General features: G+C 46.6%; 48 protein-coding genes (1 of these 48 running past the window's edge). 14 read left to right on the forward strand and 34 right to left on the reverse strand.

The window, feature by feature from the left end; genetic code table 11:
- The first annotated feature begins 230 nt into the window (after positions 1-230).
- A complete protein-coding gene (locus tag G3352_RS19015) occupies positions 231-692 on the forward strand; it encodes a MarR family winged helix-turn-helix transcriptional regulator (RefSeq protein WP_062326256.1) in 462 nt (153 codons plus the stop codon).
- A gap of 90 nt (positions 693-782) precedes the next feature.
- On the opposite strand, the gene G3352_RS19020 is transcribed toward G3352_RS19015, so the two are convergent.
- The 5 genes from G3352_RS19020 to G3352_RS19040 form a co-directional block, all read right to left on the reverse strand.
- Entirely contained in the window at positions 783-968 is a 186-nt protein-coding gene (locus G3352_RS19020; RefSeq protein WP_180287229.1) for a hypothetical protein, read from the reverse strand.
- Positions 969-999: 31 nt separating this feature from the next.
- Positions 1,000-1,488, reverse strand: a complete 489-nt coding sequence (locus tag G3352_RS19025; RefSeq protein ID WP_163758824.1) for a hypothetical protein — start codon at positions 1,486-1,488, stop codon at positions 1,000-1,002.
- Between the two features lie 118 nt (positions 1,489-1,606).
- Positions 1,607-3,115, reverse strand: a complete 1,509-nt coding sequence (locus tag G3352_RS19030) for an MDR family MFS transporter (RefSeq protein ID WP_205524953.1) — start codon at positions 3,113-3,115, stop codon at positions 1,607-1,609.
- A gap of 239 nt (positions 3,116-3,354) precedes the next feature.
- Positions 3,355-3,927 carry a GNAT family N-acetyltransferase gene (locus G3352_RS19035; protein WP_163758841.1) on the reverse strand — a complete coding sequence of 191 codons (573 nt, stop codon included), beginning with the start codon at positions 3,925-3,927 and terminating at the stop codon, positions 3,355-3,357.
- 202 nt (positions 3,928-4,129) lie between these two features.
- Positions 4,130-4,426: a hypothetical protein gene (locus G3352_RS19040; RefSeq protein WP_063567811.1), complete on the reverse strand. Its 297-nt coding sequence runs from the start codon at positions 4,424-4,426 to the stop codon at positions 4,130-4,132.
- A 186-nt stretch (positions 4,427-4,612) separates the two neighbouring features.
- Between G3352_RS19040 and G3352_RS19045 the strand changes: the two genes are divergently transcribed.
- Positions 4,613-5,101, forward strand: coding sequence for a GAF domain-containing protein (locus tag G3352_RS19045; RefSeq protein WP_064642430.1), 489 nt, complete (start codon positions 4,613-4,615; stop codon positions 5,099-5,101).
- Positions 5,102-5,252: 151 nt separating this feature from the next.
- On the opposite strand, the gene G3352_RS19050 is transcribed toward G3352_RS19045, so the two are convergent.
- The 7 genes from G3352_RS19050 to G3352_RS19080 form a co-directional block, all read right to left on the reverse strand.
- Complete coding sequence (locus tag G3352_RS19050) at positions 5,253-6,068, reverse strand: MerR family transcriptional regulator (RefSeq protein WP_163758843.1); 816 nt, start codon at positions 6,066-6,068, stop codon at positions 5,253-5,255.
- Between the two features lie 369 nt (positions 6,069-6,437).
- On the reverse strand, positions 6,438-7,862 hold the full coding sequence (locus tag G3352_RS19055) for an aldehyde dehydrogenase family protein (RefSeq protein WP_205524944.1): 1,425 nt from the start codon (positions 7,860-7,862) through the stop codon (positions 6,438-6,440).
- 90 nt (positions 7,863-7,952) lie between these two features.
- Positions 7,953-8,375, reverse strand: a complete 423-nt coding sequence (locus tag G3352_RS19060) for a universal stress protein (protein WP_163758847.1) — start codon at positions 8,373-8,375, stop codon at positions 7,953-7,955.
- 19 nt (positions 8,376-8,394) lie between these two features.
- On the reverse strand, positions 8,395-9,612 hold the full coding sequence (locus G3352_RS19065) for an MFS transporter (RefSeq protein ID WP_072734865.1): 1,218 nt from the start codon (positions 9,610-9,612) through the stop codon (positions 8,395-8,397).
- A 141-nt stretch (positions 9,613-9,753) separates the two neighbouring features.
- Positions 9,754-10,194: a helix-turn-helix domain-containing protein gene (locus G3352_RS19070; RefSeq protein WP_090999248.1), complete on the reverse strand. Its 441-nt coding sequence runs from the start codon at positions 10,192-10,194 to the stop codon at positions 9,754-9,756.
- Positions 10,195-10,438: 244 nt separating this feature from the next.
- Complete coding sequence (locus tag G3352_RS19075) at positions 10,439-10,798, reverse strand: SdpI family protein (protein WP_163758849.1); 360 nt, start codon at positions 10,796-10,798, stop codon at positions 10,439-10,441.
- A gap of 100 nt (positions 10,799-10,898) precedes the next feature.
- A complete protein-coding gene (locus G3352_RS19080; RefSeq protein ID WP_163758851.1) occupies positions 10,899-13,280 on the reverse strand; it encodes a heavy metal translocating P-type ATPase in 2,382 nt (793 codons plus the stop codon).
- 264 nt (positions 13,281-13,544) lie between these two features.
- On the opposite strand from G3352_RS19080, the gene G3352_RS19085 reads away from it, so the two are divergent.
- Complete coding sequence (locus tag G3352_RS19085) at positions 13,545-13,916, forward strand: ArsR/SmtB family transcription factor (protein ID WP_076290511.1); 372 nt, start codon at positions 13,545-13,547, stop codon at positions 13,914-13,916.
- Positions 13,917-14,054: 138 nt separating this feature from the next.
- Here G3352_RS19085 and G3352_RS19090 read toward each other — a convergent pair whose 3' ends face one another.
- The 8 genes from G3352_RS19090 to G3352_RS19125 all read right to left on the reverse strand — a co-directional run bounded on the left by G3352_RS19090 (position 14,055) and on the right by G3352_RS19125 (position 21,398).
- Complete coding sequence (locus G3352_RS19090) at positions 14,055-15,215, reverse strand: AI-2E family transporter (protein WP_163758853.1); 1,161 nt, start codon at positions 15,213-15,215, stop codon at positions 14,055-14,057.
- A gap of 317 nt (positions 15,216-15,532) precedes the next feature.
- Positions 15,533-16,567, reverse strand: coding sequence for an LLM class flavin-dependent oxidoreductase (locus G3352_RS19095; protein WP_163758855.1), 1,035 nt, complete (start codon positions 16,565-16,567; stop codon positions 15,533-15,535).
- A 164-nt stretch (positions 16,568-16,731) separates the two neighbouring features.
- Positions 16,732-17,043, reverse strand: a complete 312-nt coding sequence (locus tag G3352_RS19100) for an ArsR/SmtB family transcription factor (RefSeq protein ID WP_063567799.1) — start codon at positions 17,041-17,043, stop codon at positions 16,732-16,734.
- Between the two features lie 147 nt (positions 17,044-17,190).
- On the reverse strand, positions 17,191-17,868 hold the full coding sequence (locus G3352_RS19105) for an NAD(P)H-dependent oxidoreductase (RefSeq protein WP_163758857.1): 678 nt from the start codon (positions 17,866-17,868) through the stop codon (positions 17,191-17,193).
- A gap of 257 nt (positions 17,869-18,125) precedes the next feature.
- Positions 18,126-18,584, reverse strand: a complete 459-nt coding sequence (locus G3352_RS19110) for a 2-thiouracil desulfurase family protein (RefSeq protein ID WP_163758859.1) — start codon at positions 18,582-18,584, stop codon at positions 18,126-18,128.
- Between the two features lie 60 nt (positions 18,585-18,644).
- Positions 18,645-19,913: a hypothetical protein gene (locus G3352_RS19115; RefSeq protein WP_163758861.1), complete on the reverse strand. Its 1,269-nt coding sequence runs from the start codon at positions 19,911-19,913 to the stop codon at positions 18,645-18,647.
- Complete coding sequence (locus G3352_RS19120; protein ID WP_240343147.1) at positions 19,910-20,488, reverse strand: RNA polymerase sigma factor; 579 nt, start codon at positions 20,486-20,488, stop codon at positions 19,910-19,912. Before G3352_RS19120 ends, G3352_RS19115 begins: the two co-directional genes overlap by 4 nt.
- A 175-nt stretch (positions 20,489-20,663) precedes the next feature.
- The gene (locus G3352_RS19125) at positions 20,664-21,398 is read right to left on the reverse strand and encodes a class I SAM-dependent methyltransferase (RefSeq protein WP_163758863.1); all 735 of its coding nucleotides are present in this window, start codon (positions 21,396-21,398) and stop codon (positions 20,664-20,666) included.
- A 166-nt stretch (positions 21,399-21,564) separates the two neighbouring features.
- Between G3352_RS19125 and G3352_RS19130 the strand changes: the two genes are divergently transcribed.
- Positions 21,565-22,920 (forward strand): MATE family efflux transporter, encoded by a 1,356-nt coding sequence (locus G3352_RS19130; RefSeq protein ID WP_163758865.1) that lies wholly within the window; start codon positions 21,565-21,567, stop codon positions 22,918-22,920.
- 147 nt (positions 22,921-23,067) lie between these two features.
- Here the strand turns inward: G3352_RS19130 and G3352_RS19135 are convergent, their stop codons facing one another.
- From G3352_RS19135 to G3352_RS19180, 10 genes are all read right to left on the reverse strand, one after another.
- Positions 23,068-23,310 carry a hypothetical protein gene (locus tag G3352_RS19135; RefSeq protein WP_163758867.1) on the reverse strand — a complete coding sequence of 81 codons (243 nt, stop codon included), beginning with the start codon at positions 23,308-23,310 and terminating at the stop codon, positions 23,068-23,070.
- A gap of 186 nt (positions 23,311-23,496) precedes the next feature.
- A complete protein-coding gene (locus tag G3352_RS19140; protein WP_163758869.1) occupies positions 23,497-25,533 on the reverse strand; it encodes a GxGYxYP domain-containing protein in 2,037 nt (678 codons plus the stop codon).
- A gap of 394 nt (positions 25,534-25,927) precedes the next feature.
- Positions 25,928-29,143 (reverse strand): glycosyl hydrolase, encoded by a 3,216-nt coding sequence (locus G3352_RS19145; RefSeq protein WP_163758871.1) that lies wholly within the window; start codon positions 29,141-29,143, stop codon positions 25,928-25,930.
- A gap of 9 nt (positions 29,144-29,152) precedes the next feature.
- On the reverse strand, positions 29,153-31,168 hold the full coding sequence (locus G3352_RS19150) for a glutaminase family protein (RefSeq protein ID WP_163758873.1): 2,016 nt from the start codon (positions 31,166-31,168) through the stop codon (positions 29,153-29,155).
- Between the two features lie 177 nt (positions 31,169-31,345).
- Positions 31,346-33,001 (reverse strand): extracellular solute-binding protein, encoded by a 1,656-nt coding sequence (locus tag G3352_RS19155; RefSeq protein ID WP_163758875.1) that lies wholly within the window; start codon positions 32,999-33,001, stop codon positions 31,346-31,348.
- A 79-nt stretch (positions 33,002-33,080) separates the two neighbouring features.
- The gene (locus G3352_RS19160; RefSeq protein ID WP_053779684.1) at positions 33,081-33,977 is read right to left on the reverse strand and encodes a carbohydrate ABC transporter permease; all 897 of its coding nucleotides are present in this window, start codon (positions 33,975-33,977) and stop codon (positions 33,081-33,083) included.
- 12 nt (positions 33,978-33,989) lie between these two features.
- Complete coding sequence (locus G3352_RS19165) at positions 33,990-34,907, reverse strand: ABC transporter permease (protein ID WP_345940780.1); 918 nt, start codon at positions 34,905-34,907, stop codon at positions 33,990-33,992.
- 48 nt (positions 34,908-34,955) lie between these two features.
- Complete coding sequence (locus tag G3352_RS19170; RefSeq protein ID WP_163758877.1) at positions 34,956-38,030, reverse strand: alpha-mannosidase; 3,075 nt, start codon at positions 38,028-38,030, stop codon at positions 34,956-34,958.
- Positions 38,031-38,057: 27 nt separating this feature from the next.
- Positions 38,058-40,277, reverse strand: a complete 2,220-nt coding sequence (locus G3352_RS19175; protein WP_163758879.1) for a hypothetical protein — start codon at positions 40,275-40,277, stop codon at positions 38,058-38,060.
- 161 nt (positions 40,278-40,438) lie between these two features.
- A complete protein-coding gene (locus tag G3352_RS19180; RefSeq protein WP_163758880.1) occupies positions 40,439-41,581 on the reverse strand; it encodes a GntR family transcriptional regulator in 1,143 nt (380 codons plus the stop codon).
- A 343-nt stretch (positions 41,582-41,924) separates the two neighbouring features.
- Between G3352_RS19180 and G3352_RS19185 the strand changes: the two genes are divergently transcribed.
- The 10 genes from G3352_RS19185 (at position 41,925) to G3352_RS19230 (ending at position 52,333) form a co-directional block, all read left to right on the forward strand.
- Entirely contained in the window at positions 41,925-42,218 is a 294-nt protein-coding gene (locus G3352_RS19185) for a putative quinol monooxygenase (RefSeq protein ID WP_163758882.1), read from the forward strand.
- 168 nt (positions 42,219-42,386) lie between these two features.
- Complete coding sequence (locus tag G3352_RS19190; RefSeq protein WP_163758884.1) at positions 42,387-43,580, forward strand: MFS transporter; 1,194 nt, start codon at positions 42,387-42,389, stop codon at positions 43,578-43,580.
- A gap of 6 nt (positions 43,581-43,586) precedes the next feature.
- Entirely contained in the window at positions 43,587-44,039 is a 453-nt protein-coding gene (locus G3352_RS19195; protein ID WP_163758886.1) for a heme-binding protein, read from the forward strand.
- 161 nt (positions 44,040-44,200) lie between these two features.
- On the forward strand, positions 44,201-44,935 hold the full coding sequence (locus G3352_RS19200) for an IclR family transcriptional regulator (RefSeq protein WP_163758888.1): 735 nt from the start codon (positions 44,201-44,203) through the stop codon (positions 44,933-44,935).
- 668 nt (positions 44,936-45,603) lie between these two features.
- Positions 45,604-46,461, forward strand: coding sequence for a carbohydrate ABC transporter permease (locus G3352_RS19205; protein WP_053779693.1), 858 nt, complete (start codon positions 45,604-45,606; stop codon positions 46,459-46,461).
- Positions 46,458-47,342 (forward strand): carbohydrate ABC transporter permease, encoded by an 885-nt coding sequence (locus G3352_RS19210; RefSeq protein ID WP_163758890.1) that lies wholly within the window; start codon positions 46,458-46,460, stop codon positions 47,340-47,342. Before G3352_RS19205 ends, G3352_RS19210 begins: the two co-directional genes overlap by 4 nt.
- A gap of 54 nt (positions 47,343-47,396) precedes the next feature.
- The gene (locus G3352_RS19215; protein WP_163758892.1) at positions 47,397-48,788 is read left to right on the forward strand and encodes an ABC transporter substrate-binding protein; all 1,392 of its coding nucleotides are present in this window, start codon (positions 47,397-47,399) and stop codon (positions 48,786-48,788) included.
- 131 nt (positions 48,789-48,919) lie between these two features.
- The gene (locus G3352_RS19220) at positions 48,920-49,927 is read left to right on the forward strand and encodes a LacI family DNA-binding transcriptional regulator (protein WP_063567785.1); all 1,008 of its coding nucleotides are present in this window, start codon (positions 48,920-48,922) and stop codon (positions 49,925-49,927) included.
- A 33-nt stretch (positions 49,928-49,960) separates the two neighbouring features.
- Positions 49,961-50,953, forward strand: coding sequence for an N-acetylglucosamine kinase (locus G3352_RS19225; RefSeq protein WP_163758894.1), 993 nt, complete (start codon positions 49,961-49,963; stop codon positions 50,951-50,953).
- 54 nt (positions 50,954-51,007) lie between these two features.
- Entirely contained in the window at positions 51,008-52,333 is a 1,326-nt protein-coding gene (locus G3352_RS19230) for a 6-phospho-beta-glucosidase (protein ID WP_163758895.1), read from the forward strand.
- Positions 52,334-52,587: 254 nt separating this feature from the next.
- Here G3352_RS19230 and G3352_RS19235 read toward each other — a convergent pair whose 3' ends face one another.
- From G3352_RS19235 to G3352_RS19250, 4 genes are all read right to left on the reverse strand, one after another.
- Positions 52,588-53,817 (reverse strand): family 8 glycosyl hydrolase, encoded by a 1,230-nt coding sequence (locus tag G3352_RS19235; RefSeq protein WP_163758897.1) that lies wholly within the window; start codon positions 53,815-53,817, stop codon positions 52,588-52,590.
- Between the two features lie 464 nt (positions 53,818-54,281).
- A complete protein-coding gene (locus G3352_RS19240) occupies positions 54,282-55,502 on the reverse strand; it encodes a TraB/GumN family protein (protein WP_163758899.1) in 1,221 nt (406 codons plus the stop codon).
- A gap of 184 nt (positions 55,503-55,686) precedes the next feature.
- The gene (locus tag G3352_RS19245) at positions 55,687-56,982 is read right to left on the reverse strand and encodes an ABC transporter permease (protein ID WP_163758901.1); all 1,296 of its coding nucleotides are present in this window, start codon (positions 56,980-56,982) and stop codon (positions 55,687-55,689) included.
- Positions 56,975-57,671, reverse strand: the 3' portion of a protein-coding gene (locus tag G3352_RS19250; RefSeq protein ID WP_024632126.1) for an ABC transporter ATP-binding protein. 206 nt of this gene lie beyond the right edge of the window; the window shows 697 of its 903 coding nt (coding positions 207-903); its start codon lies off the right edge, out of view; it ends in the stop codon at positions 56,975-56,977. Before G3352_RS19250 ends, G3352_RS19245 begins: the two co-directional genes overlap by 8 nt.

Genomic DNA, 57,671 nt, shown 5'->3' on the forward strand with positions numbered 1-57,671 from the left:
ATAACAGCGATCGGAAGGTTGTTCTGTCAGCGGAGTGAAAAGTGTAAATATTCATTAGTTCAATTTATATAGACGAAAAATGATTAAATTTTAATTGCTAAAAATGCAAATCTTGTGACATATCGCATGTTTTTCGTGCAAACAGATGCTTACAATAGAAATATGGCGAACCTCTGAATCGTCAAATGTAAATTCATCAACTCCAATAAATCTGAAAAGGCGGGATCAGTATGCTGGAATTACAGGAAATCGGAACCGAACGTTCTCTTCATCTGTACCGCACCTTGGCCCAGACATTTAAGAGCGTGAATGAACACGCTGTATCCGGAAGCAAAGTGCATGGCTTCAACCCCACCGCTTATGGGGTGCTCGAAGTGTTATATATGAAAGGAGCACAGCCCATTCAACAAGTCGGTGCACAGCTTCTGCTGCAGAGCGGGAATGTCACTTATGTCATTGACAAGCTGGAGCAAAAGGGACTTTTACATCGAAAACACTGTCCGCAGGATAGACGCATCATTTTCGTAGAATTGACTGAGGAAGGCCAGCGTACGATGGATGACATCTATCCAGGCTACGCACACAAAATAGATCGTGCTGTCAGCGGTCTGAGCGAAGATGATAAGACATTGCTCTCTGAGCTGTTGGAAAGGCTTGCACTCGGTGCGGATCGTTTATCCGCAAACGGCTAAGGGCAGCGCCATATCACCTGATCCAAACTAAAAATAACCGGATCGCCTTAATAGGCGGTACCGGTTATTCGAATTTGTTTATTAATCAAATCAAAGGTACAGAATCCACATCAACACCGTGAGGACAGCGACAACCAATCCACCTGCAATCAGCAAATCGACAATGTAGCTGGACAGACCTGAGCGGCTGTGACCCTCAATCTCCCTCTGAGTCTCTTCGTACTTTCTTTTGGCTTCATCTTCCTTGGACGAATTCAGATTATTGGGAAACATCATCCTCACCCCTACTCCAAATGAGATATCTATATTATCCTGTACTGGTCTGCTGCTTCTGCTTACGAAATTTATTCAAGATCCATCCCAGACCTGATTGCCACAGTAAAAAAACAAACGTTGTTGTTACCACGTATTGATAGGGGCCAGCATTCTGAAAGGCATCCATTCTGTACACAAAGATGGAGAACAATAGCGCACTACCTACACCAAGAAGAAAATAAGCTACGATTGCACTTATCACCTTGGATATAGGTCTGTTCATTTTCAGAGAAGCAAGCACTTGGTCCACAAATAATGATAGAGGCAGGATCAGAAACAAAAGAAGAGCCAAGTTGATAAGAATACTTATGATCAATGTATACCAGAAGGGATAGTAATATGTATGTTCCGCTCGTTCTGCCAAGGGAACATATTTTATGAGTCCGACAACGATGGAAAGCGAAAGGCAGGTCATAAGGACTGCCAGCAGCTTGATTGTAAAGGATATTAACCAGAACGATTGCAGCGATTGCTTGCTCATCTTCACTCGCCTCCCATTCCATTATTGTAAATTATAGATAATCTCTTCTAGAAAATAATAACAAAAAAGCAGCTCATAAACAGCTGCTTTAATCGAATGATTATTCTATTCACTTCGTTTAATTCACTGAAGTTTGTGCTTGCGGCGGAGCATCTGCATCTTCGGGAACGATTAGCCGTTTGCGCAAGGCCAGTGTCGTCACCCATGAGATAATGGCAATAACAAACATGATGACAAACAAGGAATGCAGACTTCCTTCCAACACGTTACGCAGTAGCGCCCATTTGTCATCCGACAGAGCAGCTTCCGTATGCGGAGCAAGCAGTTGATTCAGGTCCCCATCTGAGATCCCCGCCTCTGCCAGATGCTGTTCGCTCGACAACGTGGATATCCGGTAGTTCAACCATGTGCCGAAGGCTGCTGCACCAATGGTTTGTCCAAGCGTACGCATAAAGGTATGTAACGCCGTGGAAGATCCACGTTCTTTATACCCAACAGATGACTGTGAAATGATCGTGAATATTGTAAAAGCAAATCCGAAGCCGAGTCCGTAAATAAAGGTCAAAATAAACAGTACGGCTTGAGGTGATGTTCCACCGACCAAGAAGAGTCCACCCGATCCAATGGCAATCCCGGTTAATCCAATCACAGCCGTTAAGCGTGATCCAATTTTCATTAGCAGACGGCCAGCAAGTACACTACCAATCAGCCAGCCAACAGACATCGGTGCAAGCAGCAATCCCGATTCAGTCGCGTTACCGCCCCGAACCCCCTGCACCCATAGTGGCAAATAACTGGTTAGGCCAATCATCAGGGTACTGGTCAGTAGTCCGGCGATATTTGCCACCCGGATGTCCCGAATACGGAATAGATGAAGAGGTACCATCGGGGCCTGGGCTCTTTTTTCCACCACAAAAAATAAAATCATAAACAAAATAGCCACGATACTCAGTCCCACAATAATAGGAGAACTCCAAGCATAATACTGTCCACCTGCGGACAATACAAAGAGCAATGCTGTAATACCAACGGTAAAAGTCAACGCACCCAAATAGTCAATTTTCGCGGTACGCGGAGACATTTCTTCCTTCAAATAACGGAATACAAACCACATCGCCAGCAGTCCGAACGGCAAATTGAACCCAAAGATCCACTGCCAGCCCAGATTGTCTACGAAATACCCGCCAAGCAGTGGTCCGGCCAGAGATGAAATGCCCCACACGGAGCTGATCCAGCCCTGTATTTTGCCCCGTTCTTCAAGGCGGTAGATGTCACCAATAATCGTAAACGTAACAGGTACAACCGCACCTGCGCCAATCCCTTGAATCGCACGAAAAATAATCAGTTGCTCCATGTTCTGCGAAAGGCAGCACAGAAGCGAGCCTAGTAAGAATAAGGCACAGCCAATCAGAAATACTGGCTTTCGTCCATATAGATCACTGACTTTGCCGAAAATCGGCGTGCTCACAGCCATCGTTAACAGATAAGCAGTGAAAATCCAGCTCAACAGCTGCACACTTCCCAGCTCACTGACAATGGTTGGCCCTGCCGGACCAATGACTGTACCTTCAATTGCAGACAAAAAAGTCGCCAGCAGCAATCCCGCCAGGATGAAACTGCGGTTCAAACCTCCGGTTGTATTCACACAAACCCTTCTCTCTTCAATTCTCTATATAATTGGAACATTGATTTACACAGCCCACTACGAACCAGAACAACCTTTCGATCGCTGTTATCCCCAGATTTTTTTCATCCCCTTCAAAGGGGAAATCCGGTGATAAATGCGAACGCTACGCTTCTCCAGCTTTGTTTTGCCCCTTCGTTATTGTGTAAATTTCAATGTAAAAAAATTATATATTGCTTTCTTTATTTATCTCTCTTACGCAAAAACTCATCGTACAATAGGGAATACATCACCATATCCTTATACCCAGTAGACGTATGCTGCACCTGACGCAGCAGGCCTTCCCGCGTGAAACCGCGGTTCGTCAGGAAATCTCCCGAAGCGAGATTACGCGGATCAACCAGCGCCTCAATCCGATTGAGTCCCATCGTCTCATACCCAAACGGTAACATAACCGAAAATGCTTCCGTCATATAACCGTGACGCCAGTAGTCGCGCCCCAGTTCATAACCGATCTCCCCACGGAATGCGCCTTCAAGTTGCCAAGTGTTATATCCACAACTTCCGATGAGCCGGCCCGTTTCCTTGAGTTCAATACCCCAGCGAATCGCCTCCTCTTCTCCTGCCATATGATTCAGCAGCCCAATCATATCCGCAGCCTCACTTGTCCCGATCATGGGCGCCAAATTCATATAACGGGTCACTTCCAGGTCTGACCAGCAAGCGAACATCTGGGCCGCATCCCGACGGCGCATTTTGCGCAGACGCAACCGCCCTGTCTCTAGTTCGGGAATTCTCCCTTTGCATTTATACATGAAAAGACACTCCGATCCGATCTATCCCACAGACCTCATATTCAATAGCCATCTAACCATAACCTGCACCGAATGGCAACTGTTCAGTCATCATTATCACGTCAAAAAACCGGGCCACTTCCGCTCCCGGTCTTGTTGTACGTATGGATCAACTCAAGTTTGCATCCTATTTCGGGATACATACCTTATCCGAATTTAAAGTTCAGGCTGTAGACGTCTTCTTGCCTGTCCCCAGCAATTCCTCACTAACCCGGCCGAACACGGCTATGATTTCCTTAAACTCCTCAATGCCAGTCCCGGTAAGGCTCCATTGATCTCCATGGGCGGTCAGGAAGTTTTCCTGTGTCAGATGCTCAAGCTCCTGCTTGATCTCCCGTTCTCCAACGCGATACCCCCGTTCTTCCAATAGAGGCAATGCGTCGCTAACGGTTAAATCCTGATTTTGGGCTAAATATAGAAGATGAATTCGTACAAAAAGATTCTGTACCTCTGCATGCATAAGCCAAGCTCCTTCCCGGGTTGTAGCCCGCCGTGGTTGCTAAGTATTTACCCCACCCAGGAAGATGAGAAACAGGAGGAATATTCATGCCTGACCTGCCCTTTCCGAAATCCTCCGCTTGACTAACCGCAGGCTCTGCACTATCTTGAAAATAAGTACCATTTTTGCTCGGGAGGGTGATTCATCATGTTTCAAGCTGTTTCTTATGAAGGAACACGAAGCGAGCAGCAAACCGCCGTCCTGGGACAGTTAAGTGCTCTGATCCGCGATGAACCTAGCGCTATTGCCAATCTGGCAAACGCTGCGGCGTTGCTCAATGTATTTATGACCGACACCAATTGGGTCGGATTCTATCTGTATGATGGAAAAGAACTTGTACTCGGTCCATTCCAGGGACTGCCTGCCTGCATCCGTATTCCACTTGGACGCGGTGTATGCGGCACTTCTGCTGCGGAACGACGTACGATGGTCGTTGAAGATGTTCATGCCTTTCCAGGCCATATCGCCTGTGATGCCGCATCGAACAGTGAGATCGTTGTACCCATTATCAAAAACGGCGAATTGTACGGGGTGCTCGACATCGATAGCCCGCTCAAAAACCGTTTTGACGATGAAGACCGTGTCTTCCTGGAAAAGGCGGTAAGCCTGATTACAGAGCAGCTGGAATTATCCTAACTGCCTGAAGGTCTTAAGCCGATGCTGAGTTCATCGGCCTTACGATGATATGCAATAACAAAGAGCGCACTCCTCCTAGAGGATCTGCGCTCTTTGTTATGATTATTTTTCTTCACACCCATGTTCTGCTCGCCCAAGATACTTTATGCATCTAGGATAAATCCTGTTCCGCCTTAATCATCATCCCATCTCGCAAAAACTCGGCCAGCTTGGGGTGGTAGCCATCATACATCTGGCGAAAATTTTTGTGCTCGACGTACAGATTGCCCAGATCCCGGTAAATCTCTGCTGTTGGGGTGTAATAATCCTTGATCCAATCGAGATGTCTGCCAATAATCTGTTGTACTTCCGGGCTGCCGGGTTCTAACCCTTCCTCAATAGCGCCCTGCAAGTCCAAGTGAATCCGGTCAATCTTCGCCTGTGAATCAAGAAAATCTTCCTTCGACTTCATCGCCTGGCCATCAGGCATAGGGGGTTGCTCCGGTGAATTGGCGTTGTACTTCCGACTGTCCTCTGTCTTCAACTGTTCAGAATAGTCATTCTTTGACGCATGGTCAGAAATCGGTTCATTCAGAAGCTGGTGACGCCCCTTATTGGAAAACCCAGCGTAAAGTTCATACTCATCCAGTTCCTGCTCACCACGTAAGTAGGAGATGGTTTTGTCCAGGGTCTGAATCATTCTGTGCAGATGAAGTGCCTTCTCCAGCATCTCGATTCGATGCTGCTGCATAATACGAATCATATCCCGGGGAGTATCCCTGAGCATGGGGCCGATCTCTTTCTCCTCCATGCCTACTTCTTTACAGAAGAGTATCTGCTGTAGTCTCAGCAGCTCTGGCTTCTCGTAGTAGATATCTTCATCTTGACCTACGAAGGCTGGATTCAGCAGACCTGTCTCTGCGTACTGTCCCAATTCACTCAGACTTACACCGGACATCCCGGATAGATCAACCATGGAATATGCCATTTGGATACACCTCCTGTCTGGCCTGTAACTCCAAGGTTCAGGCTTGTTCATACTGCATTTTATTTAAATGTAAGTGAAATATTATAAGACTTCCAACAATTCTGTACCCCAGTAATCCGTTCATTTCTCTGGATGGATACACAATGCTTCGGTGATATGAACGGCATCTAATTGGTAGATTTGCGGTATGATAAGTATTTATACCCTTCTCATCAGATGTGAACCCGGGGTTAATAAAGAAAGGCTATGTATTTTTTTACGGTAAGGGCTGAGTGTAAAAAAAGAAAAAAATCCTGCACCCCTAACTCGGGAACAGGATCATCTTGTTCTATTTCATCTTGAATATCCGCTCGTCTTAGGAGTGAATAATTAGTTCTTGTTAAACATGACAAACTTCAATTCCGTCATTTCCTCTACAGCATATTTAACACCTTCACGTCCCATCCCGCTCTGCTTCACACCACCATAAGGCATATGATCCACACGGAAAGTGGGAATGTCGTTAATCATCACGCCGCCAGCTTCAATGTGGTCCGCTGCATGCAATGCAGTATGAATATCATTGGTGAACACACCCGCCTGAAGCCCATAGATGGAATCATTCACTTGCTCGATGCCTTCTTCAACCGAATCCACCGTATTAATGACAACGATCGGGGCAAAGACCTCCTGACAAGACACCTTGGCATCCCGCGGAACGTTGACAAGCACGGTTGGACGCAATACGCCTCCCTCGGCTTCTCCACCTGTTGCCACCTCAGCGCCTGCCTGCTTCGCTTCATCGATCCAGTCCAGTGTACGCTGTACATCTTTGGATGTGATGAGCGCAGAGACAACAGTATCCGGATTCAACGGGTCTCCAACTACGACTTTTTGGGCTGCTTCTGCAAAACGACGAATGAACTCATCCGCAATCGCGCTATGAACATAGATTCTCTGCAGTGAAATACATACCTGACCTTGGTAAGTAAAAGCCCCGGTCACACATCTCGGTACCACCTTATCCAGATTGGAATCCGCATCTATAATGACGGCTGCATTGGACCCCAGCTCCAATGTTACGCGTTTCAGTCCGGCTTTGCTGCGAATGCTGGTGCCTACAGCAGGGCTACCTGTAAACGTAATATGGGCCACTTCAGGATGCTCTACAAGTACATCACCAATCGTTTTGCCGTCACCGCTCACCACATTTAATGCGCCATCCGGTAATCCCGCTTCCTGAAGCAAATTGGCAATATAATACGAAGACAACGGTGTCTGCTCCGCAGGTTTCAACACAATCGTATTGCCTGCTGCCAGTGCCGGTCCTACTTTGTGAGCCACCAGGTTCATCGGAAAATTAAACGGCGTAATCGCTCCAATAACGCCCAAAGGCTGCCGCATCGTGTAGCCTACGCGTCCTTCACCGCCTTTTGCTGCATCCATAGGGACCGTCTCTCCGGTAAGCCGCTTGGCTTCCTCTGCGGCGAAACGATACGTTTCCACCGTACGATCAACCTCGGCGAGTGCCGCAGTAATCGGCTTCGCTGCCTCCAGCGCAATTATCCGTGCTGCTTCTTCCTTCCGTTCTTCCAGCAGGGTGGACAGCTTGTAAAGAATGTCTGCACGCTGATGGGCAGGCATTCTGCGCATCTCTTTGCCTGCCTGAACTGCGGCGGCAATCGCTGATTCGACTTCCTCAGCTGTCGCCGAGGATACGTCTGCCAGTGTTTCTTTCGAGTACGGTGCCTGAAGTGCTATATAGTCTACTGATTCGGTGGGCTTGCCCCCGATGAACAGATGTTGTTTTTTCATTGTTGTACCCTCCATTCATGTTTAACGCAGCGTTATCCCATACCTATTTATACACCACTTTAGCATCATCAACACAAGAAAGTCATACCACTATTTGACAGTCATTACCGGACATCCTGCATGTTTCAAGACGCCGTGGCTGACACTGCCCACCACGATTTCAGCGAGCATGCTTTTCCCGGCCGTTCCCATCACAATGAGATCACAGTCTCTATCCTTTGCTACACGGCAGATCTCATTCACGGGATCACCAGCAATCAGCAATGTTTCATAATGAACAGAACGAGCGGCTAACAATTCATTAACAGGTTGTATAATATGCTGTCCTTCTTCTGCGATCCGTGCTTCCAGATCCACACCAAGTGCGGGCTCATTTAGCGAGATCGAAGGATTAACATGTACGATAATCAAAGAAGCCGGTTGTTTCAGACTTTCTGCCAGAACAACAGCTTGCTCCAGACCTTTGTGTGCATGATCCGACCCATCGACAGCAACCAATATTCGTTTCAGCATTTTCCATTCCTCCTGTTCATTAATGCGTAATGGCAGCATCGATATCGCGCAGATGTCTGCGGCGTACCAGAAGCACAACGACCCCGATCAGAACCATCAATGCGCCAAAATAAAACGGTGTCTCCGGCAGGAACCACTCGGACAATTTACCTGCAAGCCAAGGTGCCAGCGCACCTCCAAGGAACCGGACAAAGCTGTATGCAGCCGATGCCACAGAACGTTCCACTGGAGCAGCTTCCATAACTGCCGTCGTAATTAATGTGTTGTTGATCCCGAGGAAAATCCCGGCAACGATAACGGCCACAATAACCGTTGTGGATGATCCCATTACCGTACCCACCGCCATCACCAGCAAATCAATGGCGAACAGGGTCAGCATAACGCTCATGGAAGGAACCGATCCGAATCGACGTTGCAATCTTGGTGCGACAAAGACAGACGTAATCGCCAGCATCAAACCCCAACCGAAGAATACATAACCGAGTCCGTGCTCATCCAGATTCATGACATAAGGTGAATAAGCCATCAAGGTAAAGAAACCAAAGTTATACAGGAAGGCCGTAATCGCCAATGTTTTCAGTGAAGGATAACCCAGAGCCTTGAACGGATCGGACAAGGAGCTGCGTGTTTTTGGTTTGGCCATCTTAGGCAGCATAAACGTAATACTGATAAAAGCAATCGCCATCAGAACAGCTACACCATAGAACGGGCCACGCCATGAGATGGAACCCAGTTCACCACCGAGCAATGGACCAACGGCAATCCCCAGACCAAGCGCTGCTTCGTATAAAATAATCGCTTTGGCTGTCCCCGAAGTGGACAGTCCTACAATAGCGGATAATGCAGTTGCGATGAACAGGGCATTCCCCAGTCCCCAACCACCACGGTAACCGACGAGTGCACCTACAGTGTCAGAGGTCCCGCCGAGGAAAGAGAAAACAATGATCAGCAAAATCCCGCTGAGCAGTGTCCACTTCACACCAATCCGGCTGGATACAACACCTGTAATCAGCATGGCTACCCCGGTAACTGCGTTATAACTTGTAAACAATAAAGATACCTGGCTTTTGGAAGCATGCAGCTGATCTGCAATCGCAGGCAAAATTGGGTCGACCAATCCTAGTCCCATAAAGGAGATGATACAGGCGAAGGCTACTGCCCATACCGCTCTAGGCTGGGATAATAGACCTCCACGGGATGACGGCAATTCGTCAGGTAATGAGGGTTCTCTTTTCATACGTAATTCCTCCTGGTTCATGATATGTTGTGAAATAAATTGTGAAAAAACAATGAAATTATCATTTTTATTTTCAGAAATATAGGAAAGAAAACGGCACAAATGACACCGGATCTCCCGGTGCTTATCGTGAAATACTAATTATGTGTCATTCTCATGCCCTTCTAATCGTCGAATGCCGTTCTGAACCCGTTCACGTAATTCCTCAAGTTCCTCCTGCACGGCATGAATACTCTGAAGTTTCTGCTCGATCAGCTGCAGCTGGTCATCCAACGTCGTTTCCATCTTGGTGAGCTTCTCGATCCGTTCTCTCACTTCAGTGGTCTGCTGGTAGTCAAAACGCTGTTCGTTCAGTGCATCTGCCGTTGCCACATAGGTATGCAGCTCCTGAAGTGAGAAACCAAGCACTTCCTTCGCCCGAACCACCTTTTTGAGATAATCGATATCTTCCCGGGTGTATAATCGTGTGCCACCATCCGTCCGCTGAGGTGAAGGCATAACACCGATCTCTTCGTAATACCGAATGGTACGCTTGGTCAAACCACATTCCTTGGCTACGTCATCGATTTTATATAAACTCATTTCCTTCACCTCACTTTAATATGTCTATAATGTTATGTACATAATTATATATATTATTAACGTTAACGTCAACGTTAGATTTTGGGCTTGAATATATAGTATGTCTCAAACATGAACAGATTATCTCAGTATAAATTTTAAAATCCGTTGTTAAAAGTAGTTTTCAGTTGTCCTCCGCCTCTGTAAGATGCAAAAAGATCCGCTCTCGCGGATCTTCGTTCAAGTGCAATTTCACATTGTGCCCCTAAGCGCCTTGCTCCTTCTGCTCCTGTTGCTGGACACGCTGCATTTGCTTCAAACGGCCTTCGACTCTGGTAAACAGCCTGAATGTATAGAACCCTGTAGCCACAAGACTTAGAACCAAAGCTCGTACATCCGTAAGCCAAAAACCGATTATGCCGAATACCGTAATAATCACACCAAACTGCATCATCAGATTGGCGCTATAACGTTGCGCTTCTTCCCATAACTCGGGATGACTCATTGCTCGCGGAGTACGATAACCATATATGCCGTTAATCCTTTTCGGCGGCTTTTTGTACACCATTAATCCCAGAATGAAATAGCACACTCCGCATATAATCCCAACTACTGCTCCTGCCACAATGTTCTCCCCTAACTCCATTAAAAATACACCACAGATATTAAAACAAAAAAACGGCTCTACGTATATACGAAGAGCCGTCCGGATCGTTTCGTAAAACTTAGATGTCCTTCACGCGCAGTACACGCATGGCGTTCAGGACAGCCAGTACGGTCACCCCTACATCAGAGAATACCGCTTCCCACATGGTGGCAATTCCGAACACACCCAGCAGCAGGAAGATCGCTTTGACACCCAACGCAAAACCGATATTTTGCCAGACAATGGTTCGTGTCCGTTTTGCAATCCGGATTGCACTTGCCAGTCTGGATGGTTCATCCGTCATGATGACAACGTCTGCTGCCTCAATCGCAGCATCCGAACCGAGTCCCCCCATCGCTACACCTACATCGGCACGCGCGAGCACAGGTGTATCGTTAATGCCATCACCGACAAACACCATTTTCTCCTTCGGCGATTTGGCAGCTTCGAGACGCTCCAACTGTTCGACTTTATGCTGTGGCAGCAGCTCAGCGTATACTTCATCGACACCCAGCTCACGCCCTACAGCTTCACCAACAGCCTTGGCATCGCCGGTCAGCATCACTGTTTTGCGAATACCGAGCTTCTTGAGTGCCTGAATGGCTGCCGCTGCGTCATCCTTCACCTCATCGGCAATGATCAGGTGCCCGACATACGAACCCGATTCGGCAACGTGCACCACTGTGCCTACGGTTTGTGGAGTCGTGTAGGAGATACCTGCCTGTTCCATCAATTTGGCGTTACCCGCAAGCACTTCACGTCCATCCACACTGACCTTGATGCCATGACCCGCAACCTCATCGTAATCATCCACACCCTGGGTCCGAATATCCTTTACCCAAGCTGCGCGAATGGATTCAGCAATCGGATGATTGGAATGGGCCTCGGCAATTGCGGCAAGCTCCATCAATTCATCTTCCGTACGCCCAGCTTCTGGGCGAATAGCTGTTACTTTGAAAACACCTTTGGTTAGTGTACCCGTTTTATCGAAAACAACGACTTTAACATCGTTCAATGCTTCAAGGTAGTTACTTCCTTTGATGAGAATCCCGTTACGTGATGCAGCTCCGATGCCGCCGAAAAAACCAAGCGGAATGGAAACGACCAGCGCACACGGACAAGAGATCACGAGGAAGACCAGTGCACGATAGATCCAATCGGCGAATGTCGCACCACTGAGCACCAGTGGCGGAACGAGCGCAATCAAAGCGGCAAGAATGACGACAACCGGCGTATAATAACGGGCAAATTTGCTAATAAAATGTTCCGTTTTGGCTTTGCGGCTGCTCGCATTCTGCACCAGGTCCAGAATTTTGGATACCGTGGATTCACCAAAAGTTTTTGTTACTTCGATAGTCAACATCCCGTTTTTGTTCACGAACCCACTCAGTACATCACTTCCGGGTTCCAGTTCACGCGGAACTGACTCACCTGTCAGAGCGGAAGTGTCCACCATGGAACGACCTGCCTTAACAATCCCGTCCAGAGGTACTCGCTCACCCGCTTTAACCACGATGCGATCTCCAATACGTACTTCTTCCGGCGATACTCGCTTGGTCTCTTCTCCCGAGCCAATCAGCATATTGGCATAGTCCGGGCGAATATCCATAAGCGACTGAATCGACTTCCTTGAGCGATTAACCGCCAGCCCCTGAAACAGCTCACCTAGCTGATAGAAGAGCATAACCGCAACACCTTCGGGATATTGGCCAATGGCAAAAGCACCGATAGTAGCGACAGACATCAGGAAGTATTCATCGAATACCTGACCGCGAATAATATTTTTGAACGCCTGGAGAACGATATCTCCCCCTGCGATCAGATAAGCAACAACATAGAGTGCAAGCTGTGCCCATCCTTCCAGCGGAGACCAGATCGCGGCTGCCACCAGAATGGAGCCTGCTGCCAAACGTGCCAGCAGCACCTTCGTCTGCCCGGCGCCATGTTCATGTGAGTGTCCGGCATGCGCGTCATGATCGTGACCGTCTGCATGACCGTGATCATGTCCGGCATGACTTCCATGATCATGCTTGTGGTCTTGGGCTCCGTGATGATGACCGTGATCATGTGCATGATCATGGTCATGGGAGTGACCAGCATGATCGTGCCCACTCGAAGTATGCCCATGCGTGTGGGCTCCGCTACCTGCATGGGCGTGCACATTATCGTTAGTTTGGTTTATTGAATCAGCAGAACTGCGACTGCCTTGCGATGATTTACCTTTTTCCGAAATACGAATATGCGGCTCCAGCCGAAGCACTTTGCGCTTCGCTTCTTCCACGACCTGCTCATCCATATCGGATGTGGTGTGCATGGATAAGGTTTTGGTCACAAAATTGACCGAGCAATCCGTAATGCCTTTAATTTTTTTGACGCCATTCTCAATCTTCAATGCGCAGTTCGCGCAATCCAATCCATCCAGCAGCAGTTCCCTTTTCACCTGTTCCTGTCCGGTTCCCATGTGAACTCTCCCCTTTGCAGTACGTAAAACAAAATTATCCGTAATTTTTTTGATCTTACAATCAATATATGAGCAATCATTCATATGTTTTGTTAACCCTATTATATGCACGCCTAAACACGAGTGTCAACAATTTCAGTTGATTTTTCATACAGAATATGCTAATAGTAATCATTTCGCTTTAGACGTTTTTTGGATATAATAGGCTTATCGAAGAACATTTGATCAAATCAAGGGTTGAGTTAATATAGGTGGTGATAGGAAATGGAACAACCGGTTAAAGCTCCAGCCGAATGCGACGCGGCCTGCTCTGGAACAGAGGCTGACGTGCAGACCATTCGTGCTTCTCTCATGGATCGGGAGACCTCTTCTGAAATGGCTGATTGGTTCAAGGCTTTCAGCGACCCGACACGGCTTCGTATTATTGATGCGCTGTTGCAGAAGGAATTATGTGTACACGATCTGACGGTGCTGCTCGATATGGGACAGTCGGCCATTTCGCACCAGCTGCGGTCACTCCGCAACATGCGGATTGTCAAGCGGCGCAAAGAAGGCAAGACCGTGTATTATTCTCTGGATGATGCACACATCGAGCAGATCTTCCTGCAGACGCTCCAGCATATTAAACATAGCTAGGCATTAGCCTGCCTGTTCAACCAACAGAACCCCCGCCTCTCGGTTATTAGCCGATGGACGGGGGTTCTGTTGTATAAGGGCACCGTTTTGCCTGAAAAAAGGTTATCAGGGATCTAGCTACGGATATGCCCGCTATAGTTACAGTAGGTTGTTATTCTTCGGATCATACAGGCCGGAACGTTCCTTGAACCAGTTGAAGATATGCGACACACATACTTTCAGCACCGCGTATCCCGGAACGGCCAGCAGAATGCCCACCACACCGAACAGATTACCTGAAGTCAGGATGACAAAGATAATGGTAATGGGGTGAATTTTAAGCGTTTTGCCCATAATCTGAGGTGAGATGAATTTACCCTCTATTAATTGCACGACCGTCCACACCACTACCATCTTCAGCAGCATGAGTGGAGAAGTGACCAGAGCCACGATCAACGCAGGCGTTATCGCGATTGCAGGTCCCAGGTACGGTACAACACTCGTGAAGGATGCGATAATCGCAAGAATCAGCGCATAATCCAGACCAATAATCATATAACCGATGTAGAGCAGAATACCGATGCAGAAGCTGACGATAATCTGTCCACGAATGAACGAACTGATCTGGTGATTGATATCTTCCAGTACATGCATTGCACCTGTACGACTCTTGATTGGCAGGAAAGACAGAATTTTCGATGGAAGCTTCTTGCCGTCTTTCAACAGATAGAACAGGATAAACGGAACCGTTACAATGGATAACACCGTCTCGGTGAACGCTCCGAGGAATCCGCCCAATTTAGTCCAGGTCGAGTTCAGAATTTCAGTGGCTTTCTGGGAGATCGTGCCCCACCAGTCCTGAGAATTCAGATTCACCGTTTCCTGGAACTGACTGAACAGCTGACTGCCCGTAAGTTCTTCAAACTGATGCTTTACCGTCTCACTGTACGTTGGGAAATTCTCAATCAGCCCCATAATCTGGTTACGTACGACCGGAATGACCGCTAGTACCACGACTGTCAGGATGCCTCCGATAGCCAAATATAAGATCAGAATGGACCAGCCACGCTTGATCTTCCACTTTTCCATGACATCCACAATCGGATTCAGCAGGTAATAGAGAATACCCGACAGAATAATCGGCAGCACAATCGTCTTGATCAGCACCGCCAGCGGGTGCAAAACAAAAGATACTTTGGTAAGAACCATCACGTTCAGTCCTACCAGCAGCAGAATTAACAGAAAAAGGACAAACTTATTATTCAAAAAAAATCGTTTAAATCGATCCGGCCAAATGCGGGGTTGCTCGGGTTGCTCCATAGGCGTGTCTTCCTCTCTTATGTATCCTTTATCAAAGCATACGCTGTAAACCTGCATGTTTCTTGACTGCGCATAAAGTTGCTTGTACAAGCCAACATATGTATAACACACTGAGTTTATACGTATGGCGCTGTTTAACCGTTTCAAATTAGACCAGTAAGTTCATTTTACCCTAAAAAGAACCTTCTGCCCCATAGGTCTCCTTTGAAAAATATCCCTACCAAAAAACGGCTCGCCTCCGAAGAGACAAACCGTTAATATGTCAGCAACATTCGAGCCTTAAGTTCACGTCCGATGTTGCATTTATGCTTTTTTATTTATGCTTTTCCCGCAAGTTGAGCAATCAGCTCATACGAGTGTAAGCGTGCCTGATGATCATAGATCATCGACGTAATAATCAGCTCATCCGCCTGGGTCTGAGCAATAAATGATTCCAGTTGACCACGCACGGTCTCCGGAGAACCGTTCACAGCTGCTTTCAGCGTCTGCTCTACACCAGCTTTCTCACGATCCGTCCATTTGCCTTCCATATCGGCTGGTGGCTGCACCAATCCGGTTGTCCCACGAATAATGTTCAGGAACTGCTGCTGCATCGTTGTACCAAGCCATGCTGCTTCTTCGTCGGTATCCGCAACGACAGCATTTACACCCACAATAACATGGGGCTCCTTCAAGTGATCGGATGGCTGGAAACTGCTCCGATACGTTTCAAGTGCAATCCGGGTGTAATCCGGTGAGAAATGGCTGGCAAAAGCAAACGGCAATCCCAGCTGTCCGGCGAGACGAGCACTGAAATCACTGGAGCCGAGCAGATAAATCGGGATATTCAATCCTTCGCCGGGTACAGCGCGAACAGGCGCGTGATACGATGTAGCAGAAGCATCGAAGAATGCTCTAAGCTCAGCCAGCAATTCAGGGAAATCTTCACCGTTGTTCAGGTCTTTACGCAAAGCAAGAGACGTACGTCGGTCACTTCCCGGTGCACGGCCCAGCCCAAGGTCAATACGGCCTGGATATAGGGATTCCAGTGTACCAAACTGCTCGGCTATCACAAGGGGCGCATGGTTAGGCAGCATGATTCCGCCTGAACCGAGACGAATGGTCTTCGTTCCACCTGCAAGGTAACCAATGACAACCGAGGTCGCGGAAGAAGCGATGCCTGGCATGTTATGGTGTTCTGCTACCCAGTAACGGTGATATCCCCAACGCTCTGCGTGCTGAGCAAGATCCAGACTGTTGCGAAGCGCATCCGCAGGTGTGGCACCTACTACAACAGGAGCCAAATCCAGAATGGACAATTTAACATCGTTAATATGTTTTTTATGGGATGAAGCTGTGTTGTCGGTAGACATAATAGAAAGTTCTCCTCTGTGGTTATATTTTTATTTTTGTATATCCAGATATATAGATGTAAAAGCACAAAAAAATGATGTGGCAGAGCTGCTCCTCAAGCCGTTTACATCCGGACGGAATACCCGCCTGCACCTGCATTCTTGCTTCCGTCTCGGCGTCCGGCTTATAGCTCGTGCTGTACGTACTCGGCAAATTGACGAATGGTTTCTTCGTTGCGGCGATAATACGTCCACTGTCCCCTACGCTCGGAGATCAGCAACCCGGCTTTGAGCATGGTCAGCAGATAGCTGGATATGACGGATTGAGCCAGTCCGGCCTTCACCTGAATCGTTCCAACACATATGCCGCTCTTTCCAGCATCCGGATGCTGGGATAACTCCAGCGGTGGAAAGTGTTGCTCCGGGTTTTTGAGCCACAACAGAATCTGTCGACGTGTCTCGTTGGATAATGCTTTGAATATGAGTATAGGTTCCATGGGTAAGATTATACCCCCTTTCTTTCATTTTGCAAACCAAACAGACCGATTCGACGAACGAACCGGCCTGCCAATAAATACATGTGAATACGTTTAGAACTTGGTGCTGACCGTTTCTTTTACTTGTTCGAGCATGGACTGATAAACTTAATCAATCCACTGCGTGATTTTATCCAGAGACTGACGGGATTTCTCGCGTGGCGGATCTTCCGCCCGATAACCAAAGGCAGCCATGACGGAAACATCCCATAGTCCATCCTCCAGTAGACCTTCCTCTTCCAGAATACGATGTACGGCCTCATAGTTAAACCCTTCAATTGGGCAGGAATCGATACCAATCAGCGCTGCAGCAGTCATCATATTACCGAGAGCAATATAGGTCTGTTTGGACGCCCAGTCAAATAAAGTACGCGGGTTCTCAAGCATTCGTTGGTTCTTCTGAAATTTGCCATAAGCTTCACGGGTCAACTCAAATACGTCATCTGGCATGCCCTTGATTTCTTTCAGCATATATTCCGCGTAAGGCGAGTTATAACTCGCATCAGACCGGGCCAGAATAACAATAAAATGGCTTGCCTTCGCCAATTGTTTCTGAGCCCCGGAGGAAACTTCGGACAGACGCTTGCGGAAGTCCGGGTTCTGCACAATCAGAAATTTCCAAGGTTCCAAACCAATTGAGCTTGGCGACAACCGTCCCGTTTCTAGAATAAACTCAAAATCTTCTGCCGAAATGATACGTGAAGCATCAAACTGTTTGGTTGCATGCCGAAAATAGTAAGCGTTCAAAATGTTTTCTTTCGTTATGGCTTTTGCCGAAGATTCCATATGTCTGCACATCCTTTTCTTGTTTATGTTCCTGTTTATGGTCTGAACTTGAATACCTAAGTATTATTTTAGAGTTTATAATCAAAATATAAAAGTACGCACAATAATGTTTCTTAGTTCATAAAAGTAACTATTGTTATCTAACAAGGTTTTCAGTGATTAATGGTGCCCTATTGTAACAAAAAACAAGTCGCCATGGATCTGCTGCTCCCAAGGCGACTTACCTGTGATTCGTGTCAGAGATAAAATTACAACGCTTAGAGCTGTTCCATGAACTCATTTTCCGAGATAACCGTAAATCCCTCTTGCCGCAGCAAAGCAGAAGTAACCCCTTCGCCCACGACTTTGTGGTTAGCAAAGTTGCCATCGTAGATCATCTGTGTACCGCAGGAAGGACTGAATTCTTTGAGTACCACACAGGTAACATCCAGTTTTTGCGCCCATTCAAGTGTCTGATAGGCTCCTTTAATGTACAGCTCCGTGACGTCATTGCCACTCTGCTCCATTACCTTGGCTGTACCTGTCAGCACATCCTTACCCGTACCGCCGATAATTTCAGCTGGCTCCCGCGGGGTGGAAAACCCTCCAAGCAGCTCCGGGCAGACCATCTTTGCCTGTTCCTGCTCCACAAGCTCCTGAATCTTTGCATCCAGACTCGCTGTTCCGTTGTAACGGCAGGCTACGCCAGCAAGACATGAACTCACCAAATATTTCATCGTTATGCTCCTTATGCTCCAATCATCTATTAAATTGATTGTACCATATGAAACCAAATCTTAGAGGTTGGCATTGGCATCTATTGTGATCATCGTAATCCTTGCATCTTCTTCATATCGAACCTTAAAAGTATGGTAAACCTCTGTCTCTGCTGAACGGAATGTGACCATTCCAGGCGTATTTGGATCTCTTTCAAGTTTATATAGATCAAGGTCGATTTTGAATATTTGTTTGATTACTGGTGCTGCGTTCTGCCTGATTACACTTTCCTTCATGTTAAGTAACTTCTCAAAGTAAAGTTCATACTCTTCCCGAGTTTCAAGGTCTGGAATCCCCCTCTGGAAATCCATAACAGTATATTTATCGCTAAACATCCCACCACTTCTACTTACTAAATACCGATCTCCAAAATACAGGTCCGTTGTATCTTCAAGCGTCTTGCCATTTTGTTCAAAAATTATATTTTTCAAATCAGGTGCGGGCTCACCAGACAAGGCTTCAATCGACATTCTGGCTTCTGTTATTAAATCTTGTGATACAGTATCTGAACTCACACTACCAGAAACGGATACTGCTTCATCCCTTGTCCATTCGATACTGCCACTGCCCCTACTATTCTCCAAAAACAATGTAGTGAACCATACCGGTTTTTCCTGACCCTGCTTCATTTTCACATAACGTCTGGCTGAGATCGGTTTTAGCGTAGGGTCACTTTTTATCCCTTCAAGAAGTGAAGGAATCTGGCGCAAGTACCGATGCTCCAGCTCATTAGCCGACATCTCCCGTCTCATCTGTACCTCACGTAGATTGCCTGTTGCGGCATCAAGCCAGATCAACGCATATTCTGCATCGCCTTCTTTTCCAGCCTCGACATACACTCTTCCAGAGACAGGCAGGTCCTGCACTTTGGTTATGAGTAATTGTTTGCCAAGATAGTCTCGCATCGTGACAGCTACATTCTTTTTCATCTTGTCAGTGAGCAGGCTCATGCCGGCATCATCCGTATATTGCAGCGCTGCTGTGGGATACACTGTTTCAATCACAGGCTCCACAATTTGTCCGTTCCAGAGAATGACCGCCGCTGCCACGGCTGCAATCGTCGTGTACGCCATAACGGCTCTGCGGGAGCGAAAACGGCGTCTGTGTTGATTGGGCAGTTTTTTTTGCTCGACGGACTTATCCCCAACATCGCTCATTTCCTGTGCAGATCCCGATTTAAGCCAGGCTACCTGGCGAAGTACGTTCTGCTTATGCTCCTCGGTAAAAGGAGACGCCGCAAACGGCTCCTGTCTGACTACTTTTTTCCATTCGTCATCCATATGTTTCATTCGCTTCGCTCCTCCCACTGTTTCCGTACTTTGGCCCTCGCCCGGGACAGTCTCGATTTGACCGTTCCCGCGCTGATGCCCAGCATTTCCGCAATTTCACTCGTCGTAAGTTCGTACTTTAGATGCAGCAAAAGCAATTCCCGGAATTTATCAGGCAAAGCCATGATGATGTCCCAGATTTCATGAACGTGCTCCCTGCTGATCGCCTCGGCTTCGGCAGAGGGGTGAACAAATTTTTCAGGCTTCATCTCACCCATGCTCGCATTCACCTGTTCCGTGTGGATTGGCAGTGTCTCTCCCCATAAGCTGCTGCGAAAAAATCTGGACTTCCGGTATGTAAATGTCGTGTTCCTAGTAATGGTCAGCAGCCATGTCTTCAATGAGCATTCTCCTCGAAAATTGGCGATCCCGGAATACGCCCGGATAAACACCTCTTGTGACAATTCATCCGCCTGCTCGGTACTTTTGGTTAGAAAGTACGCGTAGTTCCATACGTCGTTCCCGTACTCATCCATTATGCTGCTAAGTGTGTAATTGTCGATCGTCTGAGCGTGTGCCAGATATTGATAGTCCAACTGATGTTCACCTCACTTAATAAGACTGCATCCAATCGGTTTTGGTTCCCAAACGGTTTATTTCTTCTCCCTCTCCTGCAAAATGAAATAAACCAGCAAGGTCCAGATGTACTGAACGCGCTGGTCTATCGAGTATAAAACCCATAAACTTCATTTTGATGCCAAAAGCTGCTGCTCAAGCTTTAACCGCGGCAATCATCAGAAACATCGGTCGACGATTCTCGTCTCGCATACCGGAAACCTGCTCCATCATCTCAGGGGATGGTTTGGACTCGGCTACCTGTTGAATGACAAAACCAGCTTGAATCAATTCATTCAGATGAGTCGCCATCGTCCGATGATATTTCACCACGTCCTGGTTCAAAAAGTTCGCTACCCGCTGCCCTTCCTCTTGATAATGATCCACAGGCCAATGCAGTATTTCACCCTGAGCTCCATAATGCCAGTCCTGCTCCGCCCGTGCCGTGAAGATGGGATGTTCCGCAGACAAGACAAACGTGCCTCCTTGGACAAGACATGCATTGATTTTGGCGTATACCTGATCCAGACGCTCGATATAGTGCAAAGCCAGTGAGCTGATCACCACATCAAATTGTTCAGGTGCAAAATCAATATCCTCAATCGCCATACGCTGGTACTCGATATGAGGATCATCCGTCATCTCGCGTGCACGTTGCAACATATTTTCAGACAAATCCACGCCAACCACAGAACTAGCCTGTTGTTCACGTGCATATCGACAGTGCCAACCAAAGCCGCAACCCAGATCCAGGACGTCCTTACCCTTTAATTCAGGCAGCATCGTTTGCAGTTCATGCCACTCGCCAGCAGCCTCCAGCCCTTGGGTTGACCGGGCCATCTGACTGTAATTGCCGAAAAACTCGGCTTCATCGTATTTGTTTTGCTTCATAAAGAGATTCCTCCCGTAACATAAAAGATGCTCTATTAACTCTACCATATAAACGGTCATCTTTTGGAAAAGTTGCCAACCAAATTCCCGGCATGTTATTATACAGAACGAACGTTCAGTATAATATAATATAGAACGAACATTCAGTATACTAACGGAGGTCATCATGAACACAAATTGGACGCATCCATTAGAACGGCAATCTGTAGGTAAGGCATTTGTAAGCTACCTCGTGCCTTCCATATTAGGGATGCTGGTTATCGCTTTCAACTTTATTATCGACGGCATTATGGTTGGACATAAACTGGGTTCTACAGCGCTGGCTGGAATCGGAATTGCTTCTCCTGTCTATACGCTTTTTGTAGCCATGTCGCTATGGATTGGAATGGGCGGGGCAACCTTGTATTCCACCTATATGGGTAAGAAGGATCTCACGACAGCGAGACAACTCTTCACCAAATCCATTACGATTATTTTGCTGATTACGATGGTTATTGGATATACGGCATATACTTTCAAGGATAAGCTTGTCTTCGCCCTTGGCGCCAATACTGAAACATTCCCGTTTGCTGCGGACTATATGAATATTATGCTCTTGTTCGGTTTTGTCTTCACCATTGAGAATGCACTCACGATTTTTGTTCGTAACGACGGAAATCCCAATACATCCATGTATGCTCAGATTACGTTTGCAGTAGCCAATATTGTGCTCAACTATATAACGTTATACGTGCTCGAATGGGGCGTTCGTGGCGTCGCGATTGGTACAATTGTATCGGCATCTCTGGCGCTACTTGTGTTGCTAACTCACTTTTTCAGAAAAAATAATAATCTTAAATTCACCCGATTCAAATGGAATACCACACTACTGGCTTCCATTGTACTCATTGGTTTTCCCAGCTTCCTGGCTGAACTAGGTATGTCCGTCTTCTCCATCTCTCACAACATTTCACTGGATCGGATTGCGGGCACGGATGGCGTAGCATCTTTTACAGTCTTGAACTATATTCATGGTGTTGTACTGCTGGCATTTCTCGGTCTGGCCTCCGCCGCCCAACCTTTGGTCAGTTATTATCACGGAGCCAAACAGATGGATCGGGAAAAACAGACCATTCGTCTAGCCTCCAGAACGGCTCTGGCATGTGGGGTCCTGCTGTTACTCGTTGTACAACTGGGTGCACCTTATTTTGTGCAAATCTTCGGGAACTTCAGTGCCAGTGTGACGGATAACGCCGTGTACGGTTTGCGAATATTTACTTTTGCATACTTGTTCATGGGTATTAACTTTGTTATGAGCACATACTTCCAATCTGTCGGAAATGCCAAAATGGCCATCTGGATTACAGCTGCACGTGAGATGATTATTATGGTTGCATTGATTATGATCCTCCCTTCATTCTTCGGTGTCACTGGCGTATGGCTTGCCGTTCCGCTATCCGAGATGGTGGTTCTGGTGACTATTGGCTTGTACTATAAAAAAAGATCCGTCTCTGAACGGATAAACAGTTTAACGATTGAATAAAGCATGTGAACAACCAAAAGACCTGCTTGATCTATAGCGATCAGGCAGGTGTCTTTGGTTAAGCTAATCAGCTAATCAGCTAATCAGCTCTAACTTATCGATTAGCATGTTTTTTAAGATGTCTTAAATTAAGTTCTGTATTACCTCTTATACCCAAATATCAAATCGGCCATTGCTGTCCGTCGTTGCATTTGCAATTTGTTGCGGGGATGCTGCTTGCATGCCATTGGTTGATGGTTTGGCCGGCGGCGCTTCTTTGGTTCCGGTTGTACCGCTGCTCTGAGAGCTTTGCTGCGAGATTTGAGCTTCGAACTCACTTGTGCTGTTCGAACTGGATGAAGACGTGGATATGTAGGATGTCGTGGAACTTGCTGCTGAAGAAATATTCATCGTTGATCTCCTCCTCTTAGTTGGTTCCACTATATCCCATCCCGTTAAATTCAACTGAAAGGTTGCTGAAATTGTGGCTCTAAGTCTAGAGTGATCCAAGCACAGCGCAAAAAAGACGAGCCATCAGCTCGCCTTCATGCTTCTTTTCACATTACTTGTGATTGAAAGATTCCTATCTTCTCTACCTTATTTGGACAATCCATGGGCTTTTCGGACGAGTGAGAAATATTCATCAGCCTTGACGATCTGGTATTCTGGCCCAAGAGATTCCGTGATAGCTAAAACATCCGATGGTGTCATACTCCACGCATTGATCCCAATCGAAATAAACTTTGGAGATTTGCCATCCCAGTCTTTCTTTGCATCAGTCAATACATTTTTTCCGTCCTGAACAGTGGAGATGCCTCGCATCATAGATACCGGAAGGCTCCCATTGATGATTTTAATATCGTCTTTATCTTCCCCTGCCAAGAAAAGACCTTTGAGTTTATAATTTTTCTCATACGCAGCCGCTGTTGACTCGCTGAGCGGAATGTCTTTTCCAAGTTCCCGATTCAGCACATAAGGGTATGACATGTCGGTTTTCTTAAGATACGAATAGGATTGTTTCAGGTATTCCGTAAATGTCTCCTTCGGCCAAACATGCGGATTGAAATAGCTCGCTCCAGATGGTCCTGCGACAAGCAGATCATTTTCCGTCGCAGTTGAACGGTAATAATTTAGAACGGCAGGAGCTGCATCATACAGCAGCGGACTTGAGGTCCAGTTAATGGGTACTTTGCCCCGAGCGGGATCAGCCCATAAGTTACGCATATGATTCAGGTCGTATTGCATATTGTCGCCTTCGCCAAAAGTATAGGTCACGTAAATTTTATTCTCGAGCTTAGAATCTACTCGTTTAGGTGTCGGTTGTTGTTTAACTTTTGTTCCTGAAAATACGGTCATGTTATGAAACCAGTCAGAAGGTATAACATAGACACTATGACGAGACGTTAGTTCGAGGCCAGCGACCTCCCCCTCGAAATCATTGTCAAACCATCCCATATATGGTGTCCCCGGCTCTACGTCGGATAGAATCTTCTCGAAAAGCGCCTTTTCCTCAGGCACACTTGTTGACAGCCAGAAGACCATTGCTTTGTTTGCTACGGCATAATCACGTAGAAAACCATAAGGTTCCTTCTCCTCAGATGAAAGTGGTTTAATGCTGCTCGCTGATACTTTATATTGGTTCCACATGTCAATAGATACTGTTAATTGCTTCGTATTGGCTGCAGGTTTAAATTCGTATACAAAGTAATTGCCGTGATCTACGAAGCGGTGATCGCTTCCAGGTAAAAATTTGGAGTTATGTCTGTCATAGAGAAACGTTTCTTCCTCGGAGGTACCCGTTTTAAAATCTGAGATGACCTGTCCATCTGCCTTCACAGTCACTTGATGAACGGCTGGCCCCCAGCCATCCTGAGAAAAGGCATCTTCGAAGCGGAGATAGACAGCCTCTTTTCCCAAATAGGAAGACAAATCATATTCAAATATTTTCCGATTACTTCCATCACGTACTTGTTCCTTTTCGATAGCAATCGTTTGGAACGATTCAAAATTTCCTGGCGGCATCGGGATGGATGTATCCGGACTCAATCCGACCAACATTCTTTGGGTCGTTTGGCTCCAAAGATTCTCATATTGCCAATTGTACGCGTCCATACGATTCTTGAATTTGCCTTGTAAGTCTTCAAGTACCGAAAGGTTATACGGTGCAGCTGTTAATTGTTGTGCAAGTTCAGGACTGGCGACAACAGCATTCTTTAGTCCAGCAAGTGTAGTTGCCACATTAATTGAATCGGGTAAATTTGGATCATATACAATAATGCCTTTAATCTCTTTTGCATATTTCTTGAAAACATCCATAGCGTTGTCATATTGCTTATACGGAACCTTTAAGTCCTTCAGCCAAGGGTCAACTTTATTCTGTAGCACATAAACTCGTGGCTTTTCCCGATTCACAACCCCCGAAAGAGTTGTCAAAAGCAATTTGATATCCCCCTGCGCCTCATACACATTGGCAACATCCAGGTGTTCAACTTTACCGAAGTTTGGAAGCGCTTGATTTTTAGGCCATTTCAAAGAATCCACATGCTTTGAATCATTAGAAGCAGCAAATGCGCTAACCGAGAACACTGTTGTGCAGACAAGGGTAATACACAAAACCGCTAACTTACGAATCATAATTTTCATTTCTCCTTTTAATGTGATGTGAAATGTGAAGTCATGTGGTGCATATGCAGTAATGGAACAAACAGCGTCCTCTTCTTATACACTCCCTCCTCGGCGAATAAGTCATTTCATTTATATATTAAATATATAGTATATAACTTTCAATACCTTTGACAAATGTTCCTTAAATTCGACATTTAACAACAAATTAATTAAATCCCTCAATTGTATGATGTCGTATTATTATATTTTATAGCTTAAACACGTCCTTTTTGAATCGGTTAAATTACACTTTAATTAACCATATTAAATATATATTACTAGGCAATGTAGTTATAAACAAATAAAGAATGACCGGACCTTTTAAAGACCAGTCATTCTTATCATAAAAGTTGAAATATAGTCCCTATCCTAGCGCTCGCCGCACCAACCTCACCTGTCCATTCATCCCTGAAGGAAGTGCGGATTTTCCATATAAATTCTCCAGTGTGTTTGCTGCATGAATGTTAATTTTATTATTTCCTTCTTGTACATATGCCGTTATGTTCCATTGGTAAGGCGGCCATAAACGGATGCCTGCTTCAATATCATTCACATACAAACATGCCGTCTCCCTTATATCTTCAGTTACCAACCATAATTCATCATTTGCAGTTAAGCTGACATCAGTCAGGTCCACATGTTGCGAGTAAAATCCCGTGCCCGAATAATAAGGATAGCCAGCAGAATCCCAACATCCAACCACATGTTCCACATCGGTAGTTAACGTAGTATGATCTTCTATTGCGAATGGACCAATCAGAAATGCTGGGAATGAAATAGCCGGCATCGGTTCCAGTAAAGAAACCGTCAGAATCTCCAGCTCATTCTCGCCAACCAACAAATGTGGTGTGATATCTACACTGTCGTAATAAGCGTCCTGCCAAGAAGATGGTTTCAACGCTTCCTGGCGTATACCATTGACGAAGATTTCAAGATTCCTTCTACGTGACAGAAAGCCGATATGTGATGGAATCTTCTGCTCTACATCGTCTAGAATCAACTCAATCTTAGCCGATTTTTTTCCTGACTCATCGGCATGACCCGAATCGCTCTGTGATTGTACAATCTCAATCAATTCTTGCGTCATCATAAACGTAGTGCGATACGTATTCACTTGTCCAGGCATCGTGGCGTTCATTTTGGACTGTCGGTCATTCAACGTTACATGCCATTGATCTAGCAGAAGCACATTAGGATCGGCTGTCTTGAACTGCCACTTCTCATCAAGAACTACCACATCCGTAGAAGTTCGCTCTCCATTGTTCATTTGTTCTTGCGGAAAGGACGGACCTTCATGAGGTCTTACCGATAGTACTCGCAGCTCTCCCGGCACAAATGAAAGAACCGCTTCACTGTCTAATCGACGCACTCCCCCGCTCTCCAAGTCCCATTCTTCCAAGTAATCCTTATTTTCTCTTGGATCAAGCTGAATGGTCACTGGCTGATCCGACCAATTCATAAACCACACATACACATGATCTCCTATCTTGCGTTCCACCCTAATCAGATCTTCAGACTGCCCTTTTATCAGGTTCGAGAGAATAGCTGGTGATTCTTTTAACAAATCACTTAATAGAGCACAAAATGCTTCCAGTCGATCCCTAGCCTGATCGCCTTCATGAGCAGAGTCGTTCATGGAATAGAACAAGCTGTATCCCTTGCCAACAGCATGTAGCTTCCCATGCTGACGATCGGAACTGAATAACTCACTCATATACTTCAGCAACTCTGGATCTTGCCGAAGGGTCTCACTATGCTGTGGAGTCGTTCCTACTGCAATTAGAGTGCCTCCTTGCTTCACAAAGGAAACGAGTCTAGCTGCAATGTCTCCTGACATGACCTCAATCTCTGGCATAATCAAAATCGAATATACATTCTCATTCCCGCCAAATCGATACCCTTCTCCATCCACGAGGGTGGCATCGCGAAGCTGACATTCATCTACATAGTCATAGTCGATGGACCCGCGCAGCATGCGATCCGACAGGAGCGAGAATAGCACATCTGAAGAAGGATGCATATTCGATTCACCGGAAGCGAACATATTTTGGTACACCGTATGAATAGGCGATAACAGGAGTACCTCTGGCGTTCGTTTACCGCTTGCACCTAGCAGACTCAATCGACCAATATAATCGGCAAAAGCTCTATAATGCGGCCAATGCGGTGCATGTTTGAATTCCGTCGGAGGGAAATCGGTCTTACGATACCCCGCAAACGAATAATAAAACGCATGCGGAATAAACAGATTAACACCTAAGAAAGCCATGAAATTAGCATCGAGTCGCCTCTGACGCATGGAATAGCCGTGACCGCTTGCGCCAAAAGATTCACATATCACTCGTTTCTTCCTATCCAGCTGTGCTACAGAAGCCGCTGTCTTAACGGAAACGATGCGATGCGGATTCTCCTTTGTACCGATTCCGGGAGTTAGATAATCCACGCCTGCGTAGTGGAACTGCTGCAATACACGGGTCTGATTGCCTTGAGACCTAGCCTGTCCCCAGACCGGCTCCTCCAGCGTATGACCGATATACAGCAGTCCATGCCGCTCACACCATGTACGAATCGCAGCATGATAGCCCTCAACATACCAGCGCGTAATCGTATCATAATATTGCTGTTTCGTTGACCGGCTGCCATCTGCCATGTTATATAACAATGCGCCCAACCGCGGGATAAGATCATACCCATTCTCATGTTGATACCGCTTTGCCATCCCATGTGTCCATGCGAAGACCATGCCCGGCAATGTAGCACCCACATCATCAACAACCGTTCGAATCGCTTCCACCCCGGAGAAACCATCATGAATCATGAGCCCTGGCTCGTCGGTAAATACCCCTTGAATTGTGGATCCGAAATATGTCTGCAATGGCAGAAACGGTTCATAAGACATTTGGATGAAGGTCTGAACAGCTTCCGGATTCAATGTATCGAGATAGTACCCTTTGGCAAACGTGATTCCTTCAGCGATTTCACAGGACCAACAGGCCAGCACGATATAGGTATCCTCCGTATCCGACTTCCAATCCTGCCCCCATAAATGTGTGATATCTTCTGGTTCATCATAGAGCAGCCACTCCCCATCATGGTGGACGGAACGATAAGCCAGAATGGCGATAAGCTCATTGTGATCATAAGAGGCAAAGTCCAGTTTCAATCCTTCCTGCTTAGGACCTCGCGAATATCTTTTTTCCTCAATTCTTAAGTAACGCATGCGATATTCCGGATGCTCACGTGTTAGCTTACCGCCTAGAGTTCCGCTTGGCCAATTATCCTCATCGTACAGCCAGACGACCATATTGCGTTTCTCGCACTCTGTTGTACAGAACTCCAACACTTCCATAAATTCTGGCGACAGGTATGGGGTTTGCATACCATGACGCGCATGCAGGACCACCCCACCGACTCCCGCTTCAAACATCGATTGAATCTGGCTCTGGAGTTCCGGCTTCTCAAGTTCATGATTCAGAAACCAAAAAGGCTGTGGGCGATACGTTGCATCCGGGTTTTCGAATTGCTGCTTTAGCTGTATTAAGTCCGTACAAACTTCTTCGATAATGTCATTCACATTCATCACCTACCTTCACACGAGTTTGCCTGTAGAATCTTGCATGAGTAATTGAATGAAGAAGCCCCCGACAACGGAACGATTCTGGAAATTCATCTGCTTTGTGGTGATGGTGTCATACCAATCCGTTACCGGAACACGAGCCGAGGTTTCATTCATGAAATCCCATAAAGGTGTGATCAATGCCTCAAACTGTGCTTGTGTTGAACTCATGGAGGCACACCATACCAACCAATCTGATTTGGTATACGTTTCACGGCTATCCAGCGGCAGTCCATAGCGATTTTGTTTATGCATGTAGTATTCAAGCTCTTTAGCAGCGACTTCTTTTGGGAACAGGTGTAAGTCGAGCAGATGGTCCCACACCAGATTGTATTTCATGCTCCATGAATCGGCTGGACTGTCAAAAGTCAGCTTATAGTGATCCCCGGCATCTGCCATGGTCATCCATTCATTCGCCATTTTCCGAGCGGCTTCAAGGTAAGCGGCTCCTTCCTGCAAACCGAGCTTGTCACACATGTACGAATAAGCAGCAATGCCTAATATAGCCTTAATAGATAGATTTGTATTGTGTGCCAAATGTCCGGCGAAGTCATCGGTGCACAGCTGATTTGCAGGGTCGAGTCCATTCTGAAGCAGATACCCCGCCCATTTCGTAAGAGGTTCCCAGTGTTCACGGGCAAAATCGATATCCCCCTCATACTTGCTCACCGCAGCAGCCATCAAGAGCATATTTCCGCATTCCTCAATCGGCATCTGGTCTTCCAACTTGTTTTCACCATATACCTGACCGTTGGCTTTCGGATAAGTTCCTACGTCGTGAGGCGCAAAATCAAATGTCCAATCACGGCTCATGGCATACTTATAAATCGGACGCATCATGCCCTTGATTAGTTCCGGGTTATATTTCAGGAACAATGGAATCGACGGGTAACTGACATCCACTGTAGCAATACATCCATTACTGAAGTTCTCTTTGGAGAAAAATAAAACATCTCCCGCTTCATCAGCAACCAATTTATGCGCGGCAATCGCCTGTCTGTACGTAAGCGCCAGAATATCCCGGTACTTCTCACCGCCTGCGCCTTGGCTCTCTGTTGTGAGCTCACGATTAAAGCTGTCGCATCGTTGCTGGATCTCTTCATATTGATCAGCTGCCATCAACAGCATTTCATGAAACGTCAATCCATTTCTTTTCCAATAAGCATTCAGAGGTTTATGAAAGTATTCAATCGAATGAACATCGTCATACGCAAGCATCAGGTACTGCGATACCGGTTCTTCCTGTATTACACCCAGATCGATCTCTGCTGCCATGACCGGCATGTTATCGGAAACAGCTCTCGGCTGGTGCTGATCATCCTCTGTCGGCAATTGACTGGTCCGTACATACTGCTCTCTACTTGTCACGGAATGTATCACCGTCTGGATACGAGGGGTCTGAGGAACAGCCAGAACCATATATCCCCAATCGATTCGTGTATCATCACCAGCAAGCTGCAATACGGGCTGTTCGACTGTACCCATGGACATCGCATTCCATTGTCCCTCGATCACATGACGTTCCCAGATCACTTGCTGATCCGGTGTATGTACACACCATTCGCCTGTGACATCGAAGTAAATCTTGACTTGATGGGATTTCCCATCGATAGATTTTGCTTGAAAAGTCACATACGTCACAGGTCGGGATAACAGATCAAGATCATCCAACAATAAAGGTGTGTTGAACCGGACCTGAAGTTCAATCCCTTCCCCTTGAAAGGTATATCGAGTCGTTACTGGCTCCACCGTCAGATCGGTTTGAACGAGTGCCTCCGGCTCCTGAAATTCAGATTGATCCCCCAATGCCACTTTCCCCATAAATCGTCTGGCCTTACCATCAATGATCACAAGCCCAACCATGCCATTCGTTTTGTTCGTCCAATGTCGGGTATGATCTTCATATAGATGATCTGCAGCGGACCATACACTAAAATAAGGATCTACGGTTACAAGAGGTACAGATGGAGGTCTGAAATTTGTCGTCATATGAATACAACTCCTTAAAGTAAAGTCAATATCAAGAATAACGAATTCCATGGGTATACGCTCATAGTAAGGATGTGTCCTCACGCTCAAGCAAAACAACGAAAGGCTTCGCTCCCTCGTTTACCAAGGTGCTGCGAAGCCTTTCGTGTTACCGGGCTCCCTTAATTATGGAAGTCATCAGTTCGGCATCTGAACGGTTACCACGTCTTTGCCTTTCAGATTTTCGTTCGTGAACTGCATGGCTTGATCATATCCGGTCTTTCGGAGCTGCTCGCGAAGGTCGTTGATAATCCCCATCGCCGCTTCATCTGATTTCGCAAAGATTGCTTCCTTCCAAGCATCATTGATCCGGTCCATCGAAGGTTTCAGCATTTCCCATTCGGGCGCTTTGGTAATCACATCACCTGGGTTATAGGCTGTAATCACCTGAATGCCGTTAGGCCGCAGGATTTTGCGGGCTTGCTCCATGGCATCGAGACGTCCCTGATCGGCCCAGATATCTCCTGCCGCTACCGAGTTGATCCGATCAGGCCCCGTGATCGATTCTAGACCAATGCTAATGCCTTCGCTCTTGCGAACTTTTCCCGATTGATCTGCCGTAAACTTATCGAACCACTCTTGATTAGCGACAGGTTTACCATCTTTCATATCCCAATGAACGCCCTGAACCCCGTATCTCGCCAGCATGAATCCTTCATCGGAAGCCATATAATCCAGGAACTTTAGCGCTGCATCTACACATGCGCCCTTGCAGTCCTTGGTGATGGCTGTTACGTTGTTGCCCTGAATACCTAGATCTGCGGGGCGGTTCGGGTCAACATCTGCCCGCTCCAATGGGCCAATAGGAATGTAATCGCTTCCAGGGTGCGAAGTGATATATTCTTTGGAAGCATCCAGAATGGCCGGATAATGTGCAGCAAGGATAGCGATGCGGCCCTGATTGATTTTCTCTTTAGCGATTGGGTCTGTTTGGGTAAATGCCTCAGGGTCCATCAGTCCTTCTTCAACTAACTTCCGATAGAATAGTGTGTACTCTTCATAGCCTCTGGTGAAAAAGTTATACTCTACCGTTCCATCTCCTTTGTCGACATATCCAGCACCCGAATAGAACATGGTGTTCCCAATGCCCACGGACCAGCCGTTACTGAAGCCACCCAGCGGGAAGACAGGCTGACCGTTCTCCTGCAGATTGGCATCCTTGATTGTTTTGAGGAAGTTATAAAAATCCTCCTTCGTCACAACAGACTGAGGGTCCACACCGACCTTCTCGGCAATGTCTTTACGGACATAGAAGCCGTAAAGCCAGTCCATGCCGTCTTCGTTCGTGGCAGGCTGATTTTGCAGGAGTAGATATTTTTTGCCGTCATATGCATCAATTGCTTTCTCGTATAGCGCTGGGGGTACATTTTCTTCGGCAATTGACTTCGCAAGGTTTGGATAATCCCCCAATTTGTCGGAAATATCCAACAGCTGTCCTTCTTTGGCAGCCTTGATAATGCCGTCCAACTCGCCTCCCCATGCGGGTCCAGTATAGATATCCGGCAAATCCTGCGTGGCAAAAATCTGGTTTACTTTCTCGGTCTCACTGCCTTTTGTATATTCCCACTGGAGGGTAACGCCAGTCTTCTCCTTGATGACTTCTTCCACAGGCGTCATGCCATTATCAGATCCCCCCGATCCGTTCCAATTGTGTAGTATTTTGAGTTTGTATGAACCATCGGCTGCTTCTCCACCATCACCGTTCTCTGATGAACCCGTGCAGCCGCTCAACAATCCTCCAACCAAGATGGACACGAGTAATACGGATACGCCTTTTGACCAAATCCTGTTCAAACCAATCGCCTCCTGAAATATGAATATGAATGTCTTGGTCAAGCTTGGTAAAGCCCATCAATTTCCGGGTCAGGATAACCTAACCTTTCACCGAACCGATCATCACTCCCTTTACGAAATACCGTTGCATGAATGGATAGATGCACAAGATCGGGAAAACCGTGATGACAAGCAAAGCCATACGAAGGGATTCAGGTGTCGCACCTGCACCGCCTGCACCACCAACCGTCTGCCCACCCTGTTGGGCTGCGCGTTGCATCGAATTGGATAACGACTCTGCTTCCGTCAGCATCTCCTGCAAGAGGGTTTGCACCGGGATCAGATCTTTGTTGGATACATAGTAAGCCCCTGAGAACCAGTCATTCCAATGGGCTACCCCAATAAAGAGGGAGATGGTTGCCAGCACCGGTCCCGAAAGAGGCAGGATAATCCGAACGAATATTTGGAAATCCCCATACCCGTCAATGTGGGCAGATTCCTCCAGCTCTTCCGGAATGCCTTGCAGAAAGGTTCGGATAATAATGATATGCATGAAATTAAATAACAGCGGCAAGACGTATACCCAGAAGCTATTGATCAAATGCAGTTTCTGAAGCGTAATGAAGAACGGGATGAACCCGGCACTAAAAATCGTAGGCAAGAAGATGTAAAAGGTGAAGAACGATCGGCCGGGCAATGTTTTTTTGGAAAGCGCATAGGCCATGAGCGTACACAGGACAACATGGAGGAACGTACCCAGCACGGTGCGCATGATTGTAATTTGGTACGCCTTCCAGATGCGGGCGTTATCGAATACTTGAGCATAGTTCTCGAGCGTAAATTTGCGTGGAAGAAAATAGATCGCGCCCTGCATCGAATCCTTACCGTCATTCAATGAATAAGCCAAAATGTAAATAAACGGGTAGATCATGGAGAAACCAACCAGAGCAAGCAAGGTATAGTTGACTACTGAGAATAAAGACCATTTACGTGTCATAACGTCACCTCCTTAGAACAGGGATACATCACTGACTTTGCGGGCAATCCGATTGACCGTCAGAACCAGGATAAGACCAATAACGCTTTGGAATAATCCAACAGCTGCGGCGTAACTCAGGCGCCCTTCCCGGATACCAGAGTTGATGGCATGCACATCCAGTACGCTGCCCATGCTGGCAGTCCCAGGTCCGTTCAGGAGAAGAAGCTGCTCATAACCGGCGCTCATCAAATTACCCACGGCGAGAATAAATAATATAATGGCCACATTACGGATACCTGGAAGTGTCACGTGCCACATCTGTTGAAAGCGTCCTGCGCCATCGATCTTGGCAGCTTCATATTGCTGCTGATCAATTCCTGCAATGGCGGCCATAAAGATGATCGAATTCCAACCGATGTTTTTCCAGATGTCCGATCCGAGAATCATCTGATAGAACCAGGTGGGATTGTTCAGGAATTGGATCGGATCGCTTCCAAACGATCCCAGCAAATCATTGACTGGACCGCCATATGGAGTAAGCAATCTCTGCATCAGGGTGACAACCACGATCCAGGATACGAAATAAGGTAAATAAGAAAGCGTCTGAACGGTTTTCTTGAACCTGATCATCCGTATCTCGTTTAAAAGAATGGCAAGAATGATCGGCATCGGAAAGCCGATAAGCAGTTTCATGAGACTGATGATAACCGTGTTGCGGATGATATCACCGGATTGATAATAGTTAAAAAATTGTTCAAAGTACTTGAAGCCAGCCCATGGACTTCCGGTAAAACCGCCAACGAAGGTATAGTCCCTGAAAGCAACCTGAATTCCATATAAGGGAACATAGGAGAACAAGAAAAACCAGATGATGCCAGGTAGCATGAACAAGTAAAAGATCTTATGCTTCCAGATTTGCTTCATTAACAGATTGTTAGATTTAATCACATTCCCAACGCTCCTTTCCCTTGTGGAAGGTTGAACCCGTTATTCTTGCTAACCTTTCAATCGCAACGAGATGATTTCGAATGGTGTAAAGGACAAGACTACATCAGATTGATTCTGAAGCTCCAGTGTTGAAATGTTATTTTCCATGAGATCAACTTCCCAGACTTCGGCAGCATTCCATCCGATAGATAGTTTCGTTTTGACCTGGGTTCCCGAGGTTTCATACAGACGGACGATGATGTCGTTACTGTCCTCGGCTTTTTTGACCGACTCTACCATGATGTGCGGATGATCCGGCTGCAGGAATGCTTTCGTGTAAGGAAGCTTTTCCTCTGATACATCTGTTGAAGGTGCAGACAAGGAACTCAGGCGAAGTGGGATATTGAGCTCATTTCCTCTTCGATAGATTTCAGCCTGCACGTGATTTCCTTGATGCGGATATAACGAGTAGGTGAATTGATGCTCTGCACGATCCGCCACCGGATCTGGATAGGAGCTGCTACGCAGCAAATGAAGGTCAAGCACATTGTTGATGGCTCGATGCCCGTATTTGCAATCATTGAGCAGGGCAACTCCGTAATCTGGCTCCGATAAATCCACCCATTGATGAGCGCAAATCTCATCCTTCGCAAAGTCCCACATCGTATTGCGGTGAGTCGGTCTGCTCAAGCTGCCGAACTGGATTTCACAGTGAACCTGATCGGTACGGATGTTAACTGGGAAAGAAGTACGTAACATTTTACCGTTTTCTCTCCAATCCGCGCTGGTCTCGAAATCGATACGTCGACTACCCTCGGTTAGAGTTACGGTTTGGGTTAGAGTAGACTCTCCGTAGCTGTAATCAAAAACCAGCCCAATTCTCGGACCATCCCGAAGCTCCCGGATATCATTCAGAATTAATGGCATCCCCGCCTGCGCTGAATAATCATGACGGAAATCCCAGGCATCGCCTTCGTCATGATACACGCGAAGATCGTTCCCCCGCTGCCCTTGCAGGATGACTTCACGAGCCTCCAGCTTATCCAGGATCGAGGTGATGCCCCCATTCTGGTCAAATTTCACGATGAAGATGTCATTCTCTATGCTCCGTTCTTCGGCTGTAACATGGAAGCCCGAATCCAACGTTTCCGAATCGATTTCAATGCTGGACGCCACTTCCCGCTCGACACCCTGGTTGCCATAATCGGATACCACCGTGTATCCCATCGATGGAACCTGCACTTTACACCATCGTCCATCTATGTGGAGCCATTCTTCACGTTCCCAAGGCAGTGAATTGAACACCACGACTCCATAGGGTTCTGCCTCACTCGATGAGATATGGTCTGCTAAATAACCGTAGTTTTCGGTAATCATGGCTTCCGTCTGCTGGAGCAATTCTTCATACCGTATTAACGACTCATCGTACACCCGCTTAATTGAGGATCCTGGAAGTATGTCATGGAACTGGTATAGAAGGACTTCCTTCCAGATCGTCTCCAGTGTCTCGGCCGGATAAGATTTGCCAATCCGGTTAGCAAGCACAGCGGCAAACTCCAGTTCACGTAAAGCTTTCTCCATCTTGCGGTTGTAGCGCTTGCTTCGTGCCTGACTGGTCAGGGTTCCTTGATGCTTCTCCAGATATAGCTCACCACGCCAGGTCTGGAATCGTTCTCTTTCTTCATTCAATCGTTCAAAGAATCTCCAGGAAGGTTCCTGTACAACAGGCGCCAGACCGAGCAGGTTCTTCTCTCGCTCCAGCCGTTCCAAATGTTCTTCTCCCGGCCCACCGCCGCCGTCTCCAATGCCAAAGAGCATCAGTGCGTGGTTGGATACATTTTTATCTAAGTACTCTCGCTCTGCTTTGGCAATGGAACGTGGAGCCGCCGGACTGTTGTACGTATCCTCAGGCGGCATATGTGTTAATACTGAGGAACCATCGATCCCTTCCCACAGAAAGGAATGGTGAGGATGGCGGTTGTACTCACTCCAGGAGAGCTTCTGTGTCATCATGTAATCCACACCGGATTTTTTCAATAACTGCGGCAAGCTTGCGGAGTAACCAAATACGTCTGGCATCCACAGTGACTTCATCTCCATTCCAAATTCCTGTTGAAAATACCGTTTACCATACAAGATCTGGCGTACAAGAGATTCACCACCCGGCACATTCGTATCCGACTCTACCCACATCGCCCCTTGCGGTTCCCATCTGCCTTCCTGCACCCGTTCCTTGATCTGGTCATACAGCTTGGGATAGTGTTCCTTCATCCAATCGTATAGCTGAGGCTGGCTCGCCCCGAACACATAATCGGGATAACGTTCCATCATGCGAAGCACCGTCGAGAATGTTCTTGCACCTTTTCGGATCGTTTCACGGATCGGCCATAACCAAGCCAAATCGATATGCGCATGACCAACGGCACTTATGTTCATCACGGAATCTCCACCGCGAAATGATAATTGTTCGTTCAATAATCCCTTAGCACGATGAATACGGTCTGGTGTGAATTCCGTCATTATTAACGAAACGTTATATAGGGACTGAAGAATTTTTTCTCTACGCGCTGTGTCGGCAGGGAGATGCTCTGCCGTTTCCAGCAGTACCTCTGTGTCGTAATACAGACTTCGTATATCTTCATGACAGATAGCCACGACCGCTTCTTTTATCGTACCGCCTTGGTATTTGCCAAATAAGTCATTATTACCAGCATCAGCCCATAGTTCGAATGCTCCCTCCGTCACCGTTATCGAAGAATGATCCAGTTCAACCACTCTTTTCCCGGGGAGACCCAATGTGAATTCAAACTCCGAATTGATGGTTGTCAAACCCTGCACAGGCGTTCCTTCGTGGTCCACCAGACAGAGTTCGCCGTTCACGTCCAGCAAAAGAACAACCTTGGCGTCACTACCAGACGGTGGAATGCTGCCAGTAAAACAAAACCAGGCACAATCCCATAACTCTCCCCAACGCTCGCCCTGTGAAAGGGTGATTTTCTGACCTGACATTCTTTCCTCGAATGAAACGGGCTCGGGGGTAACCCATGCCGTCACATTCAACTTGGCAATTGGCTCATATATCGCTTCACGGAGTTTGGACAGCATTTGATTCAAATGCCCGAGTCTAATCGGTTCATATGGCATAATTGTTTTGTTCTCTCCTCTCATTCATCAAGCTTTTGTATTCTCACGACCCCACCTTACTTGAATCTCCACCTTGTTCTTGCTGCCATGCTCATACTTCAGCAGCACGGTTTTCGATTCCATATCCCATTCCCATCCGATAGGTACAGTCTTGTGTTGATCTATACTACTAATGGATATCGGTTCAAATGAACAGTAGAATCTGGCCGTGGCCTGCATATTTGACGGGCCCTTGGCTACACATTGAAAACCTGTATTCGTTATCGTCAGATCTTCAATTCTGGAAGAAGCTGAGATTAGGCTGACCTTGTCTTGCTGTGGCCTTCCGGCCGTAATGTCGTATAACAATGCTTGCTCACCAGGAGCTAACCTTACCTCTTGCCGAACATGCAGGGCAGGATCGAACAAGTCCACAACCGGACCTGGAATAACCAGCGGTTCTTCGGATACAGATTCTTCCAGGACAGAGGCAATGATATAGGGCCCCCGTTTGATCTTAAAATAATGCTTGGCTTCCCAACGGAAGTTGGAATCCTGAAGTTTCTCCCATGTTTCTTTCACAGACTGGCGAAGTTGATCTGCACCCGATTTACTTGACGAACATGCAGCCGGATGTACAGAGAGCCAATGAACCAGTCCTTTGCCCACATGATGAATCCCTTCCTGTTCTACATTAAGTCCAAGCTGTTCAAATAAGTGCTCTCGTGGTGAGTGATACATGGTATTAGTGCTTTCACTGCGCTGGTCGTCATTCCACCATGCTCGAATGTTGTGATACGGGTCGCTGTCGTCCCCAATATAGATCAATGCACCCCCATCCTGTACCCATTGGGCCAGTGCATAATGGATATCGGAGTGTTCTGGCTTCATAAACTCATAACTCAAAAGAAGGACACGATATGGAGCCAAGTAATGGGGATAGCGCCTCACATTATCAAGTTGGACAGGTCTCACGGGTATCCCGTGTTTAAGTAAGGGTAACGCAAGACCGTAGAATGGAGAGAAATCTAACAACTCCGTATCGCCATCCTCTTGGAATCCTTCTGGATCTGTGCCGTCATACTTTCCGGCATCAGGTGCTTCCGGCTCCGATTTCATGCGCTGAAACATCGCTGAATCTGCAATCAATACACCAACCTGAAGAAATTCACCTTCAATTTCAACATTGTCCTGATCCATGTTCCCAAGTGTATGCATAACGTTCAGCAATGTCGTTGCATAATCAGGAGGAATCTGCTCTTTACCTGCACCATCATCAGACGGATAAGTCCCTTTAAAGATTCTTCGCGGCCATGGGGCGACCTCGTAATGGGAAACTCCAGGATGAAGAAGTGAAGCAGCAACCGTCTTCAGGTAGTTCTGTTTATAATCGGCCCATGTGTAATTCGGATTGTCTTCGATGGGATCATGCAGAAACCACATTCGTCTGTCTGTTCCCCTTACTAGCTCTTGCATAACACCATATTCTAAGTATGCGGTTTCAAACGTTCGTTCTTTTCGTACCCCCTCATAAACGTTGGGTGTTCGTGAAGTCCCTGTCCAGATTTGCGCAATATATCCATCTACAGACGGAAGCTCAATCAAGCGAGACTGCGGACTAACAATTCGCCACTGTGTATAATTGATCAGACTGTGGGTTGGAACGTAAAACCGAAGAACGCGATTGTAACGCTTTAGAGCATAATCTTTCATCTCGGTACATAATCGGTCTAATACACGTGTATATAAATACGCTTTCAATTTGGAGGCCCGAAACTGTGCATCGGGTGAGGAATGAGGCGCTCTCCAGGATTCTTTGTAATACAGCTGCCATTCTCTCTTAAACGATTCCGAGTATCCGCCGTTCACCCAAAATTCTGGCTCCTCCAGATGGATCGCTTCCACGCCGGAATCGACGGCTAAACGTATTCGTTCAGCGATATATCTGCCAAAGGAAACTGTTGGTACCATGTAAGGGATAATGGGCTCCTTGCCATGAACAATCATCTCACCATGACGGTCCAGCTGGGCTTCATCCCAATGTGTTTCCCCGTCTACCTCCCCGTCCAGATAGTCGTTATAGGTACCCCATGCTACTCCTGTCATCAAATGCACAACGTACCCTTTATCCTTCCATTCCCGAATACGTTCCTGCATCGTTTCGTCAATCCCGTAGACCATGACAAAGTCCGTTTGCAGGTCATAATCGGGATGATAGGGCGCTGATTCCTGAAATCCAATTCGCTCTTCTTTACGATCTCGAAGCATGGTCCTAGCCTCCTCACCCATGTTTGTCTGTCTTTCGTGATTTGTGTATCCACCATTTCATAAAATATAATATATATTAACAATATATTCAATATGTTTTTTTAAAATAAAAAGTCCTTTCCGGATCATATACGGAAAAGACTTTAATCAAACCTTGGAAATTACGATATGGGACAGATTCCCGAGGTTTGTCGAATGACAAGTTCAGGTTGAATTAGTATCTTGCTGAAGTCGGTAGTATCTCCGCTACTACGAATGACTTCGACAAGCTGGCTGGCTGCACGGGATCCCATCTCGCTCTCAAACTGCTTAACATGCGTGAATATACTAAATTCCTCCACGATGGAAGTTGGATCATCAAAGCTCACAATCGACACATCTTCGGGAATACGGAGTCCTGCTTGCTTGGCCATTTGATAGATCTGAACACCCAACCTACCATTAAGTGAAATATAAGCCGTGACCATTTTGTTAGAGATGTATCGGTATAATGGATGGGACTCCGCGTCCTTCAGGACAGACAGTGGCTTGAAATCTGTAATCATATGAGCAGGATTAATAAGCGCCCCTTTATCTTTCAAAGCTTCAATATAACCGTCAATTCGCTCCTGGACCGTGACGGTTTGCAGCGGTGAATCCGAGCAAATGGCTATATCACGATGTCCAAGATCCCATAGATGTTCAACGGCCATCCTTACACCTAGTCTTCCATCAGCCGCGATGTAATGGGTTTCGACTCCCGGTAAATATCGGTCAATCAGCAAAAAAGGGAAGCCGGATAACTTCATGCCGAGAATTTCCTCGTTATAATTCCCTTCATCTACAGGAAAGATAAGTAGCCCCTCCGCTCCAAGTGCTTTTAGCTCCTTGATCGCATCCTTTTCTTTCTCGATCTTGCCATTCGTCAACATGATCATGCTGCGGTAACCTTCTTGATTCAGTGTTTGTTCAATACCCTCGATTAGTCGGATAGCAAAGTAGTCGTGGATCGTAGGCATGATAATACCAATCAGACCTGTGCTAAGCCCCCTTCTCATTGGTGTTGGAGATTCAGAAAATACTGTGATAACTGAGTCCGTCTCTTCTGCGACAAAACTACCTTTTCCTGGAACACGGGCGATCAGCTTCTCGTTAGCTAAGCCTGTTAGGGCATTGACAACCGTAATTTTGCTAACATTAAATTGATCCATTAGCTCCTTCTCTGTCGGTATCCGATCACCCGGCTTCATATTCTCCGAGGTAATTATTTTGCGGACATAGTCTTGAATTTGTTGGTATAACGGTATTCGATCATTATTACTCATGATAATCACATCACCAATTCATTCGTTATATTTTTAATATACAATATATTTTTACACATATAAGCACAATAAACAACCATATAATGCCTGTCCATGTTATCGTTAAAGCCAACTTTAGCTTTAATGTAGGGCATAGAATCATTCCATCCTTGATAGATTTAGCACCTGCAGCACTTCGCTGTTGTTAGGAGAAAGGTGGCTGAATGGGTTTCTTTATTAGAAACTTTCTAACATTTTTTGAAAATCTCCTATGATTTATCTATGATGAGGCCATGCTGCATGCATTTTTTTCATATTTCAGCAACAGAATATTATCAAAATTTGTTATTAAGAGGTGTACTTCATGACTGTCATCACAATTTGTGCAATTCTAAAAGCAAAACCTGGACAAGAGGAACAGCTACGCGATGAATTGATCAAACTTATTGAACCGTCTCGTGCAGAGAAAGGCTGTATACAATACAAGCTGCATAAATCGCTTGAAACAGAAGGCACATATGTTTTTTATGAGTCTTGGGCTGACGAAAATGCCATAATCGAACATGTGAATACCGAGCATTACCAAACATACCGGAAAAATATAGAAACCATAATTGACACCATGGATGTGTATCATTTGGAAAACATTGAGACATAAGATCAAAGCTAAGTACGTTGTTATCGTTTATGTAAAGATCAATCGATTCTCCAATTGGTATTATCATTGTATCCACCGAGAAAAGTTTCTTTTATAGAAACTTTTTTTTCTTTATTTGAACTCATTTAAGTTCTCACTTAATATTGGCCTACAAAAGGAGGTGAAAGTATGAATTCAAAAATCTTTATAGCACTAATGTCACTTGCAATAAGTGCTTTTGCTATTGGAACGACAGAATTTGTTATTGTCGGTATTCTGCAAGAGGTAGCCACCGATCTTGGCATATCAGTAACGCAAGCTGGGACCCTGGTGTCAGGGTATGCAGTGGCCCTTGCTATTGGAACCCCAATCGTCGTAGTTATTACCGGGAAATTGCCTAAAAAAGGATACTTGGTGTTCCTCATGGTCGTCTTCACTTTAGGGAATGCTCTAGCAGCAATATCTTCCACCTATTTCCTTTTGCTCTTATCTAGGATAATTACAGCTATTGCACATGGTGTATTTTTCGCTGTTGCAGTTACAGTGGCCGCAGATATGGTGCCTGCTAACAAGAAAGGCACCGCGATCTCCATTATGTTCACTGGGTTAACCGTCGCTACCATTTTGGGTGTTCCCCTTGGAACCTATATCGGGCAGGAATTTGGTTGGCGTATGTCATTTGCCGTGGTCGCAGTTTTAGGGCTGATAGCCTTGTTGGTCAGTCTTGTGGCAGTAGATAAAGTCCCACGTTCAATGCACTCACCGACCTTAAGAGATGTTGGAAATTTGATTGTTAATCCTCGGATCATCACTGCCTTGTTAATGACGATTCTAGGTTTCGGCGGAACCTTCGCTTTATTTACGTATATCTCTCCTATCCTTGAAGAGATTAGCGGCTACTCATCTTCGTCTATTTCATGGCTACTGCTGATTTACGGTGTTGCTGTAGCCATTGGGAATATTATCGGTGGGAAATTAGCAAATCGACATCCTGTAAAGGCACTTCGATTCGTATTTCTGTTTCAGGGCATTGCTCTGCTGCTCCAAATATGGCTATTGCCCAACAAGACGCTCACCATTTTGTCCCTCATATTAATGGGTTTCTTCGCTTTTATGATGTCTCCCGGCGTACAGGCTTACATTCTAATGCTCGCAGAAAAGCTGGTTCCTTCTGCCAAGGATGTCGCTTCTGCATTAAACATCTCTGCATTTAATATTGGGATTGCTGCTGGTTCAACATTGGGTGGACTTGCAGTAGACCACTTGCATATGATGGACACGGCTTGGATCGGTGCAATTATGGCAGGATTCGCCTTTTTACTGGCAGCTATAAACTACAGAATGGATAAGAAACAGAGTCTTTTTGTTGAGGAGAGAGGATAAATGGATTTGAAATCACTAGAACTATTAGAGGAAGAATTGGAATTTACAAGTTTTAGCCATCAAGATGCTCTTGTCATTGGTAACCAGATTGTGCAGTATGCTCAAGAAAACAACGTAGCGGTGGCCGTGCATATTGAACGTAACCGAGTTCCCGTGTTTACACATCTCATGGATGGTACTTCGGAGGAAAACTACGTATGGTTATTTCGCAAAAAACGGATTGTCGACCACTATAACCGCAGTTCTGCCTACATTGACCAGCGCTTTCTCCAAAGCGGTGCTTCTCATGCAGAACACTCCCTGCTTTCCACTGCAGAATATCAAGCGGTTGGCGGTTCTATTCCCATCTGTGTCAAGGGTGTTGGTGTAGTCGGATCTGTAACGGTTGGCGGATTAACCGGTGAGTTGGATCATGCTTACGCAGTTGAGGGCATTCGCCTATTTTTAAAAGGAGAATAAGTGTCATGGTTATGGTCATAACCACTTAAATATACCTGAGAGGGTTGGGCATAAAGCTCTTTCCCTCTCTTTTTCATTTGTAATGAGGTCAGAATAAAGAATGTAATCCGTTTATATGTCAATAATTCAATTATAATAATTTCCCGCTTAGAGGTGAATCAATGGATCAATATGAGGTTGCAACCCTAAAAAAGGGACTACTCATTCTAGACGCGTTGCAACAAGGTGCACCCATGAGACTGACTGAGATCATGCATCGGTTTAACCTTAACAAGTCTACAACTTTCCGTCTGCTATATACGCTGGAAATGACAGGATTTATTCAAAAAGATGGTCACACGTACAAAGCTTCTGAATTAAAGGGACACCATTCATCGTCTGCTAACACTCGACTTCATTGGTTAGTTGTTCCATCCCTGCATCAATTAGCACAGGATCTTGGCGAAACTGCCTATATCGGAGTTTTAGATGGAATGAAAGTCATGACAGTCCAAGTGGTGGAGGGCAATCATGCCATCCGTAGCCATACACGTGTAGGTGATTCCGCTTATGCCCATCTAAGTGCCTTTGGGAAAGTTATCCTGGCGCACCTAAGTGATGAACACCTAAAAAAAATGCTTACACATCTTACCCAGCACAAAGCAACAAAGCATACCTTTGACGACAACCATTTATTAAAAGAACATCTAAACGTAATCCGTCAACAAGGATACGCCATTGATGATGAAGAAACAGAAGTGGGTTTACGCTGCGTTGCTGCTCCAATATTTTATAATGGTAAAGTGATTGCAGCATTGGCTATATCCGGCCCTGCCGCGCGATTAAGTCGAAAGAGAGACCGTGCGGTAAGTAAAAAATTGAAGGAATGCAGTACACAAATTTCCGCTCTACTTTGACCCGCTCACCTACTAAAATTCAGCCCACTTTGTGATAATTGCAGTCCCTAGAGTACGTAACCTGAACTGCGTATCGAGTAAACTTTTTAGGTTCAAAAGAAAAATGTCATCAAAAAGGGGAATATATCGAGGCTGGGCTTCCAAGAGCTTAGCGACGATTAGCATAGTTCTTTGGGTAGAAGAACGAATTCTATCATGCGGTAGTTGACCCGTTAGGGAATCCACTTCGCTTCGACTTAACCGGAGTCGAAGCCTATGATACGAATGCCAATTCGGACTTCCTAGTAGACTTGGCCTAAAAATACAGTCCTTTCGGGAAAATTCCTCCAAAGAAATATCTTTAATTTCCGCGGGCTTGAATATCCACCCAAACCTTTCTATATCAGCCTTTATCAGGCGTTTTGAAAGAACTTCCGAAGTGTCAATAAAGGTAGCGCTTACAAACATCCAAAAAAAGGGTTGATAATTGAGAAACCATCCACTATGATAATCTCATCAGTCCGGATAATAAAGTTAAAGCACTTTAACTTTCACTTACATAACATCATATGAAACCTTTTTATTTAAGGGAAACTCAACCGCGAAAGTTAAAGCGTTATAACTTTATATCAAATAGAAAGGTTGGTGTTTATGTGACCCATCGCGAAAGCCGGCGGCAGACATTTTACATGTACCTCTTCATCTCTCCATGGCTTATCGGTTTCTTCGTGTTTGCCTTGTATCCGATTCTGTCATCCCTTTATTACAGCTTCACGGACTATGACATTATCCACCCGCCGAAATATGTCGGACTCGCGAATTACAAAGAAATGTTTCAAAATGACCTGTTTTGGAAATCTGTTGTCGTAACGGTGCGCTACACATTTATCAGTGTACCGATCCAGCTGCTGCTGGCACTTGGATTTGCTCTCCTGCTCAATGCGAAAATACCATTCCGCGGATTTTTCCGGACGGCCATGTATTTTCCGAGCATGGTATCCGGCGTGGCGATGTCCTTGCTGTGGTACTGGATTTTCAACCCATCGATCGGTCTGTTCAATTACGTGCTGTCCTGGTTCGGCATTAGCGGCCCAGCCTGGCTTATGAGCCCCGATTATGCGCTTTACGCTCTGATGATTATGTCCTTCTGGACGGTGGGCTCAGGCATGATTCTGTTCCTTGCAGGACTTCAGGGCGTTCCTTCAAGTCTCGTGGAAGCCGCCAGGCTTGACGGCGCGGGACGCTTCCGAATTTTCCTGAATGTGACGCTGCCCATGATTTCACCTGTACTTTTGTTCCAGCTGATTATGGGTGTCATTGATTCCTTCCAGGTATTCACACAGGCATATGTAATGACCCAAGGGGGTCCAAACTACTCGACCTGGTTCTACGTTTACAACCTGTACACCAGCGCCTTCAAGGAATACAGAGCGGGCTACTCCTCGGCACTCGCTTGGGTGCTGCTGATCGTTGTCATGGCGTTTACGGCGCTCATTATTAAACTCTCGAACCGTTATGTTCACTATGAAGGAGGCGGACGAAAATGAGTACGATTCCGACTGCCGGACCAGGGGCTTCACCTTCTGTGAATAAAAGCCGGCGCAAAATCGATGCGGTTAGCATTGCCAGCTTCATTGCCCTGGTGGTCACCACCTTTCTCATGCTCCTCCCTTTGTTTTTCATGGTATCGACCTCACTGAAATCGAAGAAGGAACTGCTGACGTTTCCTCCAACCTTTCTGCCGGAGTCCTGGCAGTGGAGTAACTACAGAGAAATTTTCGACACGCTGAACTTCGGTCAAATGTATATGAACAGTCTCATTATTGGTATTTTGACCGTTGTTGGCACCCTGTTTTCGTCGGCTCTTGCAGGCTATGGCTTCGCCAGATATCGGGGCAAGGGCAGCAATCTGTGGTTCATGCTCATGCTCAGCACCATGATGCTTCCATATCCGGCGATTATGATCCCGCAGTTCATTCTCTTTTCCAAGCTGAACTGGATCGATACCTTCCTGCCGCTGATTGTCCCTGCATTTTTCGGTTCGGCATACAACATCTTTTTGCTGCGACAGTTCTTTTCCACCCTGCCGGATGAGCTGTTTGACGCCGGACGCATCGATGGCTGCAGCGAGTTCCGGATGTGGAGACAAATCGCTTTGCCTCTATCCGGTCCGGCACTTGCAACCGTTGCGATCTTTGCCTTCATCTACAGCTGGAACGACCTTTTGACACCTGTGCTCTATTTAAGCTCATCAGATAAGTTTACGCTTCCGGTCGGTATGTCTTCCTTCACATCTTCGCGTTTCCGAATTCCGCCGTGGCATCTGCTCATGGTTGCCTCCGTGCTCGCCATGCTGCCGATCGTGACTCTGTTTGCGATAGCCCAGAAGCGGTTTGTAGAAGGAATTGTACTTACAGGCATCAAGTAAAGGCTCCGCCGCAGGGGCGGCAAAAAAACTTGAATATATGGGGGACTGTAGTTCATGAAAACGATAAGGATCAAAAAGTCTTTTACACTTTTGCTTGCGACCAGCATGCTCGTCGTATTGGCATTGTCCGGCTGTAGTGGCGGCAAATCAGCGGGAGATGTCGTACCTGGTAGCGATGGCGATAGCGCTAACTCCGGCTCCTCAGGAGGGCAAGTCACTATAACGCACTACACCATCGATTCAGAGGATCGCACCTTTATCGAAAAGCTGGTTCCGGATTTTGAAGCCCAACATCCGAATATTAAGGTAAAAGTCGAGAAAGCTCCTTACGAGCAGTTCGACAGTAAGCTCCAAACGCTGATTGCAGGCGGCAAATCGCCTGACGTCACAAGCCATTATGGCTATGGCGGTTTTGCAGAGTATTACAACAAAGACATGCTGCTCGACATGAACGACATTATTAAGGAAGACGGATTTAAAGCATCCGACTACAACATCCCGGATGATCTTATGAAAATCTACACCGTCAAAGATCAAGTCTACGGTATTCCGGTCAACATGTACGTTTCTCTGATGCTCTATAACAAAGACATGTTCGACGCTGCCAACGTTCCTTACCCTCCAAGCGATTACGAGGACAAGAGCTGGACGTTTGACAAAATGGTCGAAGACGCGAAGAAAATGACGCATGTATCCAATGATATTGCCAAAACTCAATATGGCGTTGACTTCACATGGTCCGAGCGAGATATGCGCCCGCTCTATTTCGGAGCCGAACCCTACTCCCAGGATACCTGGACCAACGGCGGCGTACCATCTGAGACTCATTTCGATTCGCCTGAAGTCATCGCAGCCTATAACAAGCTCTTCAACCTGATCTTAAAAGATAAAGTGTCTCCGACAACGGAATGGAGCAAAAGCGTAGCGGGGCAAAATGGAGATGCATTCGTAACCGGCAAGGTGGGTATGACCGTCAGCGGCTCATGGAGCCTTGCGGGCTCCAATGACTTCCCTTTCAAGGTTGGCGTAGCTGCAGTGCCTGCCGGCGGCAATGACAAGGTCCGCAGCGTGCTGTTCGTCGATCCGCTCTTGATTCTGAAGGGTTCCAAACATCCGAAGGAAGCTTTTGAATGGATCAAGTATCTGGTCAGCGACGAAATTCAGGAAAAATCCATCGACCTGAGCGGTGGCAACCCTCCTGTAAATACGAAGGCAGCCGAAACCTATTACAAGCATTTTGATGGTATCGATCCAGCAGATGTGAAGAAAGTTTACGAAGGTGCTGTGGAATACGGATTTGAATCCTATAATCACCTGATCACCCACTATTCTCAGATCAACGACATGTTTATCAATGAGATGCAGCCGATCGATACCGGACACAACACCGTTGAAGAAGTAATGCCAACGATTCAGAAAAAGGTCATGGAAATTATCAAACGTTAACGCTAGACATTGTACCGTCCCGCAAGGGGCGGTGCATCTATCAAATTAGCTTCGCGGCTAAGCCTCCGTACATGTATACTAATGTTAAGTCAATATAAAGTACGGAAAATCTGCCGCAAGGAGAATAAACAATGAAGGTTAGTATATTTGATGTTGCAAAGAAATCAGGGCTGTCCGTCGTAACGGTCTCTCGCGTCTTAAACGGTGCCGAATCCGTGCGAGAGAAAAATAGGCAAAAGGTTCTGGAGGCTATCAAGGAGCTCGATTACCATCCCAACGCTGCTGCGCGGAGTTTAGCACGCGGTAAGACAGGAATCGTCGGCTTGATCATGACCACTCTACAGGACTCCTTCTTCGACACCGTCGTTAAAGAGCTGAACGAAGTGCTTGCACTTCACGGCTATTTTCTTGCCGTTTCGGTCTCTACCGGCATTGGCTCCGATGAAACCCATTACCTGATCCAGGAGGACCGGGTAGACGGACTTATTCTGCTCTCGCCGATGGAAGAGGATAACTACATTGTGGAACTGAAGCGGCGCAATATTCCGTATGTCCTCATCGACAATCAGAAGCCGGAGAATGATACTTTTTCGGTAACAATCGATAACTATAAAGGCGGCTATGCTGCTACGAAGCATCTGCTTGATCTCGGCCATACCTCTATCGCTCACTTAAGCGGACAGAATATGTTCCGCAGTACGAGAGAGCGTCGCAGCGGTTTCCTGCAGGCACTTAAGGAAAAAGATCTGGCGCCGTTTGAAATGATCACGGGCGATTTCGAAATCGATTTTGGTTATGACATCTGCCGCAAATGGCTGCGAGAGGGACGCCTTCCTTCCGCGGTGTTCGCGGGCGATGACCATATCGCGCTTGGGGTCGTGAACGCCCTTATGGAAGAAGGCATAAAGGTGCCTGAACAGGTAGCTATCGTCGGCTATGACGATCAGTATATTTCATCCAAACTGCACCCCCACCTGACAACGGTCCGGCAGCCTGCTGACCGCATTGGGGTTGCCGCTGCGGATATGCTGCTGAAACGCATGGACGGTACGATGAAACGCGGGGCTAATGTAAGAATCGATCCTGAACTCATCGTGAGAGAATCTACTGGATCACCAACAAAAGGTACGACCGGATAAAAAATATAACCTTATATATAGGAGTGACGACCATTGGCTTACTACTTGGGAATCGATGGGGGAGGAACAAAAACATACGCCCTGCTGACCGATGACTTCGGCAATGTGCTTGGCAAAGGCGTGGGCGGCAACGGCAATCACCAGATTGACCACGCCTTGGCCGCACAAAGCATACGGGAAGCTGCAGAAGGAGCCCTGAACGAGGCAGGACTGCGGATTCATGAAATCTCGCATACCTATTTCGGACTTGCAGGAGCAGATCGGGAAGTCGATTACCGAATCCTGCACCCTCTGGTTCAGGGAATCGGATTCACCCAGAATTACTCGATTAACTGTGACACCATGATCAGCCTGCGCGCAGGCACGAACCGACCTTACGGGGTCGCACTGATCTGCGGCACAGGCACCAACTCCGCAGGCCGTAATCCGGCAGGAGAACATGTACAGGTCGGCGGTTTTGATTATATGTACGGCGATTTCGGCGGTGGCGGTTCCCTCAATATTGAGGTGTTCCGCTCTGTCATCCGTTCTTGGGACGGCCGTGAGCAGCCAACGCTCCTGACTCCCCTGCTATTGAACTTTCTTGGGTATAACAGTGTCAGTGATTTGTTCGATGACTTTCAGGATCATGGCAAGCATGTGCCCGTCCATGCAGCGAAGCTGCTGTTTGAAGCTGCCGTAGAGGACGATGCTGTAGCTCTGGAAATTCTGAACCGTCAAGGCGTAGAGCTTGGCAAATCAGCGGCTGCGGTGATCCACAAACTTGGAATGGAAAAGGACACCTTTGACGTTATACTGGCAGGAAGTCTGCTAACAAGGGGAGATCGCGGCTGGATTCGCAGAAAAGTTGAACAGACTGTTGCAACCGTTGCTCCGAATGCGACCATTGTAACTTTGGCAACCGAGCCCGTTGTCGGTGCCTTATGGTCTGCTATGGATGCAGGCGGACATGCGGTAAGCCAGGATGTATATAACAAAATGCGGGCCTTCCGCGACTTCGAACATATTAAGCAGACAACAAGATAAACGTTTATAAACACTGTCATCATAAATAATTCTTATAAGACTGGAGTGTGCAAAATGGCATATGAACAAGGGCTGAAAATAGCGGTAATCGGTGGTGGATCTTCCTATACTCCGGAGCTTGTTGAGGGGTTCATCCTCCATCATGCCGAGCTTCCTGTACGAGAGCTGTGGTTGGTAGATATTGAACCGGGAGAGCGCAAACTGAATATTGTCGGCAACTTGGCCAAACGTATGGTGGAGAAATCGGGTCTGCCGATTGAAGTTCATTTGACGTTCGACCGCCGCGAAGCCATCAAGGGTGCGGACTTCGTCAGCACTCAAATGCGTGTCGGCATGCTTGACGCCCGTGGCCGCGATGAATCCATCCCCCTGAAATACGGTGTAATCGGTCAGGAAACCACCGGACCCGGAGGCATGATGAAGGCGCTGCGGACGATTCCGGTCCTGCTTGATATCTGTCGTGATATTGAAGAACTCGCTCCTAATGCCTGGTTGCTGAACTTTACGAATCCGGCGGGTATGGTCACGGAAGCCATTCTGAAGTACTCCAACGTTAAAAGCATTGGTCTCTGTAATGCACCAATCGGCCTAATCAAGCAGACCTCTGCCAAATACGGCGTAGAAGCGGACCGCATCTATGCCGAGTTTGTTGGCCTGAACCATCTCCACTGGATTACGCGTATTGATGTGAACGGAGAAGACAAACTGGACGACATGCTGGCTGATACAGCCGGTTACAGCGCGAAGAACGTACCTGCACGGGAGTGGAATCCGGAATTCCTGCAATCCCTGCATGCCCTGCCTTCCTACTATCTGAAATACTTTTATATGACCGATGCCATGCTTGAAGAGCAGCTGGAATCCTTACAAACAGGCGGCAGCCGTGCGGAAGTGGTTAAACGCGTCGAAGAAGAACTGTTCGAGCTTTACAATGACCCGGACCTGAAAGATAAACCGAAACAGCTGGAACAGCGGGGTGGCGCCTTCTATTCCGAAGCAGCCGTGAACCTGATGCGCTCACTCTACAACGGAACGAATGACATTCAGACGTTGAACGTAGCCAATCAAGGTATCATTGATTTCCTGCCAGACGATGCCAGCATTGAAGTCAACTGCGTGGTCACCAAAACCGGTCCACTGCCCCTGCCGCTAACCAAGGTTCCTCCAATGGCAGTTGGACTGATCCATGCGGTTAAAACCTATGAGCGCCTCGCCATCGATGCTGCCGTGACCGGCGATCGTGGATTGGCCATACAGGCAATGGCCCATCATCCTCTGGTCCCTTCGGTCGAAGTGGCGATTCAGATGCTGGATGAAATGCTCGAAGCCAACAAGGAATATTTGCCGCAGTTCTTTACTGAATCTGCAGCTAATGCATAATTCGGCTATCATCCATTCGTCCTGATACCATAAGAAAAACGTCAATCGACGTACTTTCACATTAAACGAAACCGCCATATCCCAGGATTTCCTGAGATATGGCGGTTTGTTGTTTCTAGGCATTTTCCTATCTATATCGCTTGTTCAAATCAATAATTAAATACATTCTCCTAGCTCTCTATTCATAATAAAGCAGGCAGGAAGCTAATCTCCCTGCCTGCTTGCATATGAGCAATCAACGGATTATGAGTTGCTTAGTATGTCCACCAGTTGCCGGACATCACGATCATTGAGAACAGCTTGATGCTATCTTCATAGTAGCCTTCATTGGAGCTGCCGGCCGTTTTTGTCCAGACGGAATTCAGCCAGTTTTGGTTCACGGACGAGGTCATAGCGCTGACACCAAACGGTGCATAGAACGCGCCGCTGCCGCCGGAACCTGTAACCGTGCCGTTGAGTTTATAACCATCCTTTACGTTGCTAGGGTTACCGCTTACTTTGGTCGAGATCCAGCTATTCATTTGATTGAGCTGATTGAGCGCCCGGCTGTCACCAGTCATCAGGTAATCCGTTGCAATCCGCCAAGGCGTACGACATGAGTTGTAATCGTAGCTGCCGTCGTTCGCCCCTTCTAGAAAATCGGCTGAAGCTGGCTTGTACGTCGAGCCAGACAGAACGACGAAGTCTGGAAGCAATCCGGTTGATGAGCTGTACCCGTTGTATAAGGAGTTGATAATGGTATAGGTTTTGTCGATCACGTTCGACCATCTGGCATCACCAGTTGCCGCCTGGAACGCCTTCAAGTGATTCAGCATAAAGTCCGATGGACGGGTAGCATTTTTGAACGTGTTATCCGTTGCCCAGTCCCCAAGACGCAGCGTCCATTGGGACTGATTCACGTCACTTTGCATGATGGCATTGATGATGTCCTTGCCGGCCTGAAGGTAGTTGATACTGCCGCTGCTACCCCACTGCTTGTCCGCAAGCAGGAGCGAATAAGCAATGTCCATGTCTCCATCCGTGGCCGAGTCGGCGCCTTCAATGTTCTGGAAGCTGCTGTTTTGTTTCCATGCCATCAGTTTCGAATTGTTGGCGCTCGGATGAGCCTTATAATATTGATAAAGTCCGTCGAAATAGGTCTGTGCATTACTGTCATAACCGGCCATTAGAACCGTTGCCAGCATTCCGTAACCATGTGCCTCAGATACAGTATCCCCGTTGGACTGATATTTCACATAATATTTGCCCGTGCCCGCCGTTTTCAGATAAGCCGATTTCCAGCTGTCCCATTTCGCTTTCACGGAGCTGTCCATCGCACTTTGCGTAACATGGTTAGGCTTGATCGAGCCGCTGGTATATGTCGTGTGCTGCGGGAACGGCTTGTTTGGAGCGGCGAAAGCAAAGCTCGCCGGAATCAGAAGAAAAGCGAGACAACACATCATAACAGCCTTGCTGCTAACCGAAAATCCCCTATTTTTTCTCATAAATTTACGCTCCTTTTAGATCCAAATGGGTCTTGATCCATGACATAACCTTTAAGCCGAAAATTCAATGCAGCCTCTTGAAGGAGAAACCACGATTCATTATTGACCTTGCGAGACACAATCACCTCCATTTAAAAGTTAAAGCGCTTTAACTTTTAAAACGCTTACATTTATTTTAATTGTTCTTCTAATATTTGTAAATAGACATTTCTGAGATTGAATCTAAAGTCCTGATTCGACATTTGACAGTAAAAAAACGGGAACCAATGTCACGGGGGTTTCTTACCCTAATTAATATCAAGCCTTCATTCACTCACGTATGGATGACCACTCCTTTCTTCGCAGGCATACAAAAACCCCCTCAAGTTTTGAGTGCTTGAGGGGATTTTAAATGATCTCTTTTTTCACTATTGTCTACCATCTGGGGAGAATACCAGACTCCCATATAAGGAGCTATAATTCTTTTATTTTCGTACCACTGTATATCCTTTATCTTTCAGCAACTTCACGATCCCATGATCGCCCAAGTAGTGCGCTGCACCAACCACGATGAAGTACTCTTCACCCTTGCCGTTTTTCAGGTAACCATCGATCTTATCAGCCATTCCAACATTACGGTCAATGAGCATCGCTTTGTTGTATTCTTCATCATCAGAGAAACTGTTCGTCAGCTCCAGCAGTTGTTCGTCATTCCCTGTCTTCCACATTTCGGCCATTTGATTCACGCTGTCATCCAACACATCGAAATTGTCCAAAGTCGCTTTCAATGTTTTCTCTTGCAGCTCCTTAGAGAAGTCATTGAACATTCCCAATTGAGATTCATAGGACTCCAACTCGATCACCGGAAGTTTGCGCTCGATTGCCTTCTGTATGAAGTACAGGTCAACCCCCGCAGAAGCTTCATAGCCCGCTTTCATAGACTTCAGACTGGCTAACGTGCTCTCTACTACCCAAGGCTTAAAGGTATCCAGTGCATTCGGCTCCAATCCACTTTGCTTCAAAATATCGCCCAGTTGAGTATACGTCTCGCTGGAGATGTGATCTTTCAGTGTTGTGCCATCCTGATACGAGCCCAGATCCAGAACAATCTTCTGCTGCGCTTCTTCAGCCGCTTTGCTGATATCGATCTCTACGCCTAGGTAATCCGCCTCGGCAAAGGCTTCTTCAAACTCCTTACGCAATGGATAAAAGCTTTCATCCGCAATATGCATAGAACCTACCAGGTACACGGTGTTACCGTTGCTTTCGACTTCCCACATGAAGCCACGTCCACCGGTTTGAACAGTTTCTGTTTCGCCACCCTTGGAAACCAGCAGCACTGTGCGTGCAGCAGCATCCCAACGGACCTCATAACCAGTTGCATCCCCTACAATGCGAATCGGCGCATATGTTACGCCATTAATTCGTGTAAGCTTGCTCTTCAAAGTAATCGTCTTGCCGTTAACGACGGCTGTAATTGTATCATCTGTTGCTGTCGTCAGCTTTACGTCCATTGCGTCCAGCGTGGAACGCAGCGGCACAAGTGTTGTTCCTTTGTCGTTAATCGGTGCATCCGTCGTGTATTCAACCGTTTCGTCATTCACCTTTACCGATGTCTCTTGAGGAGAGGCCATAGCCGGCACTGCGGATGCGAGCAAACCGACCGAAATAGTTAGAGACAAGAGCATGCGTTTCCAGTTTTTCATATTATGTATTCTCCTTTAAGAATGAAATAATGAAAAGATATGTTCACTAGAAGAGAAATTAGAGATGGGTGCCACACCCACTATCTTTAGTGCAGCACCTACTCCCATTAAATTGTTTTACTGCGACATCAAAACACTACACGCAAGCAAGCGTAAGTAAATCGTCGTCGTCCGTAAACTTGGATCAGATTTTATAAGCCTTCATCGCTTTGAACAATTCCTTGAACGTTGGGCGTTTACCATACATCAACACACCTGTACGATAGATTTTCGCTGCGAGCCAGCCGAAGATCATAATGGATACCACAAGAATGGCCAGGGACGTCCAGATCTGCCAGGTTGGTGCAACGCCTGCCCCAATCCGTACCAGAATTGCCGTTGGCGATGTGAACGGAATGAAGCTTGCTACTTTCAACAACAGGATGTTCGGTGTAGCAATACTGAAGATCGCGATATAGAAGGATACCAGGGACAACATCGTAATCGGCAGCACGGCCTGACCCAGCTCTTCTGTCCGACTCACCATCGAACCAATGGCCGCGAACATCACCGCATACAGGAAGTAACCCAGAATGTAGAAGATGAGTCCATATACAATGACTGCGATGTTCACATCACTCAGATTCATATTGAAATCGCTCAATACATCACGGTTATGCGGTAACAGCATATTGCCGGCAACTACTGCACCGAAAATACCGATTTGCAACAGACCTACCATGAAAATACCGATGATTTTACCAAACATCTGACTGAGAGGAGATACACTCGTGATCAAAATCTCCATAATACGCGAGCTCTTCTCGGCCGTAATCTCGGAAGCAATCATATTACCTGTCATCATCGTTGATGTGAACAACAGGATAATCAGCAGATATACCACAATGTAGTTGATGCCACTCATGGTACCTTCCGACTCCGCAGCAGCTCCGCTTTGGCCAGAATCCAGGCTTTGCTCTGTCAGTTTTACCGGCGTACTGATGAGCTGTTTTTGCTCGGCCGTGAGTGTATCCTTCACTACCACATCCAGCTTTACAATTTGCATTGCAGCTTCAATAGGTGCTATAACCTGCGGGGAGATATCATCGCTTGAATATAAGACCGGCTGTGGGAAATCTTGCCCCGCAACAGGTTCAAACTTCAGGTACCCATCCAAAACCTCCGACTCCACATCGGCTTTGAGGGCCGCTTCATCTTTACTCGCGTCGTTAACAAAACGATACGTCTGGTTACCTTGTGCCGAGGAGTATGTCTCCAGCTTCTCGGCTACCTCCGTTTGTCCCGTACTCAGCAGACCGATATTCACCGGATTCGTGCTCGAACCTCCACCGATGGGACCACCATTAAATAAGGTAATGAAATATGGAATATTGAGTCCAATCGTAATTAAAAGTGCAAGTACAATAGTCGTTACCATGAAAGACTTCGTTTTTACTTTGTTTTTGAACGTAAATCCGATAATTGTCCCCATTTTATTCATTCGACTCACCTACCTCACGAATAAAGATTTGGTTAAGCGTTGGTTCCTTGATTTCAAAATGTTCAACGGTCGTCTGAGCCATGGCTGCTCTCAGAATTTCCTGAGCTGCTTCCATCTGACCAATATGGATCAGGTATCCACGCTCATTTTGCTCTACCTTTTTCACACCCGGCAGCTGTTCCAGACCGCCTACATTACCTGTGGTGCTCAGGAATACATGCTCACGTGGATAACGGCTCTTGATCTCCTTGATCTCTCCTTGCACAACGGTATTGGAGCGATGCAGAATTGTTATCTGACGACATAATTCTTCAACGTGCTCCATACGGTGTGTCGAGAACAGAATGGCTGTGCCTTCGTCACGCAACTCCTTCACCGTGGATTTCAGCAATTCCACGTTCACCGGATCGAGTCCGCTGAAGGCTTCATCCAGAATGAGAATTTGCGGTCTGTGGACCACTGCGGCAATAAAGCCCATCTTTTGCTGATTCCCTTTGGATAGTTCCTCAATCTTTTTGTCGTAATACTCCGGCACTTCGAATCGGTCCAACCAATACTTCAGGCTCTGATCCGCATCCTTTCCATTCATGCCGCGCAGACGGGCCAGATAGTTGATCTGTTCACTGACCTTTACCTTTGGGTACAAACCGCGCTCTTCCGGAAGATATCCCATAATCTGCTGCAATTCT

The organism is Paenibacillus sp. ALJ109b, assembly GCF_010747435.1.
Taxonomy (GTDB): Bacteria; Bacillota; Bacilli; order Paenibacillales; family Paenibacillaceae; genus Paenibacillus; species Paenibacillus taichungensis.

Coding starts and splice junctions, on each gene's coding strand:
- G3352_RS19015 (WP_062326256.1), top strand. CDS start 231: ATGCTGGAATTACAGGAAATCGGAACCGAACGTTCTCTTCATCTGTAC.
- G3352_RS19020 (WP_180287229.1), bottom strand. CDS start 968: ATGATGTTTCCCAATAATCTGAATTCGTCCAAGGAAGATGAAGCCAAA.
- G3352_RS19025 (WP_163758824.1), bottom strand. CDS start 1,488: ATGAGCAAGCAATCGCTGCAATCGTTCTGGTTAATATCCTTTACAATC.
- G3352_RS19035 (WP_163758841.1), bottom strand. CDS start 3,927: ATGTATAAATGCAAAGGGAGAATTCCCGAACTAGAGACAGGGCGGTTG.
- G3352_RS19040 (WP_063567811.1), bottom strand. CDS start 4,426: ATGCATGCAGAGGTACAGAATCTTTTTGTACGAATTCATCTTCTATAT.
- G3352_RS19045 (WP_064642430.1), top strand. CDS start 4,613: ATGTTTCAAGCTGTTTCTTATGAAGGAACACGAAGCGAGCAGCAAACC.
- G3352_RS19050 (WP_163758843.1), bottom strand. CDS start 6,068: ATGGCATATTCCATGGTTGATCTATCCGGGATGTCCGGTGTAAGTCTG.
- G3352_RS19055 (WP_205524944.1), bottom strand. CDS start 7,862: ATGAAAAAACAACATCTGTTCATCGGGGGCAAGCCCACCGAATCAGTA.
- G3352_RS19060 (WP_163758847.1), bottom strand. CDS start 8,375: ATGCTGAAACGAATATTGGTTGCTGTCGATGGGTCGGATCATGCACAC.
- G3352_RS19065 (WP_072734865.1), bottom strand. CDS start 9,612: ATGAAAAGAGAACCCTCATTACCTGACGAATTGCCGTCATCCCGTGGA.
- G3352_RS19070 (WP_090999248.1), bottom strand. CDS start 10,194: ATGAGTTTATATAAAATCGATGACGTAGCCAAGGAATGTGGTTTGACC.
- G3352_RS19080 (WP_163758851.1), bottom strand. CDS start 13,280: ATGGGAACCGGACAGGAACAGGTGAAAAGGGAACTGCTGCTGGATGGA.
- G3352_RS19085 (WP_076290511.1), top strand. CDS start 13,545: ATGGAACAACCGGTTAAAGCTCCAGCCGAATGCGACGCGGCCTGCTCT.
- G3352_RS19090 (WP_163758853.1), bottom strand. CDS start 15,215: ATGGAGCAACCCGAGCAACCCCGCATTTGGCCGGATCGATTTAAACGA.
- G3352_RS19095 (WP_163758855.1), bottom strand. CDS start 16,567: ATGTCTACCGACAACACAGCTTCATCCCATAAAAAACATATTAACGAT.
- G3352_RS19100 (WP_063567799.1), bottom strand. CDS start 17,043: ATGGAACCTATACTCATATTCAAAGCATTATCCAACGAGACACGTCGA.
- G3352_RS19105 (WP_163758857.1), bottom strand. CDS start 17,868: ATGGAATCTTCGGCAAAAGCCATAACGAAAGAAAACATTTTGAACGCT.
- G3352_RS19110 (WP_163758859.1), bottom strand. CDS start 18,584: ATGAAATATTTGGTGAGTTCATGTCTTGCTGGCGTAGCCTGCCGTTAC.
- G3352_RS19115 (WP_163758861.1), bottom strand. CDS start 19,913: ATGAAACATATGGATGACGAATGGAAAAAAGTAGTCAGACAGGAGCCG.
- G3352_RS19125 (WP_163758863.1), bottom strand. CDS start 21,398: ATGAAGCAAAACAAATACGATGAAGCCGAGTTTTTCGGCAATTACAGT.
- G3352_RS19130 (WP_163758865.1), top strand. CDS start 21,565: ATGAACACAAATTGGACGCATCCATTAGAACGGCAATCTGTAGGTAAG.
- G3352_RS19135 (WP_163758867.1), bottom strand. CDS start 23,310: ATGAATATTTCTTCAGCAGCAAGTTCCACGACATCCTACATATCCACG.
- G3352_RS19140 (WP_163758869.1), bottom strand. CDS start 25,533: ATGATTCGTAAGTTAGCGGTTTTGTGTATTACCCTTGTCTGCACAACA.
- G3352_RS19145 (WP_163758871.1), bottom strand. CDS start 29,143: ATGAATGTGAATGACATTATCGAAGAAGTTTGTACGGACTTAATACAG.
- G3352_RS19150 (WP_163758873.1), bottom strand. CDS start 31,168: ATGACGACAAATTTCAGACCTCCATCTGTACCTCTTGTAACCGTAGAT.
- G3352_RS19160 (WP_053779684.1), bottom strand. CDS start 33,977: ATGACACGTAAATGGTCTTTATTCTCAGTAGTCAACTATACCTTGCTT.
- G3352_RS19170 (WP_163758877.1), bottom strand. CDS start 38,030: ATGCCATATGAACCGATTAGACTCGGGCATTTGAATCAAATGCTGTCC.
- G3352_RS19175 (WP_163758879.1), bottom strand. CDS start 40,277: ATGCTTCGAGATCGTAAAGAAGAGCGAATTGGATTTCAGGAATCAGCG.
- G3352_RS19180 (WP_163758880.1), bottom strand. CDS start 41,581: ATGAGTAATAATGATCGAATACCGTTATACCAACAAATTCAAGACTAT.
- G3352_RS19185 (WP_163758882.1), top strand. CDS start 41,925: ATGACTGTCATCACAATTTGTGCAATTCTAAAAGCAAAACCTGGACAA.
- G3352_RS19190 (WP_163758884.1), top strand. CDS start 42,387: ATGAATTCAAAAATCTTTATAGCACTAATGTCACTTGCAATAAGTGCT.
- G3352_RS19200 (WP_163758888.1), top strand. CDS start 44,201: ATGGATCAATATGAGGTTGCAACCCTAAAAAAGGGACTACTCATTCTA.
- G3352_RS19205 (WP_053779693.1), top strand. CDS start 45,604: ATGTACCTCTTCATCTCTCCATGGCTTATCGGTTTCTTCGTGTTTGCC.
- G3352_RS19210 (WP_163758890.1), top strand. CDS start 46,458: ATGAGTACGATTCCGACTGCCGGACCAGGGGCTTCACCTTCTGTGAAT.
- G3352_RS19215 (WP_163758892.1), top strand. CDS start 47,397: ATGAAAACGATAAGGATCAAAAAGTCTTTTACACTTTTGCTTGCGACC.
- G3352_RS19220 (WP_063567785.1), top strand. CDS start 48,920: ATGAAGGTTAGTATATTTGATGTTGCAAAGAAATCAGGGCTGTCCGTC.
- G3352_RS19230 (WP_163758895.1), top strand. CDS start 51,008: ATGGCATATGAACAAGGGCTGAAAATAGCGGTAATCGGTGGTGGATCT.
- G3352_RS19235 (WP_163758897.1), bottom strand. CDS start 53,817: ATGAGAAAAAATAGGGGATTTTCGGTTAGCAGCAAGGCTGTTATGATG.
- G3352_RS19240 (WP_163758899.1), bottom strand. CDS start 55,502: ATGAAAAACTGGAAACGCATGCTCTTGTCTCTAACTATTTCGGTCGGT.
- G3352_RS19245 (WP_163758901.1), bottom strand. CDS start 56,982: ATGAATAAAATGGGGACAATTATCGGATTTACGTTCAAAAACAAAGTA.